Annotated in this window: 52 protein-coding genes; 14 read left to right on the top strand and 38 right to left on the bottom strand. The window is 57.5% G+C overall.

What is annotated here, in order from left to right:
• The 5 genes from IV91_RS0108345 to purF form a co-directional block, all read right to left on the bottom strand.
• The coding region (locus tag IV91_RS0108345; RefSeq protein ID WP_031597549.1) for an efflux RND transporter permease subunit at positions 1-1,852 on the bottom strand (1,852 nt) is incomplete at its 3' end.
• Positions 1,849-2,877, bottom strand: a complete 1,029-nt coding sequence (locus IV91_RS0108340) for an efflux RND transporter periplasmic adaptor subunit (RefSeq protein WP_051862375.1) — start codon at positions 2,875-2,877, stop codon at positions 1,849-1,851. The genes IV91_RS0108340 and IV91_RS0108345, both read right to left, overlap by 4 nt.
• Positions 2,874-4,232, bottom strand: a complete 1,359-nt coding sequence (locus IV91_RS0108335) for a TolC family protein (protein ID WP_035417492.1) — start codon at positions 4,230-4,232, stop codon at positions 2,874-2,876. Before IV91_RS0108335 ends, IV91_RS0108340 begins: the two co-directional genes overlap by 4 nt.
• 64 nt (positions 4,233-4,296) lie before the next feature.
• A complete protein-coding gene (locus tag IV91_RS0108330; RefSeq protein ID WP_031597546.1) occupies positions 4,297-5,508 on the bottom strand; it encodes an O-succinylhomoserine sulfhydrylase in 1,212 nt (403 codons plus the stop codon).
• A gap of 13 nt (positions 5,509-5,521) precedes the next feature.
• Positions 5,522-7,042 carry an amidophosphoribosyltransferase gene (purF, locus tag IV91_RS0108325; protein ID WP_031597545.1) on the bottom strand — a complete coding sequence of 507 codons (1,521 nt, stop codon included), beginning with the start codon at positions 7,040-7,042 and terminating at the stop codon, positions 5,522-5,524.
• A gap of 162 nt (positions 7,043-7,204) precedes the next feature.
• On the opposite strand from purF, the gene IV91_RS15775 reads away from it, so the two are divergent.
• The gene (locus IV91_RS15775) at positions 7,205-7,741 is read left to right on the top strand and encodes a CvpA family protein (RefSeq protein WP_051862373.1); all 537 of its coding nucleotides are present in this window, start codon (positions 7,205-7,207) and stop codon (positions 7,739-7,741) included.
• Here the strand turns inward: IV91_RS15775 and IV91_RS0108315 are convergent.
• The 10 genes from IV91_RS0108315 to IV91_RS0108270 form a co-directional block, all read right to left on the bottom strand.
• A complete protein-coding gene (locus IV91_RS0108315; RefSeq protein WP_031597541.1) occupies positions 7,735-8,421 on the bottom strand; it encodes an SPOR domain-containing protein in 687 nt (228 codons plus the stop codon). The genes IV91_RS15775 and IV91_RS0108315 overlap by 7 nt on opposite strands.
• A gap of 4 nt (positions 8,422-8,425) precedes the next feature.
• Positions 8,426-9,301 (bottom strand): acetyl-CoA carboxylase, carboxyltransferase subunit beta, encoded by an 876-nt coding sequence (accD, locus tag IV91_RS0108310; protein WP_031597540.1) that lies wholly within the window; start codon positions 9,299-9,301, stop codon positions 8,426-8,428.
• Entirely contained in the window at positions 9,298-10,101 is an 804-nt protein-coding gene (gene trpA, locus IV91_RS0108305) for a tryptophan synthase subunit alpha (protein ID WP_031597539.1), read from the bottom strand. The genes accD and trpA overlap by 4 nt, the downstream gene beginning before the upstream one ends.
• 12 nt (positions 10,102-10,113) lie before the next feature.
• Positions 10,114-11,307 (bottom strand): tryptophan synthase subunit beta, encoded by a 1,194-nt coding sequence (trpB, locus tag IV91_RS0108300; RefSeq protein ID WP_031597537.1) that lies wholly within the window; start codon positions 11,305-11,307, stop codon positions 10,114-10,116.
• A 5-nt stretch (positions 11,308-11,312) separates the two neighbouring features.
• The gene (locus tag IV91_RS0108295) at positions 11,313-11,951 is read right to left on the bottom strand and encodes a phosphoribosylanthranilate isomerase (RefSeq protein ID WP_031597535.1); all 639 of its coding nucleotides are present in this window, start codon (positions 11,949-11,951) and stop codon (positions 11,313-11,315) included.
• Entirely contained in the window at positions 11,948-12,718 is a 771-nt protein-coding gene (truA, locus tag IV91_RS0108290; protein WP_031597533.1) for a tRNA pseudouridine(38-40) synthase TruA, read from the bottom strand. The genes IV91_RS0108295 and truA overlap by 4 nt, the downstream gene beginning before the upstream one ends.
• A gap of 3 nt (positions 12,719-12,721) precedes the next feature.
• Positions 12,722-13,849 carry an aspartate-semialdehyde dehydrogenase gene (gene asd, locus IV91_RS0108285; RefSeq protein WP_031597532.1) on the bottom strand — a complete coding sequence of 376 codons (1,128 nt, stop codon included), beginning with the start codon at positions 13,847-13,849 and terminating at the stop codon, positions 12,722-12,724.
• Between the two features lie 11 nt (positions 13,850-13,860).
• Positions 13,861-14,934 carry a 3-isopropylmalate dehydrogenase gene (gene leuB / locus IV91_RS0108280; RefSeq protein ID WP_031597529.1) on the bottom strand — a complete coding sequence of 358 codons (1,074 nt, stop codon included), beginning with the start codon at positions 14,932-14,934 and terminating at the stop codon, positions 13,861-13,863.
• Positions 14,935-15,022: 88 nt separating this feature from the next.
• Positions 15,023-15,775, bottom strand: a complete 753-nt coding sequence (locus tag IV91_RS0108275; protein ID WP_031597528.1) for an SDR family oxidoreductase — start codon at positions 15,773-15,775, stop codon at positions 15,023-15,025.
• Between the two features lie 13 nt (positions 15,776-15,788).
• A complete protein-coding gene (locus tag IV91_RS0108270) occupies positions 15,789-16,325 on the bottom strand; it encodes a DUF3455 domain-containing protein (protein WP_051862368.1) in 537 nt (178 codons plus the stop codon).
• 162 nt (positions 16,326-16,487) lie between these two features.
• Between IV91_RS0108270 and tsaD the strand changes: the two genes are divergently transcribed.
• Positions 16,488-17,519, top strand: coding sequence for a tRNA (adenosine(37)-N6)-threonylcarbamoyltransferase complex transferase subunit TsaD (gene tsaD / locus IV91_RS0108265; RefSeq protein WP_031597525.1), 1,032 nt, complete (start codon positions 16,488-16,490; stop codon positions 17,517-17,519).
• On the opposite strand, the gene IV91_RS0108260 is transcribed toward tsaD, so the two are convergent.
• The 5 genes from IV91_RS0108260 to IV91_RS0108240 form a co-directional block, all read right to left on the bottom strand.
• Complete coding sequence (locus tag IV91_RS0108260; protein WP_082783092.1) at positions 17,470-18,294, bottom strand: HesA/MoeB/ThiF family protein; 825 nt, start codon at positions 18,292-18,294, stop codon at positions 17,470-17,472. The two genes, tsaD and IV91_RS0108260, sit on opposite strands and share 50 nt — an antisense overlap.
• Positions 18,295-18,314: 20 nt before the next feature.
• Positions 18,315-19,784, bottom strand: a complete 1,470-nt coding sequence (locus tag IV91_RS0108255; RefSeq protein WP_035417489.1) for a S41 family peptidase — start codon at positions 19,782-19,784, stop codon at positions 18,315-18,317.
• 44 nt (positions 19,785-19,828) lie between these two features.
• The gene (locus tag IV91_RS0108250; protein ID WP_062187438.1) at positions 19,829-21,073 is read right to left on the bottom strand and encodes a murein hydrolase activator EnvC family protein; all 1,245 of its coding nucleotides are present in this window, start codon (positions 21,071-21,073) and stop codon (positions 19,829-19,831) included.
• 7 nt (positions 21,074-21,080) lie between these two features.
• Positions 21,081-21,830, bottom strand: a complete 750-nt coding sequence (gene gpmA, locus IV91_RS0108245) for a 2,3-diphosphoglycerate-dependent phosphoglycerate mutase (RefSeq protein ID WP_031597521.1) — start codon at positions 21,828-21,830, stop codon at positions 21,081-21,083.
• Positions 21,831-21,923: 93 nt separating this feature from the next.
• Complete coding sequence (locus IV91_RS0108240; RefSeq protein WP_084190002.1) at positions 21,924-22,586, bottom strand: DNA-3-methyladenine glycosylase family protein; 663 nt, start codon at positions 22,584-22,586, stop codon at positions 21,924-21,926.
• A 90-nt stretch (positions 22,587-22,676) separates the two neighbouring features.
• Between IV91_RS0108240 and IV91_RS0108230 the strand changes: the two genes are divergently transcribed.
• From IV91_RS0108230 to IV91_RS0108215, 4 genes are read left to right on the top strand one after another with little or no spacing between them, the layout of a single operon-like run.
• Entirely contained in the window at positions 22,677-23,102 is a 426-nt protein-coding gene (locus IV91_RS0108230; protein ID WP_160171549.1) for a rhodanese-like domain-containing protein, read from the top strand.
• Between the two features lie 8 nt (positions 23,103-23,110).
• Positions 23,111-23,371: a glutaredoxin 3 gene (grxC, locus tag IV91_RS0108225; protein ID WP_031597518.1), complete on the top strand. Its 261-nt coding sequence runs from the start codon at positions 23,111-23,113 to the stop codon at positions 23,369-23,371.
• Positions 23,372-23,412: 41 nt separating this feature from the next.
• Complete coding sequence (secB, locus tag IV91_RS0108220; RefSeq protein WP_031597517.1) at positions 23,413-23,877, top strand: protein-export chaperone SecB; 465 nt, start codon at positions 23,413-23,415, stop codon at positions 23,875-23,877.
• 3 nt (positions 23,878-23,880) lie between these two features.
• Positions 23,881-24,864, top strand: a complete 984-nt coding sequence (locus tag IV91_RS0108215; protein ID WP_031597515.1) for an NAD(P)H-dependent glycerol-3-phosphate dehydrogenase — start codon at positions 23,881-23,883, stop codon at positions 24,862-24,864.
• Between the two features lie 10 nt (positions 24,865-24,874).
• Here the strand turns inward: IV91_RS0108215 and IV91_RS0108210 are convergent, their stop codons facing one another.
• Both IV91_RS0108210 and IV91_RS0108205 read right to left on the bottom strand, forming a co-directional pair.
• On the bottom strand, positions 24,875-25,339 hold the full coding sequence (locus IV91_RS0108210; protein WP_031597513.1) for a tRNA (cytidine(34)-2'-O)-methyltransferase: 465 nt from the start codon (positions 25,337-25,339) through the stop codon (positions 24,875-24,877).
• Positions 25,340-25,371: 32 nt separating this feature from the next.
• Positions 25,372-26,094: a ComF family protein gene (locus IV91_RS0108205; RefSeq protein WP_051862367.1), complete on the bottom strand. Its 723-nt coding sequence runs from the start codon at positions 26,092-26,094 to the stop codon at positions 25,372-25,374.
• 40 nt (positions 26,095-26,134) lie between these two features.
• Here IV91_RS0108205 and bioB point away from each other — a divergent pair, with 40 nt between their 5' ends.
• Entirely contained in the window at positions 26,135-27,121 is a 987-nt protein-coding gene (gene bioB, locus IV91_RS0108200) for a biotin synthase BioB (protein WP_031597509.1), read from the top strand.
• Positions 27,121-27,981, top strand: a complete 861-nt coding sequence (locus IV91_RS0108195; RefSeq protein ID WP_031597506.1) for a methyltransferase domain-containing protein — start codon at positions 27,121-27,123, stop codon at positions 27,979-27,981. Before bioB ends, IV91_RS0108195 begins: the two co-directional genes overlap by 1 nt.
• 1 nt (position 27,982) lies before the next feature.
• On the opposite strand, the gene ppa is transcribed toward IV91_RS0108195, so the two are convergent.
• Positions 27,983-28,531 (bottom strand): inorganic diphosphatase, encoded by a 549-nt coding sequence (gene ppa / locus IV91_RS0108190; protein ID WP_031597504.1) that lies wholly within the window; start codon positions 28,529-28,531, stop codon positions 27,983-27,985.
• A gap of 122 nt (positions 28,532-28,653) precedes the next feature.
• Here ppa and IV91_RS0108185 point away from each other — a divergent pair, with 122 nt between their 5' ends.
• Entirely contained in the window at positions 28,654-29,910 is a 1,257-nt protein-coding gene (locus IV91_RS0108185) for a D-amino acid dehydrogenase (RefSeq protein ID WP_031597502.1), read from the top strand.
• Positions 29,911-29,922: 12 nt separating this feature from the next.
• Here IV91_RS0108185 and IV91_RS0108180 read toward each other — a convergent pair whose 3' ends face one another.
• The 9 genes from IV91_RS0108180 to IV91_RS15770 form a co-directional block, all read right to left on the bottom strand.
• The gene (locus IV91_RS0108180) at positions 29,923-31,020 is read right to left on the bottom strand and encodes an alpha/beta hydrolase (RefSeq protein WP_031597500.1); all 1,098 of its coding nucleotides are present in this window, start codon (positions 31,018-31,020) and stop codon (positions 29,923-29,925) included.
• Between the two features lie 5 nt (positions 31,021-31,025).
• Complete coding sequence (gene efp, locus IV91_RS0108175) at positions 31,026-31,586, bottom strand: elongation factor P (protein WP_031597498.1); 561 nt, start codon at positions 31,584-31,586, stop codon at positions 31,026-31,028.
• A 36-nt stretch (positions 31,587-31,622) separates the two neighbouring features.
• The gene (gene earP, locus IV91_RS0108170; RefSeq protein ID WP_031597496.1) at positions 31,623-32,786 is read right to left on the bottom strand and encodes an elongation factor P maturation arginine rhamnosyltransferase EarP; all 1,164 of its coding nucleotides are present in this window, start codon (positions 32,784-32,786) and stop codon (positions 31,623-31,625) included.
• A gap of 19 nt (positions 32,787-32,805) precedes the next feature.
• A complete protein-coding gene (locus IV91_RS0108165; protein ID WP_031597494.1) occupies positions 32,806-33,225 on the bottom strand; it encodes a GlcG/HbpS family heme-binding protein in 420 nt (139 codons plus the stop codon).
• A 120-nt stretch (positions 33,226-33,345) separates the two neighbouring features.
• Positions 33,346-34,149: a hypothetical protein gene (locus tag IV91_RS0108160; protein ID WP_051862363.1), complete on the bottom strand. Its 804-nt coding sequence runs from the start codon at positions 34,147-34,149 to the stop codon at positions 33,346-33,348.
• A gap of 81 nt (positions 34,150-34,230) precedes the next feature.
• Positions 34,231-35,628 carry a Re/Si-specific NAD(P)(+) transhydrogenase subunit beta gene (gene pntB, locus IV91_RS0108155; RefSeq protein WP_031597490.1) on the bottom strand — a complete coding sequence of 466 codons (1,398 nt, stop codon included), beginning with the start codon at positions 35,626-35,628 and terminating at the stop codon, positions 34,231-34,233.
• Between the two features lie 10 nt (positions 35,629-35,638).
• Positions 35,639-37,210 carry a Re/Si-specific NAD(P)(+) transhydrogenase subunit alpha gene (locus IV91_RS0108150; RefSeq protein WP_031597488.1) on the bottom strand — a complete coding sequence of 524 codons (1,572 nt, stop codon included), beginning with the start codon at positions 37,208-37,210 and terminating at the stop codon, positions 35,639-35,641.
• A 57-nt stretch (positions 37,211-37,267) separates the two neighbouring features.
• Positions 37,268-37,879, bottom strand: coding sequence for a 1,6-anhydro-N-acetylmuramyl-L-alanine amidase AmpD (gene ampD / locus IV91_RS0108145; RefSeq protein WP_051862361.1), 612 nt, complete (start codon positions 37,877-37,879; stop codon positions 37,268-37,270).
• Positions 37,876-38,154: a PP0621 family protein gene (locus tag IV91_RS15770; RefSeq protein WP_035417486.1), complete on the bottom strand. Its 279-nt coding sequence runs from the start codon at positions 38,152-38,154 to the stop codon at positions 37,876-37,878. The genes ampD and IV91_RS15770 overlap by 4 nt, the downstream gene beginning before the upstream one ends.
• Positions 38,155-38,325: 171 nt before the next feature.
• Here IV91_RS15770 and IV91_RS0108135 point away from each other — a divergent pair, with 171 nt between their 5' ends.
• Positions 38,326-39,261, top strand: a complete 936-nt coding sequence (locus IV91_RS0108135) for a DMT family transporter (protein ID WP_035417483.1) — start codon at positions 38,326-38,328, stop codon at positions 39,259-39,261.
• Here the strand turns inward: IV91_RS0108135 and IV91_RS0108130 are convergent.
• The 5 genes from IV91_RS0108130 to IV91_RS0108110 all read right to left on the bottom strand — a co-directional run bounded on the left by IV91_RS0108130 (position 39,212) and on the right by IV91_RS0108110 (position 42,893).
• Positions 39,212-39,589, bottom strand: coding sequence for a diacylglycerol kinase (locus IV91_RS0108130; RefSeq protein ID WP_031597485.1), 378 nt, complete (start codon positions 39,587-39,589; stop codon positions 39,212-39,214). The genes IV91_RS0108135 and IV91_RS0108130 overlap by 50 nt on opposite strands.
• Positions 39,586-40,620, bottom strand: a complete 1,035-nt coding sequence (locus IV91_RS0108125; RefSeq protein ID WP_051862359.1) for a glycosyltransferase family 4 protein — start codon at positions 40,618-40,620, stop codon at positions 39,586-39,588. Before IV91_RS0108125 ends, IV91_RS0108130 begins: the two co-directional genes overlap by 4 nt.
• Positions 40,621-40,652: 32 nt before the next feature.
• On the bottom strand, positions 40,653-41,447 hold the full coding sequence (locus tag IV91_RS0108120) for a UDP-2,3-diacylglucosamine diphosphatase (RefSeq protein ID WP_082783088.1): 795 nt from the start codon (positions 41,445-41,447) through the stop codon (positions 40,653-40,655).
• A gap of 112 nt (positions 41,448-41,559) precedes the next feature.
• The gene (locus IV91_RS0108115) at positions 41,560-41,958 is read right to left on the bottom strand and encodes a phage holin family protein (protein WP_031597480.1); all 399 of its coding nucleotides are present in this window, start codon (positions 41,956-41,958) and stop codon (positions 41,560-41,562) included.
• Complete coding sequence (locus IV91_RS0108110; protein WP_051862357.1) at positions 41,940-42,893, bottom strand: NAD-dependent epimerase/dehydratase family protein; 954 nt, start codon at positions 42,891-42,893, stop codon at positions 41,940-41,942. The genes IV91_RS0108115 and IV91_RS0108110 overlap by 19 nt, the downstream gene beginning before the upstream one ends.
• Positions 42,894-43,016: 123 nt before the next feature.
• Between IV91_RS0108110 and IV91_RS0108105 the strand changes: the two genes are divergently transcribed.
• The 4 genes from IV91_RS0108105 (at position 43,017) to IV91_RS0108090 (ending at position 45,369) form a co-directional block, all read left to right on the top strand.
• Complete coding sequence (locus tag IV91_RS0108105) at positions 43,017-43,478, top strand: CreA family protein (protein ID WP_031597476.1); 462 nt, start codon at positions 43,017-43,019, stop codon at positions 43,476-43,478.
• A 114-nt stretch (positions 43,479-43,592) separates the two neighbouring features.
• Positions 43,593-44,396, top strand: coding sequence for an SDR family oxidoreductase (locus tag IV91_RS0108100; protein WP_031597474.1), 804 nt, complete (start codon positions 43,593-43,595; stop codon positions 44,394-44,396).
• 123 nt (positions 44,397-44,519) lie between these two features.
• Positions 44,520-44,819: a hypothetical protein gene (locus IV91_RS0108095; protein WP_031597472.1), complete on the top strand. Its 300-nt coding sequence runs from the start codon at positions 44,520-44,522 to the stop codon at positions 44,817-44,819.
• A gap of 7 nt (positions 44,820-44,826) precedes the next feature.
• Positions 44,827-45,369: an outer membrane protein gene (locus IV91_RS0108090; protein WP_051862356.1), complete on the top strand. Its 543-nt coding sequence runs from the start codon at positions 44,827-44,829 to the stop codon at positions 45,367-45,369.
• Positions 45,370-45,487: 118 nt separating this feature from the next.
• Here IV91_RS0108090 and IV91_RS18415 read toward each other — a convergent pair.
• A partial coding sequence (locus tag IV91_RS18415) for a hypothetical protein (protein WP_035417481.1) occupies positions 45,488-45,681 on the bottom strand: 194 nt, incomplete at its 5' end.

Below are 45,681 nucleotides of genomic sequence, written 5' to 3'. Positions count from 1 at the left end.
GGCGGGGTTGGGCTTTGAGACGGATGAAGAAATCACCTTCGTTGGCCTCGGTGACCCCGCCACTCAATTGCGTGCCGGTGCGCCGGGAATAGGTCTCCACGTTGGGGTCCGCCTTGATGATGGCTTCCACCTGGCGTAACAGGCGGTCGGTTTCAGTCAGCGAAGTTCCCGGTGGAGAACGATAATCGAGAACGAAGCCCCCTTCATCCATAGTGGGCATGAACCCCGAACCCAGCTGCTCCCAGGCCAGGCCCCCGGCTCCCAACAGCGGCAGAATGAACAGCAGAACCCTTGAGGGGTGCCGAAACAACCCGCGCATCAGGGCATCATAATGATCATGCACCCAGCGGGTCAGACGCCCCCCTTCTTCCTGAAACGCATCCCGGTGACCAAGAAAAATATCCGCCAGCAGAGGAACAGCCAGCCAGGTTACCAAAAAGGACAGGAACAAACAGATCACCATGGTCAGGGACAACGCCTTGAAAAAGGCGCCTGTCACCCCGTCGAGAAATGCCAGAGGAATGAAGATGATCATGGTAGCTGCAGAGGAACCCACCAGAGGGGCCGCAAACTCCCGCGCCGCGCTCATCACCCGCTCATGGGTCAATTCGTGGCTGGAGCGCAGACGACGGACGATATGTTCCAGCATGACGATGGCATCATCGATGATAAGTCCCACTGCGGCAGCTATTCCGCCCAGAGTCATGATATTGAAACTCATGTCCAGCACTCTGAGCAGGATCATGGAAGTCGCCAAGACAGCGGGAACCACCAGCAAGGCAATGATCGTCACCTTGAGATTGCGCAGAAACAGAAGGAGGATACCCGCTGCCAGAGCCACGCCGATGAAAATCGCGTCGCGCACACTGGCAGCAGCCTGCAACACCAGTTGACTCTGGTCGTACCAGCGCGCCAGTTTAACTCCGGGCGGCAGATGAAACGCCCGAATACGCTGCTCGATGGCGCGGGAAATCTGTACACTGTTGCCCGAAGGCTGCTGATAGACATTCAGTAAAACAGCCTCGCGCCCATCAGCGTTGACCCGAATCCACTGAGGGGTGGTCCCGATGGAGACCACGCCCACATCCCCGACCCGCACCACTCCACCGGAACTGCTCAACAGTACGGTCTGACGGAGGTCCGTCAAGGTCTGCAGGCGCGTATCGGAAATCCCCAGATATAACTTGTAATGGTCCTCCAGGCGACCGATGGCCGAAATCACGTTGGCTGCTCCCAGGATCCGCGCCACATCCGCCACGGTCAGGCCACAGGCCTGCAACCGACCCGGATCAAGGGTGACCCGGTACTCCTCCTGGGCTCCCCCGACGGTCTGAACCCGTGCCACTCCTTCCACCCCCGACAAAAGTGGACGCAACTGATATTGCGCCAAATCATGCAGCGCCGTAAGGGGCACCCGATCCGATGTCAGACTGTAGGCCATGAAGGGGAAGACCGTCGGATCCATGTGACGGGTCAGCATGGTGGTCCCGGCAGGCAGGGTGGACAGAATCTGCGCAATGGCCGCATCGATCTGCATGGTCGCCACGGTCATGTCGCGCCCCCAGGGAAAGTTCACCGAAACTTCCGCCGTGCCCCGACTGGTGGTAGAACGAACCGACAGTACCCCAGGCACCCGGCGTACCATCTCCTCCACCGGAATGGTCACCTGCATGGCCATCTGTTCGGCCGGTCGATCCCCTGCATCGAGGGTCACTTCCACCCGAGGAAAATCCACCTGGGGAAAGAGGGTGACCGGCAATCGAAAGGCCGTCACACTCCCGGCAATCACCAGTGCCAGCAAAAAAAACAGCAGGGACCGCCGGTGGGCGCGTACCCATTGACCCCAGTTCATCGTCCAGTCCCACGCACGGCCATGCCGTCGGCCAATTCATAATTGCCCTCCACCACCACCGGCAAGGTTGGGTTCAGGGCCCCTTCCACCCCGGTCATGGTACCGTTTTCAAAGGCAGTCACGGCTACCCGATGGGCATGACCCTCCTGTACCTGAAAAAGGTACGCCTCCCCTGCCTCATCGCGCAGCACCGCAGAGCGCGGTACGGTCCACAGGGTTTGGGTCCGCACCTCCAGTGTCGCGCGCACCTTCATACCCAGAACCGGATCAACCCCAGGATCCAGTCGAACCCACAGGTCCACCCCCTGGGTCTGGGCATTGATCATGCCCTGGAGGGCCACCACGGTTCCGTGCCAGGATTGTGGTGGCCCGAAGAGCGGCGTCAGGGTGACCGGCATGCCCTCGCGCACTTGTCCGGCTTCCTCCACGGGAAGCGTCAGTTGAACTTGAGGCTGCGCTCGTCGCGCTAATTGCAAAATGGTGGTCCCCGCTGGAATGCGTTCGCCCTGTGCCACGCTTTGAGTCAGAATCACCCCCTCAAAAGGGGCGCCAACGGTCACCCGTTCACTGCCTGCCCCCAACCGATCCTGGGCCTGCAAGGCACTTTCGGCATCGCGTAGTGCCTTGCGGGCGGCCTCCAGTTGGCTGACCGTAACCAGTTGTTGCTCGTACTGCCGTTGAAGACGGGCATATTCGTTGTGCGCAAAGTCCCACGTGGTCTGCGCCTGGGTATGACCCACTACGCTGGTCGGGTCCGTTACGAACTCGAAAAGAGGTTCCCCCTGGGCCACCCTCTGTCCGGGCGTCACCCGTACCTGATCCACCATCCCGGCACGGGGCAAGGCAATGCTTTGAGTATTGCGCGGTGTCGAAGTTACCGTACCATAGCCCGTTACCGTAAAACTCATGACTTGACGCTGCAAAGGCTGGGTACGAATTTGTACCACGCCTTCTTCTTCCCCTTGGGCAGTGACGACGCTCAGAACCATCGCCAGCATCCACAGTCTGGTTACGAACCGATTCATTTCAACTCCTTGTAGGGAAACTCGCCTCCCACCAGCGTCTCGAGTGCCACGCGCTCTTCCTGCATGGCCTGTTCGAGCGTAATTTTTTCTGTCAATTTAACCAGGCGCGTTTCCTGCACCAGTGCGTTGGCCGACAAATCCACCGTCCCCGCTTGCAAGGCCAGCGCGGACTGTCGGGCAACCTGGGTTTGCAAGGCCAGGTTCTCGTCGAGGGCACGGAGCGTGTGTTCCAGTTGGGCCAAATCTGACAACAACTGAGCAATTTCCTGTTGTGCCGTATTGATGCGCAGTTGATATTCATCGTGCAGTCGCTGGCGGGTGGCCTTCTCAATGGCGATCACTCCGCGGTTGCGATTGAAGATAGGAAGATTGGTGCTCACGGCGTAACCATGATAATTGGTGCCATTATTGTCACGGGCCTTGAGCAAGCCGAAATTGATGGCCGGAAACTGACCCAGAATGGCTTGCCACAAACGCTGATCCTGGGCATCATAGCCCGCCGCCAGGGCACGTAAATCAGGGCGACGTTGAGGGAGAGTCGGCAGTTGGGCGCGCACCGCCGCCGCATCGAGAATCGGTACCCTGGCCTCGCCCACCAGATTCAGCACCGTTTCTGGGGCCAGACCGAGCAAGGCATTCAGAGCCATCCGATTCTGGGACAGCACCAATTCCGTATCGCTGATCTGACGTTCGATCCCCTGCAGCACCGTAGCATCCACGCTCAGCACCGTCACAGTCAGGTTCCCCTGAGCCAGAGCGCCTTCTTCACGGCGCTGAAGTTGTACCGCAATCTGTCGGCTTTCCTGCAGAGTGTCCCGCAAACCTTCTTCGGCACGAATGCGCACGAATAATAACCGGGCCTGACCCACCACCTGCCACTCCTGCCAGAGCAAGGCCAGATCCGCCTTGCGCGCTTCTGCATCAGCAGTGGCCTGGCGCGCATGATGCAACACCAGGGCACTCAAGTCATAATTGAGTCCCACATCGAAAGCAATGACATTTTCTCCCGGCGTACTGGTCTCGGGAATCTGCGGCGAGTAATAGAATTGGGGATCGGGCAACAATCCGGCATCGAAGGCTTGAGCCCGCGCAATACCCAAATCGTCACGCACCAATTTGAGATCGGGGTTATTGACCACCGCCAGGGTAGCCACTTCCGTCATGTCCAAACCATCGCGAGGATCGAAGGGATGGGCAGCCAGTTCGGGGAAGGGCAAACTTTTGGGATCCACCTGGAGACGGGGCAACCCTTTGGGCCAGGTTGGCGTGCTCACCAAAGGTTCGGGCTGATAAAAGGTGCACCCTGCCAACAGGGTCAACCCCAGAAACCACCCACTTTTGCTCCCTCTCCCCACGCCTTTCTCCCGTCAAAGACCCGGTGATAGCCAGGCTACTGACCCTCAGGATAGCGTAGAAGAATTAGGCTTGGATTAGCCCCCGTGCCAGATCGCGTTGCAAGTCGGTCACCGCTTCCAATCCCACGGACAGGCGCAACATGCCGGGCGTAATGCCCGCTGCCTGACGCACTTCCTCGCTCAATCGACCATGAGTTGTGGTACTCGGATGGGTCAGTGTACTTTTGGTGTCTCCCAGATTGCCCGTGACAGAAATCAGACGCAGGGCATCGATGATGTGCCAGGCCGCCCCTTGCCCACCTGCCACTTCAAAGGTCACCACGGCCCCCCCTTTGCCGCCCTGCTGACGCAGGGCCAAATCATGCTGGGGATGAGAGGGCAACCCAGGATACAGCACACGCGTCACAGCCGGCAAGGTCTCCAGCCATTCGGCCAACACCTGAGCACGGGCGCATTGGGCTTCCATGCGCAAGGCCAGGGTTTCCATTCCCTTGAGGCAGACCCAAGCGTTGAAGGGACTCAGGCTCGGACCCGCCGTGCGCACGAATTGATAAATCGGACTGTCCATGACCAATGCCTGGGAACCCAGGATCGCCCCGCCCAATACTCGTCCCTGTCCATCCAGGTATTTGGTGGCTGAATGAACCACCAGATCCGCGCCCAGTTCCAGGGGGCGTTGCAGGATGGGCGTACAAAAACAGTTGTCCACCACCAAGTGGATTCCATGGTCGTGGGCCACCGTGGCCAAACCAGCCAGGTCCACCAGTTCCATGGTGGGATTGGCGGGGGTCTCCACGAAAAACAAACGGGTTTCGGGACGTACGGCCCGGTCCCAGGCGTGCAGATCGCTCAGAGGTACAAAGGTGCTGGTAACCCCGAAACGCGCCAAAATGCCGGTCAGCATTTGCACTGTGGACCCAAACAAACTGCGCGCGGCCACCACGTGGTCCCCGGCTTTGAGCAATCCCATGAATACCGTAAGGATGGCCGACATGCCACTGGACGTTGCCAGACAGGCTTCGGCCCCTTCAAGCGCAGCCAACCGCTCCTGAAAGGCGGTCACCGTGGGGTTGGTAAAACGGGAGTAGATCATGCCCGGTTCACGATTGGTAAAACGATCTGCCGCCTGCTGCGCATCATCAAAGACGTAACTGGAGGTCAGATAAAGTGCTTCGGAATGTTCGTTGAAGGCACTGCGGTGAATCCCCGAACGGACGGCACGGGTTTCCAGGGCCCACTCATCATCTGCCTGGGGAGAAGCATTTTCTGTCGTCATTGCCCGCCCTTCCCTACGCCGCAGCCGTTGTGCGCAGGTTGAAATCCAGATCCAGTTGCTGGGTTTGATCCTCTTTCTCATCCTCGCGTCGATTTTCCAGCACTTGCAAGTAGGCCTCGTCCACATCTCCCGTAACATACCAACCATTGAAACAGGAAGTATCGAATTCACGAATTCCATGGCTGGCCCCATCCATGGCCAGCACCAGATCTCCCAGATCCTGATAGAACACCCGATCTGCCCCGATTTCCCGCGCAATGGCCTCATCATCCCGCCCCGTGGCCAGTAATTCGCGCCGCGTCGGCATGTCGATGCCGTACACGTTGGGAAAACGCACGGGAGGTGCTGCCGAGGCAAAGATCACCTGTTTTGCGCCACAGTCTCGCGCCATCTGAACGATTTCCCGGCTGGTGGTGCCCCGTACGATGGAATCATCCACCAGCAGAACCGATTTGCCGCGAAATTCCTGGGCTATGGCATTCAATTTCTGACGAACGGAACGTTTTCGCTCCGCCTGACCGGGCATAATAAAGGTGCGTCCTATGTAGCGGTTCTTGATAAACCCCTCGCGATAGGGCACACCCAATGTGGTGGCCAGTTGCAGGGCACTGGGTCGACTCGTGTCGGGAATGGGAATGACCACATCCACCACCAGGTTCGGTGCCAATTGACGAATCCGTTGCCCCAGCAGTTCTCCCATTCGCAGACGGGTTTCATACACGGAAATCCCATCCATGACCGAATCAGGCCGGGCCAGATAGACGAATTCGAAGATACAGGGCACCTTGTGTGCCTGCGGGGCACAGAGGAGCGTATGCAAGCGCCCGTTCTGATCGACGAAAAGAGCTTCGCCAGGTTCGACATCGCGCATCAAGGTGAAGCCCAACGCATCCAGCGCCACGCTTTCCGAGGCCACCATGTACTCCATACCCTGGGAGGTTTCATGAGATCCAATCACCAACGGACGAATGCCGAAAGGATCTCGAAAAGCCAGCAAACCATGACCCGCAATCAGGGCCACTACGGCGTAAGCGCCACGGCAGCGTTGATACACCCGGGTCACCGCCGAAAATATTTCCGGGGTGCTCAGACGATGCCCCTGAGCCACTTCATCCAGTTCATGGGCCAGCACATTAAGCAGAACTTCCGAGTCTGAACTGGTATTCACATGGCGTCGATCCTCTTCAAACAATTCGGCGCGCAGAACAGCGGTATTGGTCAGATTGCCGTTATGCCCCAGAACGATGCCAAAGGGAGAATTGACGTAGAAGGGTTGAGCTTCTGCGGAGGAAACAGCAGACCCTGCCGTCGGATAACGACAATGGGCGATACCCATATTGCCCAGCAAAGAGCGCATGTCGCGGGTACGAAAGACATCCCGTACCAGACCCAGCCCTTTATGCATGTGAAAGGTGTTGCCCTGCGCCGTCGTAATGCCCGCGGCATCCTGACCGCGATGCTGCAGGAGCTGGAGAGCGTCGTACAATAACTGGTTGACGGGTGAGTTCGCCACGATACCGACGATTCCGCACATGAGCCCTGTCCTCGCAGAGTATGACAAGACGTCATTTTAGCGGATTTATGCGGGCTCGGCTGGGAAAACACACTGCACGGATTTTGCCCCGAAGTCCCCAGCCACCGGAACGGGGGGGAATGCTAAAATGAACGGCCCGCCTTTTTTCCGAGAGTCTGCTCCTTGATCAACGACATCCTGCACAGTCCCCTCTGGACCTACTTCGCCACCTATACCTGGTTAGACCTGTTGCTGACAGGAATACTGCTGGCTTCCATCCTGTTCGGCTGGACTCGCGGCATGGTGCGGGAATTTTTCAGTCTGGTCAGTTGGCTGCTGGCCTTCTGGGTGGCCCACACCTGGAGCGAAAAGTTAGCCCATGCCTTGCACCCCTGGATCTCCCAGGAGGTCCTGCGCTGGGTTCTGGCTTTCCTGTTGATTTTTGCAGGAGTTCTGATTCTTGTCCGGTTGATCAGTACCCTGCTCCAACGCATCGTCAAAAAAATCGGGCTGGGTTCTCTGGACGGCCTGCTGGGCGCACTGTTCGGTCTGCTGCGCGGAGGATTGCTCCTCCTGGCCCTGCTCCTGCTGGCCGGGTTGACCCCCTTGCCCCGTCAGGCCGACTGGAAAGAATCGCGCCTCCTGCCCTATGCCATGCCGGGCGTCCACCGGATTCTGAGTTGGTTGCCCCCTGCCCTGTCTCAACTCTTTCACTATTGAGGCGAGGATACCCGCATACCCTGCACTCCCAACTGATTCAGCCGTTGCAGGGCAGAACTCAGGGCAGATTCGCTGGGGAAGGGGCCAATGCGTACCCGCCAACGGGGGGTCCCCGCAGACTCCAGGGAGTCGATGTGGGATGGAAATCCCAATTTGAGCAATTTTTTTTCCAGTTGAGTCACCCGTTCCTGATGGGCAAATACCCCCACCTGAATCCAAATTTCTGTTCCTGCTGCTGCAACTTCTGATTTGTTGGCTTCTCCCCTCGCTATGGCGGGAAGGGCGTCCACCGTTTTGGCCTTGACGGTCTCCGGTTTTCTCACTGGCGTTTGGGTGATGGGTTTCTGTACGGGAACCGCTGCCGAAGGAGTAGTCTCTTTTTCGACAGACAAATCCACCAGTTCTTCCGTGGTCACCACGGGGTTCGTTGCAACGGAGGATCTCACCCCGACACTTCCTGAGGCGGTTCCTGTCGGCGGTGCAGAACCGTAAAGTTGCGGCACCACGGGGACAGCGGGCGCAATGGAAGGGGTTGGGCTAACGTTTCCCTCTTTGGGCGCACGCGCCTGATCGAGCAGCAGGGGAACGCCCACAGCCGTCAACGATGCCAGCACCCCCACCCCAATCAGGCGCTGGCGATGACGCTGACGCATCAACTGAAGGTCGGGATTGTTTTCCATGCAGTCAAAGGGCAGATACTTCCTCGGGATCGATGGTCAGAATACTCAACAGATTGGCAATGCGAGTGCGCTGCTGACGTCGATCCATAATCATGTCGATGGCGCCCTTGGCCAGCAAAAACTCGGAACGCTGAAACCCATCGGGCAATACCTCGCGTACGGTCTGCTCGATCACCCGCGGTCCGGCAAAACCGATCAGGGCATTGGGTTCGGCAATCACCACATCCCCGATCATGGCAAAACTGGCCGATACTCCGCCCATGGTGGGGTCTGTCAACACCGAAATGTAGGGCAGACGTGCTTCGGCCAAACGAGTCAACGCGGCACAGGTCTTGGCCATCTGCATCAGGGAAAGCAGTCCTTCCTGCATGCGCGCTCCCCCACTGGCCAGAAAACACACGAAGGGGCATTGGGAATCGAGGGACGCCTGGACCGCGCGCACAAAGCGCTCCCCCACCACGGACCCCATGGACCCCCCCATGAACTCGAACTCGAAGGCCGCCACCACGATGGGCATTCCCTCAAGAAACCCCTGCATCACCACCAAAGCATCTGTTTCAGCCGTATTGGTTTGAGCCTCGCTCAGTCGTTCGGTATAGCGCCGACTGTCCTTGAATTTAAGGGGATCGATGGGCACGATTTCCGCGCCCAGTTCCACTCGTCCTTCCGGGTCCAGAAAACCATCCAGACGAATGCGTGCCGTAATACGCAGATGGTGCGCACACTTAGGGCAGACATGCAGGTTGGCCTCGAGATCCGTACGATAGAGTACCGCCTCACAGGAAGGGCACTTGACCCATAATCCTTCAGGCACCGATCCCTTGACATTTTTCTTGTCCCGCTTGATGCGCGGGGGCAATAGTTTCTTGAACCAACTCATTGGGCACCGTCCATGGCAAGACGAAATTGGCGCATCAGCGCCTCTGCTCGGCGGGGCACCTCGGTCGGTGTACTGGCCTCGATTTCTTCAACCAGACGGGACCCAACCACCACCGCATCTGCAACTTCCGACAAACGTCGGGCCGTAGCCCCATCGCGAATACCAAAACCCACCCCCACCGGAACCTTGGCATAGGAACGAATGCGAGCAACCTGAGTGGCCACCGCTTCCACCTCCAGATGTCCCGCACCGGTCACGCCCCGCAAGGAGACATAGTACAGATATCCCGTGGCAAGTTGTGCGATTTCACGCATGCGCTGCTCCGTCGTGGTGGGTGACAACAAAAAGATGGTATCGATCCCAACCAAGGTCAGCGCAGCTTTCAGGTGGCGTGCCTCGAGGGGGGGATAGTCCACCACCAGCACACCATCCACGCCGGCGGCCCGAGTCTGTAAGGCAAAGGCATCCAACCCCAGGCGTTCGATGGGATTGGCATACCCCATCAATACCACCGGGGTCATACCGTCTGTTTGACGAAACTCGGTCACCACGGCCAGCACATCGGTCAGGGTCACTCCGTTCTGCAAGGCACGCTCGCTGGCGCGCTGGATGGTGGGACCATCGGCCATGGGGTCGGAAAAAGGAATCCCCAGTTCCAGGATGTCGGCGCCCCCGGACACCAAGGCCTGCATGGTGGGAACAGCCGACTCCAGTAAGGGGTCTCCCACGGTGAAAAACGGGATCAAAGCCTTCCGGTTCAAACCGGACAAGTGTGCAAAAGTGGATGCAATTCGCGACAAAATCAACCTCTCCTAAAGATGCAAACCACTGCGTTCGGCCACCGTCGCCATATCTTTGTCTCCACGCCCGGACAGGTTGACCAGAATGATCTGATCCCTCCCCAGCGCAGGGGCCATTTTCATAGCTTGAGCAACGGCATGACTGGATTCCAGAGCCGGCAAAATTCCTTCCAGGCGACACAGGGTATGGAAGGCTTGAAGTGCTTCCTCATCGGTGATGGCCACATAGGACGCCCGGCCGTTGTCCTTGAGCCAGGCGTGTTCCGGCCCCACGCCTGGATAATCGAGCCCCGCCGAAATGGAATGGGTTTCGATGATCTGACCGTGCGCGTCCTGCAGCAAATAAGTACGGTTGCCATGCAAGACTCCAGGCACCCCGGCGGACAGGGAAGCGGCATGACGTCCGCTGGACAAGCCGTCACCCCCGGCTTCCACCCCGATCAAACGAACCGACTCCTGCAGGATATACGGGTAAAAAATCCCCATGGCATTGGACCCCCCGCCCACACAGGCCAAAATTACATCGGGCTGACGCCCCACCAACTCGGGCATCTGAGTCAAACACTCGCGCCCCACCACGGCATTGAAATCGCGCACCATGGTGGGGTAAGGATGGGGACCTGCCACCGTACCGATGATATAGAAAGTATCATCAATATGGGTGACCCAGTCACGCATGGCTTCGTTCAAGGCATCCTTGAGGGTTTTGGAACCACTTTCCACAGGCACCACCTGGGCGCCCAATAACTTCATGCGGTAGACATTCTGGGCTTGGCGCCGCACGTCCTCTGCCCCCATGTAGACCACGCATTCCATGCCATAACGCGCCGCCACGGTGGCCGTCGCCACCCCATGCTGACCAGCACCGGTTTCGGCAATAACTCGCGGTTTACCCATGCGCCGGGCCAGCATGGCCTGACCAATGGTATTGTTGACCTTATGGGCACCGGTATGGTTGAGATCCTCGCGTTTCAGATAGATCTGCGCCCCCCCCAAATGTTCGGATAACCTTTTGGCATGATAAATCGGGCTGGGGCGCCCCACATAGTGATGCAACTCATGGGCCAACTCGGCCAGAAATTCCGGGTCCTGGCGGTAACGCTCGTATTGCGTCTTGAGTTCCTCGATGGCGGCCATCAAAGTTTCGGATACGAAGGTCCCCCCATAGGGACCAAAATACCCTTCCTGGTCCGGCAAATCATACACGTTCATCACTTCTCCCTGTCAAAACCATCGGCCTTCGCCACCGCTTCCAAAAAATTCTGCACGCGCAGGCGATCCTTGCGTCCTGGTGCCCTCTCCACGCCACTGCTCACATCCACGGCCCAGGGATGTACGGTCCTGACTGCTTCCCCTACGTTATGGTCAGTCAAACCACCGGACAGCACCAGAGGGCAGGGTAACTGACGGGGCAACACTGACCAGTCGAAGGTCTGCCCAGTACCGCCAGGGATCCCCGGAACGAAAGCATCCACCAGAATCCCCTGGGCCTTTTCATGGCATGCCGCGAATTGTACCAAATCAAAGCCCTCGTGAACGCGCGCTGCCTTGATATAAGGCACCCCATAGCCCCCACAGTCCTGGGCCGACTCTTCGCCATGGAACTGGAGGCAGTCCAAAGAAACCGCCGCCAGGGTCTGTTCAATGGTATCTCGGGAGGCATCCACGAACAGTCCCACCACGCTGACAAAGGGGGGCAAAGCCGCCCGGATGGCCTGCGCCCGATCCAAACCGAGGGCGCGAACACTGGGAGGGTAAAATACCAATCCCACCGCATCTACCCCGGCCGCCGCCACTTCCAGCGCGTCCTCCACCGTGGTCAAGCCACACACCTTGACGCGGGTTCTCATTCCTGGCGCCCCCTCGGCAAATTCCATGCTTCATCATACTCCACTGCGCTCAGACAAAGGCCCTCCGGCGCAAAGGTCGGCGCAGCCCGGCTACGATCACCCTGCCGTAATAATTCTGCCATCCATTCCGGGGACGCCGCACCACTGCCCACCTGGATCAGGGCACCCACCAGATTGCGCACCATGTGCTGGAGAAAAGCATCCGCCTGAAAAGTAAAATGAAATTCTTCTCCCACCCTCTCCACTTCAGCCCGCAACAGCGTCTTGATCGGCGTTTTGGCTTGACACTCCGCCGCGCGAAATGCGCTGAAATCATGGGTTCCGAGTATCCATCCACACCCCGCGCGCAATTTGTCCAGGGTCAGGGGACGATGCGTCCACCCCAACACGCCGCTGGCATAAGCCGGACGTACCGGATGACTGAGCAGGCGATAACGATAGGTGCGTGAACGGGCCGAAAAACGCGCATGGAAAGGTTCAACCACCGGCCAGGCCCATAGAACCGCAACCGTAGACGGCAAATGGGCATTGGTGCCCCGCACCCAGGCCTGAAGGGAACGCCCCACGGACGTATCAAAGTGAACCACCTGACCGGTGGCATGCACCCCCCGGTCGGTACGCCCCGCCGCAATCACGCCAATAGGTTCTCCCGCTACCGCCGCCAGTGCACCTTCCAGCACGCCTTGCACCGTCAGGTCCCGGAGCTGACGCTGCCAGCCATGAAAACCACTGCCCTGATACTCCACCCCCAAGGCAATTCGCCCCATCACTCAACGATCCAGCAAAAGACGCAACATGCGGCGCAGCGGTTCGGCAGCCCCCCACAACAATTGATCGCCCACCGTGAAGGCCCCCAGATACTCGGGCCCCATGGCCAGGGTATGCAAGCGTCCCACAGGAACCTGCAAGGTGCCACTCACCGCCGCAGGGGTTAAAAATCGTTCGCTGGCTTCACGTTCGTTGGGAATGACCCGTACCCATGCATTGGCCTCGGCAATCCGCGCCTCCACCTCGGGCAATGGCACAGAACGACGCAACTTGATGGTCAGTCCCTGGGAATGGCAACGCATTGCCCCCACCCGCACACACAAACCATCCACGGGAATACTGCCCGGACTCCGGAAAGGGGGCAGACCCAGGATCTTGTTACACTCTGCCCCACCCTTCCATTCCTCTTTGCTTTGGCCATGTTCCACGGGCACATCGATCCAGGGAATCACACTTCCGGCCAGGGGAACCCCACGAAAATTCCCGGTGGGCAACGTAGCGGACCGCAGAGTTTCAGCAACCTGGCGGTCGATATCGAGAATGGCCCCTGCCGGATCATCCAAGGCCGTGGCCACCGCGCCGTACAGCGCGCCCATCTGCTGAAGCAATTCGCGCATGTTCTGGGCTCCGGCCCCGGATGCCGCCTGATAGGTCATGGCCGAGACCCACTCCACCCATCCTGCCTGAAAAAGCCCACCCAGAGCCATCAGCATGAGACTAACGGTACAGTTGCCCCCCACGAAATCTCGCACCCCTGCCGCCAATCCCTGTTCGATGACCGGGCGGTTCACCGGATCGAGAATGATCAAGGCATGCTCCTTCATGCGCAGCGTGGACGCCGCATCGATCCAGTACCCAGTCCAACCACGGGCGCGCAAGGCCCCATGCACCTGCTGGGTATATTCCCCACCCTGACAGGTGACGATGATATCAAGAGCCGCCAGGGCATCGATATCATGGGCATCCTGCAGCGGCGCTGCCGTCCCTCCGAAATTCGGGCCCACCTCCCCCGCTTGCGAGGTGCTGAAGAAATGTGGTGTAAAGTGCGCGAAATCTCCCTCTTCGCTCATGCGCTGCATCAGCACCGACCCCACCATCCCCCGCCATCCCACCAGCCCAACGGTTTTCATGAATAGTCTCCTCAGTGGGCACGCAGGGCCGTCGCCACTGCATCGCCCATTTGACCTGTAGACACGATTCCTTCGCCGGCCTGGGCAATATCAGCCGTCCGGATACCTTGGGCCAGTACGGAACGCACAGCCTCTTCGATCCGTTCTGCCAGATCTGATCGATGCAGGGAGTAACGGAACATCATGGCAACCGACAGAATCTGGGCCAGAGGATTGGCCTTGCCTTGCCCGGCAATATCCGGGGCACTACCGTGAATGGGTTCATACAAGCCCTGGCCACGGGCATTCAGTGAGGCCGAGGGCAACATGCCGATGGACCCCGTCAGCATGGATGCCTCGTCGGAGAGAATATCCCCGAAAAGGTTGCCGGTGACGATGACATCAAACTGACGGGGATGACGCACCAGTTGCATGGCCGCATTGTCCACCAGCATGTGACTCAAAGTCACCTCGGGATACTCGGGAGCGATTTCCGTCACCACGTCACGCCACAGTTGCGTGCATTCCAGTACGTTCATCTTGTCCACGGAACAAAGCCGCCGCTGGCGCCGCATGGCCGCCTGAAAACCCCAGTGAGCCACACGCCGGATTTCCGATTCGGAATAGACCATGGTATTGAATCCTTCCCGTTCACCCGCCCCATTGGTACGGATCCCGCGCGGCTCACCAAAATAGATATCACCCGTCAGTTCCCGCACGATCAGGATATCCAGGCCGGAAACCACCTCGGGACGCAAAGTGGAAGCCGCCACCAGTTCGGGAAAGACCTGGGCGGGGCGCAGGTTGGCAAATAGGTCCATGGCCTTGCGCAAACGCAGCAACCCCCGTTCAGGACGCTGTTCCCGTGGCAGGGTATCGTACCGTGGACCACCAATGGCGCCAAACAGGACGGCATCGGCCTGTTCACAGAGAGTCAAGGTGGAGGGTGGCAGGGGATCGCCGGTCTGGTCCACCGCCGCCCCCCCCACCGGGGCCACGTCCAGTTCTAGGGAAATTCCCTCGGCGCGCAGAACTTCCAGTATCTTGATGGCCTCGGCCACGATCTCGGGTCCAATGCCATCTCCAGGCAATACGGCGATTTTCATGATTCCTCCTGAACGGACCCTGTTAAGGCCCCACTCCACTGTCAAAACCGGATATTATCGCATAGCCCGCCCGTTCAGGGCTCAAAACTCAGGGATAGTCCTGGCGCGTGGGACGAATCAGGATATCGCTGACATGAACATGGGGCGGACGACTGAGGATATAGTGAATGGCCTCCGCAATATCTTCTCCCACCAGAAGAGGGCCGAAGTTACCCTTGAAGTTATCGACCATTCCTTCCGAATACCCCGCTCCCTCCTGAAAACCACTCAGTACCAGGCCGGGTTCCACCAAACTGACGCGGATGCCCTGTGGCCCTACTTCTCGACGCAATCCCTCCACCAAAGCGTGCACGGCAAACTTGGTGGATCCATACACGGCGCTGAAGGGGGAAACATGGCGCCCCACCACGGAACCGATCACCACGATGTCGCCGCCCCGACGGGGATAGTCCACCTGCGGACGCAGATGATGGGCCGATTTTTGCATGAGAGACAGGGTGGCCGTCACATTCAATTTCAGAATTTCTTCGAAACGGGATAGATCAACCTCGGTCACAGACCCTCCCAACCCGCGCCCGGCGTTGACCACCACAGCACTGGCAAGTTGCCCGAAGTAGGCCTGGGCAGCACTGAACAACTGCACCTGCACAGCCTCCTCTGTAATATCTCCGGCCACTCCATGAAAACGCGGCCCCCACTGACGTTCCAGTTCCTGCAATTTGGCCGCATTGCGCCCATTCCCCAGCACCCCATAGCCTTGGGCAATGAGGGTACGGGCCGTCGCCTCACCGATGCCAGAAGTGGCACCGGTCACAATCACAATTCGGGAAGGAGAATTCATCAGATATACCTCATCAGGGTGCAAAAAATTGGTAAGTGGCCGTATAGGTCACCTTGCTGATCTTACCCTCTTTCCCTACCGTACATCCCTTCACCGGTCCCAGGCCACCGCGCGTATGAATTTGCCGGATGCTCGTCACCTGCGCCAGTGGGCCTTTGCCCACCGCATCGCCTCCCTTCCACAATACCCAGGGAATGTCTTCGGTTTCCTTGGGCGCAGGCGCACTGGCCATGACCACCACCCCGGCAATGGCACTCCCCTCCTTCGTACTCCAGCGCGGTCCCTTCACCAGACTGGCCAGTGCATTCCCTGTCCCGTCATAGAGATCGGCCACCGGCCCCTGTGCTGTCCAGGCATAGGCATTGTCACCACTTTTTTCACAGACGTACGTCTGCACACCTTCCCCCATGGCCTGCAGAATCATTTTCTGATCTGGCGGGGGTGTCAGGGATGCCGGCATCTTGGCGTCCTGTTTCGTGGCACAGGAAGTCAGGGTCAAGAAAACCAGCCCAAGCAGGGAGAAAGATTTTGGAAACCGTACACACCGCATGACATTTACTCCCACAGAACTCAAAGAAGGGCAGTATAAAATGCCAACACCCTTTCTGTCACGACTGGACTCCAAGATCCCAGGATTTTTGCCCAGGGGTTTGCGTCAGACGGATAACTGATAGAATCCACCCTCGTCCAAACGGGTTTGATAGGATCGAGAATGATAGTTCTGGGGATTGAAACCTCCTGTGATGAAACCGGAGTGGCTCTGTATGACGGCGCAAGAGGACTAAGGGCGGAATCATTGCACTCCCAGATCGCCCTCCATGCGGCCTATGGTGGGGTGGTTCCGGAACTGGCCTCGCGGGATCATATTCGTCTTCTGGTCCCACTCATCGAACGCACTCTGAATGAAGCCCAGGCTGACTTGGCGGATCTGGATGCCATTGCCTATACGGCGGGCCCCGGGTTGGCCGGTGCGCTATTGGTGGGTGCCTCGGTAGCCAGCGCACTGGCGCGCAGTCAACATCTGCCCGCCTATCCGGTGCATCATCTCGAAGGCCATCTCCTTTCCCCTTTTCTGGCCTCCGATCCTCCTTCCTTTCCCTTCGTTGCACTTCTGGTTTCCGGAGGACACAGTCAATTCATGGCCGTGGAAGGTTTGGGACGTTACCGCCTGCTGGGAGAAACAGTGGACGACGCCGTGGGAGAGGCCTTCGACAAAACGGCTCAACTGCTGGGATTACCCTATCCTGGGGGACCCGCACTGTCCCAGTTGGCCCGTCAGGGAGATCCGGAACGCTTTCATTTACCCCGTCCTCTCCTTCAAAGTGGCGACTTGCAACTCAGTTTCAGTGGTTTGAAAACTGCCGTTGCCCAACGAGTACGCCGTCAATCCCCTGCGGATTACCCGGATATCGCCGCCGCTTTCGAAGCAGCGGTGGTGGATGTACTGACCCATAAAACCCGTCTGGCCCTGCGCATGACCGGCTATACCCAATTGGTGGTGGCGGGGGGGGTAGGGGCCAACCAACCCCTGCGTCAAGCCCTGCGTGCACAACTGGAACCTGCCGGCATCCGGGTTACCTTTCCCCCGGCGCATTTGTGTACGGACAATGGCGCCATGATTGCTTATGCGGGCTACTGTCACTTGCAGAATCCCGCGCTCTGGACCCGCTATCGAGATTCGCTCTCCCCCGGCTTCACCATTCACCCGCGCTGGGACCTGGCTGCCTACGCGACCCATCTCTGACAGGGTTCGGATCAGTCCCCCGCGCTCCGCAACCGCAAACCGAGCAAAGAGGATCACGCAGCAAACGCACGGTGCGAAATTCGCTACTCAATCCATCCAGAAGCAGAACGCGTCCCACCAGAGGGTTGCCCACGCCCGTCAATACCTTGATCGCCTCTCCTGCCTGCAGGGTTCCCGTCGTACCAGCCAAAGGGGCAAAAACGCCCAACAGGGCACAGCGTTCCTCTTCTTCCAGCCAACTCTCCGGCGGATAGAGACAGGCATAGCAGGGGGTATCTTTCTGTCGAAAATCAAACACGCTGATCTGGGCTGAAAACCGAATGACAGCCCCCGAAACCAAAGGGATGCCGTGCTCCTGGCATGCTCGGTTGAGGGCAAAACGGGTGGCAAAATCGTCACAACAATCGAGAACCAGATCCACCCCCCCAAGGCGCTCCCCCCATGCCTCGGGGGCCACTTTCCGGGGATCGACACGAACGTCAATCGTGGGATTGAGTTGCTGCAAGCGCTCGGCGGTGGCCTTCACCTTTAAACGGCCCACGTCCGAACTGGCAAGGGCAATCTGGCGTTGCAGGTTGGTCAGATCCACCACATCCCCATCACAAAGGGTCAGAGTACCGACTCCCGCTGCTGCCAGATAAAGGGAAGCCGGCGAACCCAACCCGCCCACACCGACGATCAGGACATGGGCACGAGTCAACCGTTCCTGCGTTTCTGCTCCCCACGGTTCCAGCAACAAGTGCCGACTGTACCGTAACAGTGCCGAATCTTCCACTTTCCCCTCCCGCACGAAGTTCAGTGCGGTTTGGCCACCTCTTGCTTGAGGTAGGCCCGAGCAGCATCCAGTTGGGGATCCGGCAACTCATCCCCCTTGGCTCCTGGTTTATGTACAGGTTTCCCTGCTTTGTCTGACGCTGGGGTCGCCACAGGTTTTTGGTCGACAGCCGGAGTCGCTGCAGGAGTTTCAGGTAAGGCGGTGGGGGCACCACTCTCGACGGGTTTGACAGCGGCATCCCCAGGCTTCGTCCCGTCGGTGGGATTGGAAAGATGTCCTGTCAGATCTGACTCATGGATGCCCAGGGTGGCTTCCACTGCATCCGCATCGTCGGCCATCACCTTGTCAGGTTCAATCCCCTTGGCCTGAATGGAGCGTCCATTGGGTGTAAAATAACGGGCCGTGGTTAATTTCAGAGCCGTATTCCCGGACAGAGGCAAAATCGTCTGTACCGATCCCTTGCCGAAGGTACGCGTCCCCAGGATGAGGGCCCGATGGTGGTCCTGTAAAGCACCGGCCACGATTTCCGAAGCCGAAGCCGATCCGCCATTGACCAACACTACCAGCGGCAACTTCTTGATACCCTTGGGTAGATCCAACAAGTAGTCTTTTTCGCTCGCATCGCGCAGGTAGTTTTCAGGAGTTACCGTCAAATGCATCTTGGCATCGGCCACCCGACCTTCGGTGTAGACCACTAGGGACTCCGGAGGCAGAAATACGCCCGCCACCCCCACAGCCGAGTTCAGCAATCCCCCGGGATTGTTGCGCAGGTCCAGGATCAAACCTTTGGGCTGATCCTTGTTGTCCTTGTAGAACTGTTCCACGGCGTTGGCCAGATCCTCGCCCGTATGTTCCTGGAACTGGCTGATGCGAATCTCGCCGTAGCCTGGGTCGAGTTCCTTCAACTTGACACTCTTCATCTTGATGATGGCCCGTTTCAGGGTGATCACCAACGGTTTGGGTTCGTTCTTGCGCAGAATGGTGAGAGTGATGGGGGTATCGGGTTTGCCGCGCATGCGTTTGACCGCATCATTGAGGGTCATGCCCTTGATCGCCGCGTCATCCAGTTTGATGATGTAATCCCCGGATTTGATGCCCGCCTTGGACGCAGGCGTGTCATCGATGGGGGTGACCACCTTGACCAGACCATCTTCCATGGTGACCTCGATTCCCAACCCACCGAACTCTCCCTGGGTCCCATCCTGAAGTTCTTTATAGGCTTCCTGATCAAGATAAGCCGAATGGGGGTCCAATCCTGCCACCATGCCGGTGATGGCTTCCTTGATCAATTTATGATCGTCCACCGGCTCGACATAATCGCTTTTGATACGTCCAAAAATTTCGCTGAAGACACGTAGATCTTCAATAGGCAAAGGACTCCCGGCAGGCGTGGCCGCCTTGTCGGCCACCGCCGAAAAATTGAGGGTCAGGGCAAACCCGAGCAGGGCCCCCAACAGGATCAAACCCAGTTTTTTCAACGGCCCCACCATAATTTTTTTCCTTTTTCAAACGCAAAATTTAAGGGAAAGTCCCATCAGGGATTCCCGACCCAGCGCATGGGATCAATGGGTTTCCCTTGATAACGAAGTTCGAAGTATAGCCCTGATTCATTATTCTCACCGGTGTTTCCCGAACTGGCCACCACACTCCCGGTCTGAACCTTTTCACCCACCCGGGCAAAAAAACTCTGCGCGCCACTGTAAAGACTCATGTAACCGTCGCCGTGGTCAATGATCAACAAATTACCAAATCCCCTCAACCAGTCCGCATAAACCACCTGCCCCGCTGCCACCGCCCGTACCTCTCTGCCTGCGGGCGCATGGATGAATACCCCTCGCCATGTTAGCCCGGTTTCTGCCCGTGGACTGCCAAAGCGGTTTTTAAGTTCCCCTGCCATGGGCAAACGCAGGTGACCGCGCAAATGAGAAAACGCACTTTCATCCTTCCCCGCTTCTGGAACCTGATCGATGGTGGCGACGGTACTTTCTCCTGCAACCGGGGCCAGATGCCGGTGCAAAACCGCCCGGTGCGAAACGGTGGCCGCATGGCGGCGGGCTTCACGGGCCAAACGATCGATCAATTGGGTCAGACGAGTTTCATCATGACGGAGGGATTCCAGATTTTTACGTTGGCTGTCGAGACGGTTGGAAAGTGACGCCATCAAAGCCGCCCGCGTTGCATTTTCTTCCTTCAGACGCTTTTGCTGAAGGGCCATTTCCGTCTCGACTCGAGCCAGAGCCTGCATCTTTCGTTCGCGATTTCGGGTAATCTCTTCCAAAGTCTGGAGGTTACCGTTCAACTCGTTGATCTTCGAAGTTTGATGACGCGCCAGCACATCCACATAATAAGTCTGCCGTGTCCATTCGTCGGGATGGATCACCCCCAGTGCTTCGGGGAGAGGGGTACCTGCCTGCCAATAATATCGATATTGAATCCAGCGTTCCAGGCTGCGTTGCTGACGCAACACATCGGCCTGGGTATCTTCGGATTGAAGATGCAACCCCCCCAGTTCGGCCTGCAATTGGGTCTGCTGAAGTTCCAGTCGATGCAACTGACTGGTCGTGGCACTGATGGTTTGTTCGGTACGTTGTAACTCTTCCCGGACCTTCTGACGAGATTCTTCCGTGGTGGCAACGTCTTTCTCCACCTGATGGATCCGTTTTTTGAGGTCATGCAGGTCCCGGGTAGGACTGGCCTCTCCTTTTCCTGCCCACAAAGCCAATAAAATCAGTTCGCTCGTCAGTACTGCCCGAAAACACCTACGGAGTACTGGTTTCACCACATCCTCAGGACTGCAGACGACCCTGATTGGCCACAGCTTGGGTCAATACCGCCACTTTGTCGGGGTCACCGAGGTAATAGTGATCAAGCACGGAACCTTGGTCATCCAGTTCATAAATCAAGGGAATCCCCGTGGGAATATTGAGTTCCATGATCTCCTCCCGGGTATGACGCCCAAGATGCTTGATCAGCGCCCGCAGGGAATTACCATGGGCCACCACCAGCACCTGTCGGCCGGACTGAACCATGGGTGCCATGGCCTGTTCCCAGAGGGGAACCACCCGCGCCACCGTATCTTCCAGGGTTTCCCCCGCCATGGCCTTCAGGGCCTCCGTCTGCTCATAGCGAGGATCATGGCGCTCTGAACGGGGATCCGACTCCGCCAACAAGGGGGGGGCGGTATCATAACTGCGCCGCCATACCAGTACCTGCTGTTCACCGTATTTTGCTGCGGTCTCGGCCTTGTCCAAACCTTGCAGGGCACCATAATGGCGCTCGTTCAACCGCCAATCCGGAACCGTGGGGATCCACATCCGTTCACAGACTTCCAGTCCCAGCCAAAGAGTCTTGATGGCCCGTTGCAGTACGGAGGTATAGGCAATATCGGGCAGCAACCCTGCATCCTTGATCAATCGACCAGCCTCCACCGCCTCCAGCAACCCGGCAGGGGATAATTCCACATCGGTCCAGCCAGTGAAACGATTTTCCAGATTCCAGACACTTTGTCCATGACGCAGCAACACCAACTTTTTCATAGTCAATCCTGACACTCTTCTCGACGTAATCTCTCCATTCTATCAGAAAGCCCCGGCTTTCTCAGCAGGGGAATTCCATGCGTGGAAGAGCGCTCAATAGATGACCTCCACCGGGTCGAGACTACGCCATAACACCCAGGTCACCACACTCCGCCACGGACGCCAGCGTTCCGCATACGAGACCAGGTCTGGCACGGGAGCCTCCTTCAGTCCGGAAAAATGAAGGCGCAGCGCACGCTGCAACCCCAGATCCGCCACCGGAAAAACGTCTGGGCGACGAAGATAAAAGATCAGGAACATCTCCGTACTCCACCGCCCGATTCCATGTACTCGTGTGAGAAGTGCGTGTACCTGCGCATCGGAAGCGGCACGCAACTCCGCTTCCGTCACCAACCCCGTACTGAAATGCCGTGCCAGATCCTTGAGATAATCCACTTTTCGCGAGGAATACCCGCATTGGCGCAATTCTTCGAGACTGAGGTCCCGAACCGCAGCGGGTTCCACGGCGCCGAGAGCAGAGAACCGTTTCCAGAGGGAATCGGCCGCCCGAACCGAGATCTGCTGACCGGTGATGGCGCGCGCCAAGGTCTGAAAGGCGCTCCCCGCCTCCGTCCATGTCGGTCGGTCGTAACGAGCCATCAGAACGTCCAGGGGCACATCGATTCCCTTCAAAGCCTGTATTGCCTTATCCCAAATCCCTTTCTGATCAAGACTTACGGGGGAATCTTCTGGCCCGGCAGGGAAGGGAGAATTCATGGAATTTCTCATCGTCAGAGGTTCTTTTACACATGAAAACACGGATCTCAGTAAAATGGGGGAATTTTTGGATATCCGAAGGAAATGACCGTGCTGGATTTTCTATTGCAACACGTCGCGCTGGTTGTGCTGGTGCTGGCCAGTGGCCTGATGCTGGTGTGGCCCGAAGTCCAATCCCTGATTGCCCAGGAAAAATCCGTGACTACCCTCCAAGCCATCCAACTGCTCAATCAGCGCCATGCCCTCGTCATCGATCTGCGCCGGGAAAAGGATTTTGCCCTGGGTCATCTACCCAATGCCCGCCACTATCCCACCGATGAACTGAACGCGCACAGAGCAGAACTGTCCCAGTGGAAAGAACGTCCCGTTCTATTGGTGGCCTCCGCCCAAAGCACCGGAACTGCCCGTCAAATTCTGCTCAAGGCGGGCTTTGTGGATATTTTCGTTCTCAAGGGAGGAATGACGGCATGGGTCGAGGCAAACCTGCCCATCGCCCATCCTTCTTCTCCGCAGTGAGTACCCCAATGCCCCATGTTCAAATGTATTGCACTGCGCTTTGCCCTTATTGCGTTATGGCTGAAAAATTGCTGACGCACAAGGGTGTCACTTCCATCGAAAAAATCCGCATTGATCTGGACCTCGCCGAGCGTGATGCGATGATTCATCGTACCGGGTGCCGCACCGTTCCGCAAATTTATATTGGCCAGACCCATGTGGGGGGATTTGACGATCTCGCCGCACTGGACCGTCAAGGCCTGCTCGATCCCCTGTTAGACAATGCCTGAACTTTCATTTTTTTATTGACCTCACGCCAGGACTACGCACCATGACCCAAAACGGACAAACCAACACGCCCATGTTCTCCATCGAAAAGATCTATCTGCAGGATTCCTCTTTGGAAATGCCTCTTGCCCCCAAGATATTCCTGGAACGGGAGACTCCGCAAATCGAGATCCAACTCACCAACGATAATCAATCCATCGAAGAAGGGCTTTATCAGTGCACCGTTACCGTCACCGTCACTGCCAAAATCACTGATAAAACCTTGTTTCTGGTGGAAGCCAAACAGGCGGGGATTTTCCGCATTCTCAATATTCCGGCGGAAGACATGCCCATTCTGATGAATGTGACTTGCCCCAATATCCTTTTCCCCTATGTGCGTGAAGTAGTCTCTGATTTATCGACCCGCGCCGGTTTCCCACCGGTCATTCTCAATCCGGTCAATTTTGAAGTGCTCTATCACCAGCAAATTCAACAAAACGCTATGCCCGCCTCCAGCACGGTTCAGTAACCCATGCGTCTCACGGTTCTGGGAACGGGTGCATGGGGTACGGCCCTGGCACTTTCCCTGAGCGGGTTTCATTCCGTTACCCTTTGGGGACGTGACCCCATCCAAGTCCAGGCCCTGCGCCTGGATCGAGAGAACCGTCGCTATCTGCCCGGTCATGCCTTACCCCCTTCCTTGCAACTCTCATCCCACTTACCCAGTGCCTTGCAAGATGCCGACCTGGCACTGCTGGTGGTTCCTGTCGCCGCCCTGGAAGAAATCCTGAGCGCCCTTGCGGTACTGCGTCCTTACCTGCCTTTCTTGTGGGCCTGCAAGGGGGTGGAACAAGGAACACGGCGCCTGCCCCACCAGATCGTTCGTGCCCACCCCGCGTTACAGGGTCCGCAGGGCGTACTTTCCGGCCCCTCCTTCGCCACGGAAATTGCGGCCGGACTGCCTGCTGCCCTGACCTTGGCCTCGGCCGACGAAGCCTTTGCCCAAAGCACGGCACGTCTCCTGCATCACCCGCACCTGCGCCTTTATTCGAGTACGGATCTGGTGGGGGTTGAAATTGCCGGGGCCCTGAAAAATGTCATGGCCATCGCCAGTGGGCTCTCCGACGGTCTGGGTCTGGGCCTGAATGCCCGAGCGGCTCTCATCACCCGGGGGTTGGCAGAAATCACCCGTCTCGGCATGGTACTGGGCGGACACCGTACGACCTTCATGGGGCTGACTGGTTTGGGCGATCTGATCCTCACCTGTACAACGGCTCTCTCACGCAACTACCAGGTGGGACAGGGGCTGGCCCAAGGGCTTCCACTGGGTCCCTTGCTGACCAGTCTTGGTCATGTGGCAGAAGGGGTTCCCACAGCGCCGGCAGCCCTTCAACTGGCTCAGGAGCACGGGGTGGAAATGCCCATCACTGCCACGGTTCAGAAAGTCTTGAGCGGTGCATTGAATGTCCAGGACGCCGTCCTCCAGTTGCTGGCGCGCGATCCGCGCGCGGAATGAATGCCCCGCCTCACAAAGCCCCACAAAATTCCTGCTGCCGCCAAGCTTCAAACACCATCACTGCCACGGCATTGGACAGGTTGAGACTACGATTGTGGGGACGCATGGGCAGACGAATCCAGGTCGATCTGTCAAACTCCTCCAGAACAGACAAGGGCAATCCCCGGGTTTCCGGGCCAAAGAGAAATACATCTCCAGGCTCATAGCGAGCGCCCGTATGGTTTCCACTTCCCCGGGTGGTCAGCGGAAACCAGCGCCGTTCCCTCAGGGTCTGGCGACAGGCATCCCAATCGGGATGCACCGTCAGCACCATTTGCTCATGGTAGTCCAGTCCAGCCCGACGCAAGTGCCGATCACTCACCTCAAAGCCCAGTGGAGAAACAAGGTGCAGACGGGCTCCGGTATTGGCACAGAGACGAATGATATTACCGGTATTGGGAGGAATTTCCGGTTGGTACAGTACCACATCGAACATGGGGAATCCTTGTCTGTTGGGCGCATTGCGTTTTAGAAAGAGTCCGGTACCGGCGCCTCGGCACAGACCCACACGTCGACCCCACCTACGCCCACTTGGTGCAAAGCTGCAGTCGCCGCTTCGAGGGTAGACCCCGTCGTCAATACATCGTCCACCAGCGCCACCTGCCGTCCTTGCAAGTGGGCACTGGCACGAAAAGCCCCCACCACATTGCTCTGTCGTGCTGCCCGTGGCAGTTCGGCCTGAGGCAGGGTCGCCCGCAGACGGACCAACCCTTTCTGCACCGGACAGTGCAACCAATGAGCCAAGGGACGGGCCAACTCGAGCGCCTGATTATACCCGCGCCTGCGCCAGCGTTGGCGCGACAAGGGGATGGGAATCACGCAATCAGGCAAACAGGCGGGCAGGGGAAATTCCCGCCAGACTTGGGCCAAAGTTGGCGCGAGATACAGCGCCTGACCAAACTTGAGGGCACGAATCAGGGAAACCACCGGATAGACATAATCAAAGCCCACCTGCACCCGTCCTACGCCCATCAGGGTACGCCGACGCGTCTCGGCATAACGGGGAAGGGATGCCCAACAGGCAGCGCAGAGCGTGCTCCCTGTACCCACTGGTACGCCACAGAGAAAACAGGGAGAAACCGCTACACGGCATAGAGCCTGCCCTCCCTTCGCCCGCCACAGGGTAAGCCTTTCGATGATTTCCTTCCCCTGGAAACCCAACCCGCCCCATTTCTTTGAAACACTCGACATTTGACACCTTCCTCCAGTTACCGGACAATCCGCTACCATGATGAATGATAGCCCCCTCCACTCCCCTCTCTCCTTCCAAGAAAGCGCCTCCACTGCGCCTGTTTGGACCCGTACCACCCTGACGGCGCTCTTTGAATTGCCCTTCAATGATCTGCTGTGGCGTGCCCAGTCCGTACACCGCGCCCATTTCGATCCCAATGGTGTGCAACTGTCCACCTTGCTCTCCATCAAGACGGGGGGCTGTCCCGAAGATTGCGGATATTGCCCTCAATCGGCCCATCACAGCACAGACTTGGCGCGCCAGTCGCTGCTCACGACGGATGAAGTGCTGAAGGCCGCACAACGCGCCAAGGAGGCAGGGGCCACGCGATTTTGCATGGGTGCGGCATGGCGCAGCCCCAAAGAACACGATCTGGACCAGGTCATCCACATGGTCCGTGCGGTGCGTGACCTGGGTATGGAAACCTGCGCCACTCTGGGCATGCTGAGCCCCCCCCAGGCCGAGCGTCTGAAAGAAGCCGGCCTGGAGTACTACAATCACAATCTGGACAGTGACCGGGAATTTTACGGGGATATCATAAAGACCCGTCAGTTTCAGGATCGTCTCGATACTCTGCAAGCCGTGCGTAGCGCGGGTATGAAGGTCTGTTGCGGCGGCATCGTCGGCATGGGCGAAACCCGCGCCCACCGTGCCGGTCTGATTTATGAACTCACTCAACTCGACCCTGCCCCGGAATCCGTACCTATCAACCTGCTGGTTCAAGTGCAAGGTACCCCCTTGTATGGAACCGAGGCGTTGGACCCCCTCGAATTCGTCCGCACCATCGCCTGCGCGCGCATTGCCCTGCCTTTTTCACGGGTACGCCTGTCGGCAGGTCGGGAAGGGTTGTCCGATGAATTACAGGCCCTCTGTTTTCTGGCCGGCGCCAATTCCATTTTTTATGGGGAACGGCTGTTGACCACCGACAATCAGGATATGCAGCGCGATCGCCGTCTCTTCGAGCGTTTGGGCCTGCACGCCGAGTAGTGGATACCCCTCGGGAAATCCTGCGTCTGCGCCGAGGTTTCCTGCGCCACTCTCCCCGCGCCAAAGACCCCTCTCCCTTTCTGAGCCGAGAAATCGGCACTCGTCTGCTCACCCGTCTGGAGTATGTGACGCTGGCTCCACGCCGTCTGCTCGATTTGGGAGCCGGCGGGGGCTGGTCCGGCCTTGCCCTGCAGCACCGTTTTCCGGACACAACCCTGCTGGAAGTGGACTGGGTTCCCGAATTGCTTCCCGTGCCTGTGGAACGCGCCTGGTGGGCGAAATGGAGACAGCCTCCCACCCGTTTTTCTCTGGCAGCCAGCGCGCTTCAACTTCCTTTGGCCCGACACAGCATCGATCTGGTCTGGGCCCACCTGTTATTGCCCTGGACTCCCATGGAGCAGGTATTTACCGAAGTAGAGCGGGTGCTTGCGCCCGGCGGACTGTTTCTGTTCTCCACCCTGGGGCCGGATACCCTGCGTGAGTTGCGCCCAGCCCTGGGTGAACTGCCGGAGGGAAGGCATCGACTGGGGCCTTTTAGTGATATGCACGATCTGGGCGATGCGCTGGTACAGACCCGACTGGCCGATCCGGTCATGGAACGGGAGGATCTGCACATCGATTACCCGGACCTGAATCTGCTTCTACAGGATCTGCGCGCCCTAGGTCCCGCGCCAGCGCCCCGTCCAACCAGTTGGGTGGGGCAGCAGGCCTGGCAGCGCATGACCCGTGCCTATGAGGAACAACGCTCAACGAGTGGGTTACCCACCACTCTGGAAGTTATTTACGGGCAGGCGTGGAAGCCTCAACCGCGCACCTTACCCGACGGGCGAGCGGTGATCGAAGTTCGTCCCGCGCCTTAGATCAGTCCCCCACGGCAGGGTGGGATCGAAGATGGTTTTCCACCCCGGATAGGATTTCTGCATGGGCTTCCTGAGGCCCCGCCCAGCCCTCTACCTTGACCCATTTGCCTTTTTCCAGGTCCTTGTAATGCTCGAAGAAATGCACGATCTGTTGCAAAGTCAATTCCGGCAGGTCCTCGACCCGCTCAAGGTGCCGATACAAGGTACAGAGTTTGTCCACAGGCACAGCCAGTAACTTGGCATCCTGTCCCGCTTCATCGGTCATCTTCAGCACGCCCAGAGCCCGACACCGCACCACCACTCCGGTGATCAGCGGCACTGGGGTGATCACCAGCACATCCACCGGATCGCCATCCTGGGAGAGGGTTTGAGGAATGTATCCATAGTTGCAGGGGTAATGCATGGCGGTGGACATGAAACGGTCCACGAACATGGCACCCGTTTCCTTGTCCAGTTCGTATTTGATGGGATCCCCATGCATGGGAATTTCGATGATGACATTGAAATCGGTGGGCAGGTTGCGCCCGGCAGGCACACGATCCAGATTCATGAGCAATCCTTATGGTCAGAATGAAAAAATGCAGAGGGAATCACCCCCTGCGTACCCTCCGATTATAGCGCCTGACAGCCTGCCCAGTCTGCTAGAATTCATACTTTGAGCAAGGAACGGTCATGCACGTCACGGTATTGGGAGCGGGAATCATCGGCATCAGTACTGCCTGGTACCTGCGCGCGGCAGGCTTTGAGGTGACTGTGGTAGAGCGCCAATCTGAGGCGGCCCTCGAAACCACCTTTGCCAATGGGGGACAACTGTCCACCGGTCACGTAGAACCCTGGGCCACCCCGGAAACCCTGCCCCAAATCCTGGAATGGCGCCAGCACGAAAGTTCTCCCCTGCTTTTTCGCCTCCAGGCCGATCCTCACCAATGGAGTTGGGGTCTTCGTTTTCTGCGCGAATGTACCTCCCGGCGCAGCACTCGTAACTTCCATCAATTACTGGCGCTGGGCCAATATAGCCGGGCCGCCTTTCATGCCCTGCGTGCAGAACTGGATCTGGCCTATGAAGGATTGGACCGGGGTATCCTCAATCTGTATGACTCACCCGCCTCGTTGGCCCGAGGTGAAAAAGCCGCCGCGCGGGTTAATGATCTGGGCTATGAACGTCGTCCCATCAGCATGACCGATGCCCTTGCCCTTGAACCGGCCTTGGCTCAGGCCCTTCCACATTGGTACGGGGCAACCTATACCCCAGGCGACAGCAGTGGAAACGCCTGTCTATGGACGCAGGGTTTGGCCCGTTTATGCGCCGCCCGAGGCGTACACTTTCAGTACAAAACCACGGTAACAGGTTTTGAGACCAAGGCTCAACGCATCCAGGGTCTCTGGCTGCAGCAGGAGACCACCCCGCATCTGCAGGAGGTGGATGCGGTGGTGGTAGCTCTGGGCAGCGAAAGTGCCCCCTTGCTGCGGCCCCTCGGACTGAGTTTACCGATTTATCCGGTCAAGGGCTATTCCATCACCGTGCCCCTATGCCAACCGGAAAATTCTCTGCAGGTCAGCATCACCGATGATGCCCACAAGATCGTCTTCACCCGCCTCGGTAACCACTTGCGCGTGGCGGGCACCGCCGAGTTTTCCGGCTACGACCACAGTTTGAACCGCACCCGTCTGGAAGCGCTGGTTCAACGTGCCCGCCAACTGTTCCCCCACCTGGCCGACTATTCGCAGATGACCCCGTGGACAGGACTACGTCCCGCCACCCCTTCCAATTGCCCCCTGATCGGCCCCACCCGCTGGGAAAATCTGTTCCTCAATACCGGCCACGGGACCCTCGGCTGGACTTTGGGGACGGGCAGTGGAAAGGTGCTGGCAGAACTGATGCAGGGACATGGGCCCGAACTCGAATTCGATTTCACCCGTCCGGCGTAGAAAATTCTGAACTCAGGGCTTCAGGGCTGCATAGAGGTGAGGCAGGCTGCGGTCCAGTCGGAAATCGATCCCCGAATGGGTACCGTCAAACTCTTCATGGACGTGCGGCACTCGAGCCCGGGTCAAGGCAGCAGACAACTGGCGTGCGCCGTAATGCAAATGGTATTGATCGCGCCAGCCGCAATCCAGAAACAGACACTTCAACTGACGTAAGGTCGAAGCATGACGGGGTGCTGCGTGAACGGGATCGCAGGCCTGCCAGCGAGCCCAGCGCTCGGAAAGCAATTCCCCGGTTTCGAGATGAAAAGGCAAACGAAAACCATTGGGTGCAGAGGAATCGGGGTCATAGGTTGCAGCCATGCCCAGATTCATGAGGGCATGGGTCTCGGCACTGGAGGGACGATCCTGAGAACCAACCGCTGCCAGAAAAGAAGTTACACGCCCATCATCCAGCCCCTGCGTCAATGCTTGGGCACGGGTCCGCTGCTCAAGGGTTTCTTCCTCCACGGCCGGACGGAAACGGGCCAGCACATCCAGAGTATTGGGCCAATCGCCCCGATAGGCCAGATCGAATCCCGCATCACCGGCATGACTGACCACCCCTCCCCAGCAGTCCGGGGTATGCATGGCTTGAAACAGCGCACCATAACCCCCCGAGGATTTGCCAAAAACCCCCCGATGGTCACGGGTAGCCAAGGTACGAAAGGTGGCATCGATGAAGGGCACCACTTCTTGGCTCAAATAATCGCCATAGGCGCCCAATGCACTGGAATTGACATACTGATTACCCCCCAATCGGGTGAAGCAGTCAGGAAAGGCCAGAATGACCGGTCCCATGGCCCCACTGTGGATCAGGCGTGCAACCCGTTCCGGCACCGACTCATTGAAAGGTTGCCAGTTGACCTGACTGGGGCCACTCCCAAAGTATCCCGCCAATCCGTAAAATACTGGATAACGTTGAACACTCCCCGGCAGATCATAACCTTCAGGCAACCAGACCGGGAAACGGCGCCGGGTCGGATCATTCCAGGGATTCCCCCGCAATACCCTCGAGTCGAATTCGACCCACGCCACACGCCCGGGGAAAACCGACTGGATACGCAGAGCCATGACAATCAGCCGTTGACTCGGCGGCGGTATTCACCGGTGTTGGTATCGATTTCAATCCTGTCGCCGGTTTCACAAAACAGGGGCACGGCAATTTTGTGACCATTCTTGAGGGTGGCCGGTTTCAGAACCTTGCCCGAGGTATCGCCGCGCACGGCCGGTTCGGTGTAATCGATCTCGCGCACCACCGAACTGGGCAACTGAATGGAAATGGCACGCCCCTCGTAAAGAGTGATTTCACAGGCCATGCCATCTTCCAGATAGTTGAAGGCATCGCCCAGACTGTCCTTGTCCATGTCGTACTGGTTATATTCATGATCCATGAATACATAGGAGGGATCGGCAAAGTAAGAATAGGTCGCTTCCTTATGCTCCAGAATGACCTGGTCCAGTTTATCATCAGCCTTGAAAACAGTTTCGCTGGCAGCCCCGGTGAGCAGGTTGCGCAATTTCATCTTGACCACGGCGGAACTGCGCCCGCCCTTGTTGTATTCTGCCTTCTGAATCACCAGGGGGTCCTTGCCCACCATGATCACATTCCCGACCCGCATTTCCTGTGCCTGTTTCATACGTCACCCGTGTTGAATTAAATGAGACCTAACCGGTTATTTTAACTCGAGATTGGAAAACTCCACAAGTTTTGTGACCAAATCCGGCTGTTCGGACAGGCCTTCGCTCCAGGCCAAGGCATGGTGTTCCCAGCCTTTCCAATGAGGGACCATTCCTTGCCAAGCCGCCGTCATTTCACCCCGCCCATTCCATGCTCGAAACAGATTTGCGATGACCTCGGCCAGCATCGTCTCCAGGCCCTCCAGATAACGTTCCAGAAAGGCCTCCAGTTTCACCCAGTGTGTCCCCTCTGCCTGTGGGTAGAGATGCCACAGAAAGGGTCTTCCTGCCCATAAAGCGCGCACAAGGGAATCCTCTCCCCGCACCAGATTGAAATGAGAGACCCACAGCAAACCGTCATATTCTTCCTGTGTGCGCAACGCCACCCGAACCGGCTCGATCTTGCCCCACGCGTTGCCTGCGGGTGCTCGAAACGCATCGGCCTGTCCCACCTGTTCGGTGATCTCCATGCCTTCAAACAATACCCAGCGCCAGGCCTGCCCCGTGCTCCCCATGGCTTCCCGCAAGGACTGCCAGGGAGCATCCGGGTATGCAAACAAGGTGAGAGTCGGAAGATTCGTTTTTTCTGTCAACCCCCAGGATTGCCAAATGGCTTCTTGTCGGATCAAGGAGGCCTGCACTTCAGAACGCCGGGCTAGCAAACCGGGTTCACGCAGCAAGCCTCCCGTGCGCGGGGTAAACCCCGGGAAAAAAAAGTGCCGAGGCCCCCGATAGCCCGGAATGGGCGCAGACAACCCATGACATCCTTCCACCCAGGATTCCGCACTCAGGTAGTCAAATAAAATCCAGTGCGGAATAACCTGACATTGCTGAAGAAATTCTTGCACTGAGGGGGGCAGTTCGCAACTGAAGGCACTCACCACCGACACCGGCAGAACGGTGTGTTCCGAGCCCAACTGCGCCGGATCCTGCTCGACCACTGACCAAGGTAAGATCCGTACCCCCTGGATCTGCTGAGTCGAAGCATCGATCCCCAGCGCAGGACAAAAACGCGCCAGAGTCTGCAAATGATCGATCACCAGAGTAACGGAAGGAGCGGGCGAGAGCGCTGCCAATTGACTCGCCAGACGCCAACTGACGCCTGCATCCCCCAGGTTGTCCACCACCCGGCAGAAAATCCACCAGGGGTGCGTACTCACGGGGACGGACAACGAAGGATTACGCCGACAAAGTCAGCTGTTCCACCGCTTCCGCACCGGCTGCCGCAATGATGCCATCCTGAAAGGACTGTACACCGGAAACCCCAATGGCCCCCACCAATTGCCCTTCGCTGAAAAGAGGCAAGCCTCCTTCGACGGGAGTGTTCCCCGGCAGGTTGAGCATGACGATGCGTCCGCCCACCACCGTTTCTTCCATTACTTTGGTGGAACGCCGGAACAGAAAAGCAGTACGGGCTTTTTCCTGAGCCACCTGAACAGAACCCACCTGAGTATGATCCGCCCGTTCCAGCAACATCAAATGCCCCCCTTCATCGAGGATGGCAATGACTACATTCCAGTGATTTTCCACCGCCTTGGACCGTGCAGCGGCGACGATGGCGTAAGCGTCGGAAAGGGAAAGTGCGCGTTTCAGTTCCATTCTGTCATCCTTGTCGTATTCAATGATCCCGTTGGATCAATAGTCGATATGCAAACGCAGTCCGAACACATCCGCCGAACCGCGCAGTTATTGTACGCGGGATTGACAATGTGTTGCCAGTCAATCGATCGGAATATCGATAATGGCCTTGATGGTCCATCCGTCTGCAGCCTGGGTCAGGCCACGACCAACCCCGAAGTTGATGACCCAAGGTTTCATATTGATGTCCACGGCAGCAAACAACACATTATTCTGCTGCGAATAGGGAAACATCGTGGTGAGCGTACTCAACACGGAATAGTACTCGAAGCCTGCCATAAAGCCAGGCATCACATTTCGTCCCACCTTGATCTGCGGACTGAACACCGGCCCACCCTGTCGATAGCCGGGGCGCAGATTATAATCCAAAGTGGGGTTGATGTCATACAACCACTCCGCATCCCGATAGCCGATGATGGAACGTAACTCCATCATTTGCTGTGTGGGTTCGTAGATCGGTTTGATATCGGAAATTTCCACATTCAATCCGTAAAACAGCCCTCCCGTATCCGGGGCTTTTTGCGGAATCCATTTCATCCGCACACGGGGACCGGCAAACTGGGTTCCATCATAGTAGCCATGAACCACCGGAAGGTATAACCCGGCCTCCAGGGTGGGGGTCAGGCCATAACTGATTTCCGCCGTACTCCGATATCCATGGGTATCCACCATCCCATCATTGGGTGGAATATACTGGGGTCCGGAAGGGGTGCTGTTGAGGTGCATTTGCAACCCCCATTGACCGGGATCGTTGATGGTATCGTCATAGACCTGAATTTCATCCTGCAATACCGCTTGCGCACCGAGTGGATAAAAACCCGCCAGCACCCACACCGCCAAACGGCAGAGGAATATATCTCCCTTTCCTTTTCCCGTTTTTCGCATCACCGGCCTCGTTCGCACAAAAGCACGAAATTATAACGAAGCCACCCCCCCTTCTCCATGAAGGTTTTATGACACTTTATCTCAACTGGGCAAATGAGCCAGGATGGAATCCACACTCTTCTTGGCATCACCAAAGAGCATACGTGCATTCTCCTTGTAGAAAAGGGGGTTTTCCACACCGGAATAGCCTGTCGCCATGCTGCGTTTGAAGACCACCACCGTCTTGGCCTTCCAGACCTCCAGCACCGGCATGCCGGCAATGGGGCTACCCGGATCTTCCTGGGCACTGGGATTGACGATGTCGTTGGCCCCCACCACCAGCACCACGTCCGTGTCCGGGAAATCCCCGTTGATTTCATCCATTTCCATGACAATGTCGTAGGGCACTTTGGCTTCAGCCAGTAACACGTTCATGTGACCGGGCAAACGTCCGGCCACAGGATGAATGGCAAAACGTACTGTCACCCCCTTGGCACGGAGACGACGGGTAATTTCGCTGATGGCTCCCTGGGCCTGTGCCACGGCCATGCCATAGCCGGGAACGATGATCACACCTTGGGCATCGGCCAGCAGGTGAGCCGTTTCTTCCGCCGACACGGCCACCACTTCACCCTGGGGGCCTTCTGCCGCAGAAGAAGTTGTACCGCCCGTACCAAACCCGCCCAGGATGACACTGAGGAAACTGCGGTTCATGGCCCGGCACATGATGTAAGACAGGATGGCCCCGCTACTGCCCACCAGGGCACCAGTGACGATGAGCAAGTCATTGGAGAGCATGAAACCAGTGGCCGCCGCTGCCCAACCCGAATAACTGTTGAGCATGGACACCACCACCGGCATGTCTGCGCCTCCAATGGCCATGACCAGATGAAAACCGATGAACAGTGCCAGCCCTGTCATGAGCAGCAAGGGCAGCAGGGGTGCCATGGTCGATTCCGCCCCCACGAATCCAATACCCAGATAAACCGAAATCAGAATCACCAGCAGGTTCAGCAGGTGACGCCCCGGCAGGGCCAGAGGTTTGCCGGAAATGGAACCGCGCAATTTACCGAAAGCCACCAGGGACCCGGTAAAGGTCAACGCACCGATGAACACCCCCACAAAAATCTCGGTACGGTGGACGCTCAGTTCGGCGCCTTTGAATACCGTATGCGCGTCCAGAGTACTGGCATAGCCCACCAGGGTTGCTGCCAAGCCCACGAAACTGTGAAGGATAGCCACCAGTTCGGGCATTTGGGTCATCTCTACCCGTACCGCCAGCATCCAACCCACCACGGCCCCCACCAGAATAGCGGGAATCAACCAGCCCAGATTGCCCACCTGCCCACTCAGCAGGGTCGCCCCCACTGCCAGCGCCATGCCTGTCGCCCCATAAAAATTGCCCCGTCGTGCCGTCTCCTGCCGGGACAATCCGCCCAGACTCAGAATGAACAGAATCGCTGCCGCGATATAGGAAACCGTCAATACTCCATTACCCATGAAACAATCCTCAATCTTTGCGGAACATGTTCAACATGCGCTGGGTCACGCGGAACCCGCCAGCGATGTTGATGGTGGCAATCAACACGGAGAACACCGCCAGCCCGACCACGCTGGGCTCGGAGTTGGCCATCTGCAACAGGGCCCCCAGCACGATGATGCCGCTGATGGCGTTGGTCACGCTCATGAGAGGCGTGTGCAGGGCCGGGGTCACATTCCATACGACCTGATAGCCCACAAAACAGGCCAGAACAAAAACCGTAAAGTGTAGCAAGAAGGCGGGCGGCGCGTACAGCCCCACCAACAGAAAGAGTATCCCTCCGCCGCCGAACACCTTCAAAAGGGTAGAGAGATGAGCGGGCCCGGAAGATTCGCCGTGCTTGGGTGCCGGCACCATGGCCGTCGCCGGTTTGGCAGGCGCAACAGCCCGAATCTTAAGCGGTGGTGCAGGCCAGGTCAATGCGCCCTGATGGACCACAGTGGCCGTACGAATGACCTCATCCTCCATGTTGACCACCAGTTGCCCCTCCTTTCCGGGGGTCATGTCAGTGAGCAGGTGGCGCAGGTTGGTACCGTACAACTGGCTCGACTGGGCCGCCAAACGGCTGGGCAAATCGGTGTAACCGATAAGGGATACGCCGTGAACCACAGTCACCTGACCGGGCACCGTACCTTCACAGTTCCCTCCTTGTTCCGCAGCCAGATCCACAATGACACTCCCGGGTTTCATGCTCGCCACCATGTCAGCGGTGATCAAACGGGGGGCCGGCTTGCCCGGAATCAAGGCAGTGGTCACGATAATGTCCACTTCCTTGGCTTGAGCTGCGAAGAGGGCCATTTCCGCAGCGATGAACTCGGGGCTCATTTGCTTGGCGTAGCCCCCGGTTCCACTCCCTTCTTCCTTGAAATCCAGTTCAAGGAACTCTGCCCCCATGCTTTCAATCTGCTGTTTGACCTCAGGACGGGTATCGAAGGCACGCACGATGGCACCCAGACTACGCGCCGTCCCAATGGCCGCCAACCCCGCCACCCCGGCGCCGATCACCATCACCTTGGCGGGAGGCACCTTACCAGCCGCCGTGATCTGCCCAGTAAAAAACCGCCCGAAATGCTGGGCCGCTTCGATGATGGCGCGATAGCCCGCAATATTGGCCATGGAACTCAGGGCATCCAGTTTCTGCGCGCGGGAAATGCGTGGTACGGCATCCATGGACAACGCCGTGATTCCCTGGACCCTGAAAGCTTCCAGCAAGGCCGGATTCTGAGCCGGCCAGAGAAAACCAATCAGAGTGGACCCGGCACGCAAAGCATGGGATTCCAGTTCACCCGTGGCAGGATCAACCTCGGGTGGGCGCACCTTGAGTACGATATCCGCCTGTTCCCACACCGCCCGGGCCGAGGGCAGAATCCGCACCCCTACCGCTGCGTACGCCTCATCACCCCATTGGGCTGCTGCCCCCGCCCCACTTTCCAGAGCCACGACATAGCCCAGTTTCATCAACTGGGTGACCGTCTCCGGGGTAGCGGCCACACGCCGCTCTCCCGCATGGATCTCCCGCGGTATCCCGATCATCAACGCCATAACGATTCTCTCCACAGAGGGGGGCGCGCTGGGGCCCCTTTTCAGAAAACCCCCATTCTATCCTGAGCGCGCCTTCTTGGGGCGCAGAAGTTGCACAGGATACCCCAATGCTTCCCAACGTGCCCAGTGGAAACAGGGGCCTGGATCGGTTTTACGGCCTGGTGCCACGTCGCTGTGTCCCGTAATTGCCTGAATCGGATAACGTGCGCAGAGTCCCTGGAGCAAGGCGTCCAGCGTGCCATACTGCGCCTCCGTAAAGGGAACATGATCGGTCCCCTCCAGTTCGATGCCCAGAGAAAAATCATTGCACCCCTGCCGTCTGCCCCACTGGGACACCCCGGCATGCCAGGCGCGCGCATCGGTGGATACGAACTGGATCAGCGTGCCTTCGCGCCGGATCAAAAAATGGGCGGAGACACGCAAGTCCCGCAGAGACTCAAAAGAGGGATGGGCTGAGGGATCCAACCGGTTGGTGAACAGGTCCTCCACAGCCCGGCCCCCAAACTGCCCCGCCGGCAAACTGATCGAGTGGATCACTACCAAAGTCGGGGGAGACCCCGCTCGGGAACGGCTATCAAAATTAGGAGACAGGCAATGACAGGCACGTCTCACCCAGCCCTCGGAATCCACAAAAAAAGGTGGGGGAGAGGTCAGATTCCGCCCAGTCATTGGGCGCGTACACCGGCTTGGCGGTGGGCTTCACTACAGAACCAGTCGCCCCTCTGGGAAAGAGCCTCCTGCCGGGGCAGGAACAGTCCGCAATGCGCGCAACGCACCATATCCTGGGTCGTTTCAAGTTCTTCGGAAGCCTCCGAAGGAGGGCGCTGAACCCGTCCCGTTCCGGTGAAATTTGAAAACAGGGAGCCCGTTGGGGCTTTGCGCCCTGTGATCTGGCGATACACCCAAAAAATCACCAGTCCCCATAAAATCCATTTCAATAGCATCTGCCTTTCCTTGCGTTGCGTCGTCACTCCCCCCGAGGAAGAGGAGGAAACCTTTTCCAAACCCAACCTGAGCCGGAAAATCCATGTAAACTGATGGCTCGGGCATCACGCCCCAGTGTCTGTAGTCTTCACGACCACTGACATCATAGCTCACTCACAGGTTTTCCATCCATGTCTATCCCGCACGCGCGTCCGCGCTGGAAAGGTTTTTTGGCCGCTGCCGTTGTGGTAGTCTGCTGGAGCGGATTCAATATCGTTTCCCGCCTCGGTGGCAAAAGCACCCTGACTCCCTACGACCTCGCCGCACTGCGATTTGGCGTAGCCGGTTCCCTCATGCTGCCAGTCTATTTTATTTCGAGGAACCCCCTGTCTCTGCGCCAACTTCTGATCATTGCCAGCAGCGGTGGGCTGTTCTACGCCTTGCTCATCTATGCCGGTTTTTCCCTGGCACCCGCAGCTCATGCCGGTGTACTGGTCAACGGGGGGATTCCTCTGGCCAGCGCCGCCATCGCCTGGATCTGGCTCAAAGACCGCCCCAACAGCGCCACCCTGACGGCCCTGATATTGACCGCGCTGGGATTGATGGTCATTGGTTTCTCCCGTTTCGCTCCAGGTTCTGCTACCCCATCGACGGGAGAAAAATACTGGATGGGCGATCTCTGCTTTATCGGTGCAGCCTTGTGCTGGGCCTACTACGGCTTGCTGGTCAGAGTATGGAACATCCGCCCTCTGGACGCAGTCAGCGGCATCACCGTAGGTGCTGCCGTGCTCTATTTGCCCCTGTATGCCCTGTTCCTGCCCAAAGGATTGTCCGGCGTCAGTACTTCGGCCCTCCTGCTTCAGGGGATCTATCAGGGCATCATTGCCGCACTGGTCGCCGCCTTCAGTTTCGCCTATGCCACCCTTTCTCTGGGCAGTGGAATCGCCTCCATGATGCTGGCCATCGTTCCGGGAACCACCACTCTGCTGGCGGCACCTTTTCTGGGCGAAGCCCTGACCCTCACCACACTGGGCGGTGTGGCTCTGGTGTCGGTGGGCGCAGCCCTCGGGGCCAAAGTCAAAAAAACAGCACCAACCCCCACACCACTGCGGCATTCACCAGACTAACCAGAACAGCGGCACTGCCGATGTCTTTGGCCCGTTTGGCGAGTCGATGATCTTCCAGAGAAATTCGGTCCACCGTGGCTTCCACCGCCGAGTTCAACAGTTCCACCAACAATACCCACAGGATACTGCCGATCAACAGGGCATGCCCCTCCCCGGAGGCGTGAAGTATCAGGGACAGGGGAATCAATACGCCGGATAGAGCCACTTCCTGACGAAAGGCACTTTCATGCCGATAAGCATCAATAAAACCGGTAAGGGAATAGCCCAGGGCATTCCAGATTCGCTTGAATCCCCTTTTCCCCTTATAGGGGCTTTCTTTCTGAATCATCCCATCCCCAGTTCAGCAATAATGGGAGAAACATGCACCACCGGTTGTAAATGCGCCAGGAACTGATGGGTAGCGGCGGCCCAGGAGAACTTCTCCGCATGGGCTCGAGCGGTGACCCGAGAAATATTCAGGGCAGCGAGGCAAGCCGTTCGCAAATCCTCGTTCAGCGCTCCGGCGGGGGAATCCCCGATAACATCCAGCGGTCCTGTCACAGGGTATGCCGCCACCGGGCAGCCACAAGCCAAGGCCTCCAGCAGTACCAACCCAAAGGTATCGGTCTTGCTGGGAAACACAAACACATCAGCCGAGGCATACACGGCAGCCAATGCCTGCAGATTCAACACCCCCAGATAATTGACTTTCGGATAGCGTTGGCGCAAACGGGGCAAGGCCGGCCCTTCCCCCACCACCCATTTGGAACCGGGCAATTCAAGGGACAAAAAGGCTTCCACATTCTTTTCCACCGCCACCCGCCCCACGTACAGAAAAATCGGCGGTGCCGAATCCAACCGCCGGCCCCGTTCAGAACGAAAAATCTCCAGATCCACCCCCCGACTCCACAGCACCACCCGTTTGAAACCCTGACGTTGCAAATCTTTCTGTACCACCGGGGTCGGTGCCATCACAGCACGGGATGGCCCGTGAAACCAACGCAAAAAGGCATAGGTCCAGGACAGAGGAAGGGCAAAACGAGCGCGGACATATTCGGGGAACCGGGTGTGATACGCCGTCGTAAAAGGTAAATTCTGGCGCAGGGCATAGGCTCGCGCCGCCATACCGAGGGGGCCTTCGGTGGCAATGTGTAGCGCTTCCGGAATAAAATCTTGCAACCTTTGGCAAACCCGACGCCCCGGCAGAAGCGACAGACGAATATCAGGATAAGTAGGACAAGGCAAGGTAATAAAGTCCCGAGGAGTGATCATGGCGACCTCATGCCCCAGGGTTTCCAATTCCCGACGCGTGTTTTTCAAGGTCTGGACCACACCATTCACCTGGGGTTCCCAGGCATCCGTCACGATCATGATACGCATTTCTTCACTCCTTGTTGATGGGGGGAACTGGCTCACCCCTCCTGTTCGGCCAGATGAATGGGACCGAGGTTGAGAGGAGCCGCCACTTTTTGGCGCCATTCCACGATGCTCAATGCCCCTTCATGGGTTTCCACCAAGGCAGTCAAACTTTCCACCCAATCCCCATCGTTGCAGTACAAGGCCCCATTCACCTCACGAATCTCGGCCTTGTGGATATGCCCACAAACGACACCCTGACAGCCACGTCGACGAGCTTCATCCACCATCACCTGTTCAAAGGCATGGATGTAATTGACTGCATTTTTCACCTGGTGCTTGAGGTATTGGGACACCGACCAGTAGGGCAGACCAAGGCGAGCACGGGCCGCATTGAACCACTGGTTGAATTTGAGGATGAAGGTATAGAAGGTATCCCCAAGATGGGATAGCCAACGCGCGTGGGTAGTTACTCCATCGAACAGGTCACCATGCACCACCCAGAGCTTACGTCCATCCGTCAGGGTATGAATGGCTTCATCCTGAACCACGATGTCGCCAAAGGCCAGGCCACAGAACTGGCGCATCAGTTCATCATGATTTCCCGGCACATAAACCACCCGGGTTCCCTTGCGCGCCTTGCGCAACAGTTTTTGGACCACATCATTGTGGGTCTGGGGCCAGTACCAGGTCTTGCGCAACTGCCAGCCATCCAGGATATCCCCCACCAGATAGATGGTGTCTGCGTCATTACAACGTAGAAAATCCAACAGATAATCGGCTTGGCACCCCGGCGTCCCCAGATGGATATCGGATATCCACAAGGTACGGTAGTGAAACACCGGGCTCATACGAGGGAAACGCCGAACAGGATCTTCTTCATGCCCCCATTGAATCAAGGCGCTATGACAGAGGCGTGACTCTTTTATGAAATTTCCGTGACCCCGCAGGATTTAAAAAGGACTAAACCCAGTTGCCTCCGCCGGGTGGGGGTTGCCAGGGAGGCGAACCATTGGAAAGAAATGCCCCAATGATCAGGCTGAGCAGAGACACAAAAATACTGGCGAAGAAGGCTTCCCAGAAACCCGATACGGTAAAGCCGCGTACCAAATAAGAAACCAGCAGAATCATCAGGGCATTGATGACCAGCAGAAAAAATCCAAAAGTAAACAAGGTCAGTGGCAAGGTCAGCAAGATCAGGATGGGTTTGACCACCGCGTTGGCAAACCCCAACACCAGAGCCGAAATCACCAGGGCACCCAAACTGTCAAACCGGATCCCTTTGAATACGTAACTACATACCCACAGCGAGAAGGTGGTGGTACCCCATTGCAATAAAAAGTTCAGGATATTGGGTGACATGAGTGACTCCTTTCCATTTCGCCCTCTCGAGCAACCAAATCGTCCAAACCTGCCGCTAGGGTAAACGGTGGGGACCACCCCAATTCAGCGCGGATGGCCGAGGCATCCACCACCAAAGAGCCGAGCAAACGGTGGATCTCCGCCCGGCGTCCCAGCAGTTTTCCCAGTCCAAGCAGCAGGAAGGGGGGAACCGTGAGCAAGCGGGCCGAACGGCCCAAGGCGTGGGCCAGATGGCGGATCAGGTCGGGGGTGGAAACATCCTCTCCATCGCTCAGGAGGTAGGTTCGCCCCGCCGCCGCCGGGTGCCTCAGTACCCATCCCACGGCATCCACCAGATTACCCAGTGCCAACAAACTGCGCCGATTACGAACCCCCCCCAAAGGCAAGGGAACCCCGCACCGCACCCAATGCATCAAGCGCGCAAAATTGGCTCCCACTCCGGGACCATAAATCAATGGGGGGCGAAGGATCACCACCTCCAACCCGGTGTTCGTCGCCACCGTATGCAGCCCTTGCTCTGCCGCCCACTTGGACTGGCCATACGCATCGGCAGGTCGAGGAATGCTGGCGGCCGTCAAGACCCCCTCTTCCCCTAATACTTTAACGGAACTCAGAAAAACCAGACGACGCACCCCTGCTGATGCTGCCTGCCTCGCCAGATTCAAGGTCCCTGCCGTATTGACCCGGTGAAAAGCCTGTTGGGAAGAAAGATCCTCTGCCTGCATCACATGGACCCGCGCTGCCAGGTGCACCACAGCCTCTACTCCGCCAAGGGCGACACGCCAATCGGTATCCGGACCGATGTCCCCGATACCCACCTCATTGTCTTCCTTCGCCATCCGAAGGGCACGCACCACGGTGTGACCTTGCCTCTCCAGATAAGGAACCAAACCTTTTCCCACAAATCCACCAGCGCCCGTCACCAACACTTTCATCGATGAATTCCTCGATAGTCACATGGACGATACTTGGCGTACTATAGCATCCTCATACCGTCCTTCTGGAAAATACTGAATTCAGGGCCCAGGACAACTCACTTCACCCATTGGATTGAAATCATGAAAAAACTGTTTGCTTTCCTGTCCCTGACCTGTTTGACTGCGCTGGTTCGTGCCGATGACATCGGGTCAGTCAATACCTCCTGGAAAATGTTAGGTCCAGATAACAAGATCGTCGTAGAATCCATCGATGACCCGGATATTCATGGAATCACCTGCTACCTGGCGCGGGCCAAAACCGGTGGAATCTCCGGGGCAGTGGGCATTGCCGAGAACAAGACGGAAGCCTCCTTGTCCTGTCTCAAAATCGGCCCCATCACTCAGTCAGGTCCCCTGCCGCGCCAGCAGGATATTGCAAAAATCCGTGCTTCCTTGTTCTTCAAGAAACTGCACCTGGTGCGCATGATCGATCCCGCCCACTCCGTGGTCATTTACCTGACCTATAGCGACGAACTCATCGAGGGTAGCCCAAAAAACAGCATCAGTGCTGTTCCCTTGGGGGTCCCCATTCAACTAAAATAATGTCCACTCATCATTCTTCCACACCCACAAAGAGTTTGTTCATTGTCCAGGATTTTGAGCAACGTTGCGGAATCTCCGGCATTGCTTGTGGGCGTTGATTATCGGTAAATAACCATGGAACTCAAAGGCAAAAAAGTTTTATTGACAGGCGCCACCGGAAGCATTGGAAAACCCTTGGCACAGGCTCTGGCACGACAAGGAGCCACCTTGATCGTGACTGACCATTCTGCCCACGGGTTGAACGAACTGGCCGTTGAATTACGTCGAACGGGCGGAACGGTCCTGCCCATCCCGGCCGACCTGTTGATCCCTCAGGAAGTCAAACAACTGGCGGACAGGGTCACCTCCCAAACAGAAGGTATCGACATACTGATCAACCTGGCAGGAATGACCAGTTTCAACCTGTTTCATCAAGAAACTGAAACAGGGATCGAAAACCTCTGGCGGCTCAATACCCTCGCGCCCATGCAACTCACTCGTCTGCTCCTACCTCACTTGTTGACTCAGGGCTCGGGACTCATCGTCAATATCGGGTCAATCTATGGTTCTATCGGTTTTCCCGGATTTTCCGCCTACTCAGCCAGCAAGTTTGCGTTGCGCGGATTTTCCGAAGCATTGCGCAGGGAACTGGACGGCACCGGGGTCGGAGTGACCTATGTGGCCCCTCGTTACGTCACCCCCCTCATCCATACCGGAGCCATTCACCGCATGTCCAAAGCCCTCAAGGTACCCATGGACACTCCTGAACAAGTCGCCCAGAAAATCATCTATGCGGTGACTCGAAACCGGCATGAATATTTCATTGGCTTCCCGGAATCCCTTATTGCTCGCATCAATGGCATTCATCCCGCCCTGGTCGATGGATATGTGCGCAAGCAATTGAGTGTGATCCGCGATTTTGCCTTGGGAAAACGCTGAGTGGGCATGAATGGCGCCTCCCTGGAGAATGACTGAAACTCTTGGAGCACAGGGATACTTCTCTTCATTTCAACAATAGATGGTTAGAGGACTTTTTTACGATACTGACCATAGGATTTTTCCATGCCCCTACGAAAATTACTGATCTCTCTGAGCCTCGTACTGAGTTTTCTGAGCAACGTGGCCGCATATGCCGGAACGATGGCGGAAGATCTTGGCGCGGAGCAATATGCCTGGGCGAAAGGCCGTTACTCGCTCCCTGAAGACGAACGTGAAGATTACTTTGCCCACCTTCAAATACGCGCCCACGACCTCTCCCTGAAATTCCCCAATCAGGCGGCTCCTCTCATCTGGGAAGGCATCATCAAAGCCACCCATGCTGAACAAAGCACAACAGTAATTTTACCGACCCCGCAAGGATAAAGACCGCATGAAAAAAATCGCACTAACTCTGGCCGTCCTACTGTCCACCGGTGCCTATGCCCAAGGACTATATATCGGAGGTACCCTGGGTGAAGCTCAAACCTTGAATGCTTCCAACCAAGCACCCTGGAATAATTCTTCCTATAACCCGGCATTTGGCGCTCTGATCGGCTACCAGTTCAACCGTTATTTTGGCCTGGAAGGCGCCTATACAGAAGCAGGCAAGTTTGCCAATCATACGGTCAGCGGAAAAACCGATGTCGCCACACTGGAAGGCGTGGGATACCTGCCCCTGTCCAATGTCCTTTCTCTCTATGGGAAGTTGGGGGTTGGATCAGCCACCAGTCAGTCCATCAGTAGCGCCGCTCCAGGCTACTCCGGGGCCACCCGCATCTCTTCCACCTATGGACTGGGGCTCCAATTCAAGGTCAATGCATTATTTTCCGCACGAATCGGCTATGACTACTACCGTTCTGCCCTCAATACCCCAGACGGGACCGCAGATTTTGGTTCCAATGCCTTTACGGTAGGTGCACTCTACCACTTTTGAACCCAAAGACTGCCGCAGTGCAAGCAGTCTTTGGAACTGTTTCGCCCTTCAAAAAAGCCAACCCCCCGAAAATTGGGGGGTTGGCTTTCAGTCTTTTTTGAATGATCTGAGCACAGAATCAGTCATCATCACCCTCTCCTCCCCCGTAATAAGGAGCAGGATAGACAGGCTGAGCATAAGCCGGAGCCGGATAGGCATAGGCGGGCTGAGGCACGGCATAAGCCGGAGGAGGCGCCATGACCATGGGAGGCGCCGCATAGACCGGTGCCTGCTGAGCCATCATCCCACCCACCAATCCGCCCACCAGAGCCG

Origin of the sequence: Ferrovum myxofaciens, assembly GCF_000735045.1 — a bacterium.
Lineage (GTDB): Bacteria > Pseudomonadota > Gammaproteobacteria > Burkholderiales > Ferrovaceae > Ferrovum > Ferrovum myxofaciens.
The sequence above is the reverse complement of the archived record's forward strand: the minus strand, read 5'-3'. Positions and strand labels throughout refer to the sequence as shown.

What these genes read in the sequence shown, in the direction of transcription:
- IV91_RS0108340 (WP_051862375.1), bottom strand. Translation starts at nt 2,877, where the DNA reads ATGAATCGGTTCGTAACCAGACTGTGGATGCTGGCGATGGTTCTGAGC.
- IV91_RS0108330 (WP_031597546.1), bottom strand. Translation starts at nt 5,508, where the DNA reads ATGACGACAGAAAATGCTTCTCCCCAGGCAGATGATGAGTGGGCCCTG.
- purF (WP_031597545.1), bottom strand. Translation starts at nt 7,042, where the DNA reads ATGTGCGGAATCGTCGGTATCGTGGCGAACTCACCCGTCAACCAGTTA.
- IV91_RS0108315 (WP_031597541.1), bottom strand. Translation starts at nt 8,421, where the DNA reads ATGGAAAACAATCCCGACCTTCAGTTGATGCGTCAGCGTCATCGCCAG.
- accD (WP_031597540.1), bottom strand. Translation starts at nt 9,301, where the DNA reads ATGAGTTGGTTCAAGAAACTATTGCCCCCGCGCATCAAGCGGGACAAG.
- IV91_RS0108295 (WP_031597535.1), bottom strand. Translation starts at nt 11,951, where the DNA reads ATGAGAACCCGCGTCAAGGTGTGTGGCTTGACCACGGTGGAGGACGCG.
- truA (WP_031597533.1), bottom strand. Translation starts at nt 12,718, where the DNA reads ATGGGGCGAATTGCCTTGGGGGTGGAGTATCAGGGCAGTGGTTTTCAT.
- asd (WP_031597532.1), bottom strand. Translation starts at nt 13,849, where the DNA reads ATGAAAACCGTTGGGCTGGTGGGATGGCGGGGGATGGTGGGGTCGGTG.
- leuB (WP_031597529.1), bottom strand. Translation starts at nt 14,934, where the DNA reads ATGAAAATCGCCGTATTGCCTGGAGATGGCATTGGACCCGAGATCGTG.
- IV91_RS0108275 (WP_031597528.1), bottom strand. Translation starts at nt 15,775, where the DNA reads ATGAATTCTCCTTCCCGAATTGTGATTGTGACCGGTGCCACTTCTGGC.
- IV91_RS0108270 (WP_051862368.1), bottom strand. Translation starts at nt 16,325, where the DNA reads ATGCGGTGTGTACGGTTTCCAAAATCTTTCTCCCTGCTTGGGCTGGTT.
- tsaD (WP_031597525.1), top strand. Translation starts at nt 16,488, where the DNA reads ATGATAGTTCTGGGGATTGAAACCTCCTGTGATGAAACCGGAGTGGCT.
- IV91_RS0108255 (WP_035417489.1), bottom strand. Translation starts at nt 19,784, where the DNA reads ATGGTGGGGCCGTTGAAAAAACTGGGTTTGATCCTGTTGGGGGCCCTG.
- gpmA (WP_031597521.1), bottom strand. Translation starts at nt 21,830, where the DNA reads ATGAAAAAGTTGGTGTTGCTGCGTCATGGACAAAGTGTCTGGAATCTG.
- IV91_RS0108240 (WP_084190002.1), bottom strand. Translation starts at nt 22,586, where the DNA reads ATGAATTCTCCCTTCCCTGCCGGGCCAGAAGATTCCCCCGTAAGTCTT.
- grxC (WP_031597518.1), top strand. Translation starts at nt 23,111, where the DNA reads ATGCCCCATGTTCAAATGTATTGCACTGCGCTTTGCCCTTATTGCGTT.
- secB (WP_031597517.1), top strand. Translation starts at nt 23,413, where the DNA reads ATGACCCAAAACGGACAAACCAACACGCCCATGTTCTCCATCGAAAAG.
- IV91_RS0108215 (WP_031597515.1), top strand. Translation starts at nt 23,881, where the DNA reads ATGCGTCTCACGGTTCTGGGAACGGGTGCATGGGGTACGGCCCTGGCA.
- IV91_RS0108210 (WP_031597513.1), bottom strand. Translation starts at nt 25,339, where the DNA reads ATGTTCGATGTGGTACTGTACCAACCGGAAATTCCTCCCAATACCGGT.
- IV91_RS0108205 (WP_051862367.1), bottom strand. Translation starts at nt 26,094, where the DNA reads ATGTCGAGTGTTTCAAAGAAATGGGGCGGGTTGGGTTTCCAGGGGAAG.
- bioB (WP_031597509.1), top strand. Translation starts at nt 26,135, where the DNA reads ATGAATGATAGCCCCCTCCACTCCCCTCTCTCCTTCCAAGAAAGCGCC.
- ppa (WP_031597504.1), bottom strand. Translation starts at nt 28,531, where the DNA reads ATGAATCTGGATCGTGTGCCTGCCGGGCGCAACCTGCCCACCGATTTC.
- IV91_RS0108185 (WP_031597502.1), top strand. Translation starts at nt 28,654, where the DNA reads ATGCACGTCACGGTATTGGGAGCGGGAATCATCGGCATCAGTACTGCC.
- IV91_RS0108180 (WP_031597500.1), bottom strand. Translation starts at nt 31,020, where the DNA reads ATGGCTCTGCGTATCCAGTCGGTTTTCCCCGGGCGTGTGGCGTGGGTC.
- efp (WP_031597498.1), bottom strand. Translation starts at nt 31,586, where the DNA reads ATGAAACAGGCACAGGAAATGCGGGTCGGGAATGTGATCATGGTGGGC.
- IV91_RS0108165 (WP_031597494.1), bottom strand. Translation starts at nt 33,225, where the DNA reads ATGGAACTGAAACGCGCACTTTCCCTTTCCGACGCTTACGCCATCGTC.
- IV91_RS0108160 (WP_051862363.1), bottom strand. Translation starts at nt 34,149, where the DNA reads ATGCGAAAAACGGGAAAAGGAAAGGGAGATATATTCCTCTGCCGTTTG.
- pntB (WP_031597490.1), bottom strand. Translation starts at nt 35,628, where the DNA reads ATGGGTAATGGAGTATTGACGGTTTCCTATATCGCGGCAGCGATTCTG.
- IV91_RS0108150 (WP_031597488.1), bottom strand. Translation starts at nt 37,210, where the DNA reads ATGGCGTTGATGATCGGGATACCGCGGGAGATCCATGCGGGAGAGCGG.
- ampD (WP_051862361.1), bottom strand. Translation starts at nt 37,879, where the DNA reads ATGACTGGGCGGAATCTGACCTCTCCCCCACCTTTTTTTGTGGATTCC.
- IV91_RS15770 (WP_035417486.1), bottom strand. Translation starts at nt 38,154, where the DNA reads ATGCTATTGAAATGGATTTTATGGGGACTGGTGATTTTTTGGGTGTAT.
- IV91_RS0108135 (WP_035417483.1), top strand. Translation starts at nt 38,326, where the DNA reads ATGTCTATCCCGCACGCGCGTCCGCGCTGGAAAGGTTTTTTGGCCGCT.
- IV91_RS0108130 (WP_031597485.1), bottom strand. Translation starts at nt 39,589, where the DNA reads ATGATTCAGAAAGAAAGCCCCTATAAGGGGAAAAGGGGATTCAAGCGA.
- IV91_RS0108125 (WP_051862359.1), bottom strand. Translation starts at nt 40,620, where the DNA reads ATGCGTATCATGATCGTGACGGATGCCTGGGAACCCCAGGTGAATGGT.
- IV91_RS0108120 (WP_082783088.1), bottom strand. Translation starts at nt 41,447, where the DNA reads ATGAGCCCGGTGTTTCACTACCGTACCTTGTGGATATCCGATATCCAT.
- IV91_RS0108115 (WP_031597480.1), bottom strand. Translation starts at nt 41,958, where the DNA reads ATGTCACCCAATATCCTGAACTTTTTATTGCAATGGGGTACCACCACC.
- IV91_RS0108110 (WP_051862357.1), bottom strand. Translation starts at nt 42,893, where the DNA reads ATGAAAGTGTTGGTGACGGGCGCTGGTGGATTTGTGGGAAAAGGTTTG.
- IV91_RS0108105 (WP_031597476.1), top strand. Translation starts at nt 43,017, where the DNA reads ATGAAAAAACTGTTTGCTTTCCTGTCCCTGACCTGTTTGACTGCGCTG.
- IV91_RS0108100 (WP_031597474.1), top strand. Translation starts at nt 43,593, where the DNA reads ATGGAACTCAAAGGCAAAAAAGTTTTATTGACAGGCGCCACCGGAAGC.
- IV91_RS0108095 (WP_031597472.1), top strand. Translation starts at nt 44,520, where the DNA reads ATGCCCCTACGAAAATTACTGATCTCTCTGAGCCTCGTACTGAGTTTT.
- IV91_RS0108090 (WP_051862356.1), top strand. Translation starts at nt 44,827, where the DNA reads ATGAAAAAAATCGCACTAACTCTGGCCGTCCTACTGTCCACCGGTGCC.